The sequence below is a fragment of the Micrococcus sp. HOU01 genome, from assembly GCF_035609305.1.
Lineage (GTDB): Bacteria > Actinomycetota > Actinomycetes > Actinomycetales > Micrococcaceae > Micrococcus > Micrococcus luteus.
This window is the reverse complement of sequence record NZ_CP141211.1, coordinates 790,341-844,908: the sequence shown is the minus strand read 5'-3', so window position 1 is coordinate 844,908 and position 54,568 is coordinate 790,341. Positions and strand designations below refer to the sequence as shown.

Sequence of the window (54,568 nt, the reverse complement as noted above, 5' to 3'; positions counted from 1 at the left end):
CGTCCACGGTGACCTCACCGCCCTCGGGGAAGTGCGCGGAGAGCTTGTCCAGGTTCACGACCTGGTACTCCGTGCGGAACGGGTTCTTGAAGCCGCGGAGCTTCGGCAGACGCATCTGCAGGGGCAGCTGGCCGCCCTCGAAGCCCGCACGGACCTGGTAACGGGCCTTGGTGCCCTTGGTGCCGCGACCGGCGGTCTTGCCCTTCGACGCCTCACCGCGACCCACACGGGTCTTGGCGGTCTTGGCACCGGGGGCCGGACGCAGGTCGTGGACCTTGATGGCGTCGTTGTCAGCCATTGTTGACCTCCTCCACGGACACCAGGTGCGGCACGGTGTTGACCATGCCGACCGTCACCGCGTCGGCCTTGCGGGTGACCTGGTGGCCGATCCGCTTCAGGCCCAGCGAGCGCAGGGTGTCCCGATGGTTCTGCTTGGAGCCCGTGACGCCGCGGGTCTGGGTGATGACCAGGGTGGCGTCCGAGGGCTGGATGTTCTTGCGGGTGGGCTCAAACACGGCTCACGCACCTGCCTTCGCGCTCTTCTGGGCGCGATCGTTCTCCATGGTGCGCAGCATCGCATGGGGGGCGATCTCGTCCAGGGCCTTGCCGCGGCGGGCGGCGACGGCCTGGGGCTCTTCCAGCTTCTTGAGGGCGTCCACGGTGCCGCGCACGATGTTGATCGCGTTCACGGAGCCCATGGACTTGGACAGCACGTCGTGGATGCCGGCGCACTCGAGCACGGCGCGCACCGGACCGCCGGCGATCACGCCGGTACCCGGGGAGGCCGGGCGGAGCAGCACGACGCCGGCGGCGTCTTCACCCTGCACCAGGTGCGGGATGGTGGAGCCGACGCGGGGGACGCGGAAGAAGGACTTCTTGGCCTCCTCCACGGCCTTCTGGATCGCGGCGGGGACCTCCTTCGCCTTGCCGTAGCCGACGCCGACGGTGCCGTCGCCGTCACCCACCACCACGAGGGCGGTGAAGGAGAAGCGGCGGCCGCCCTTGACGACCTTGGAGACGCGGTTGATGCCCACGACGCGCTCGAGGAACTGGTCCTTCTCGTCGTCCTGGGCGCCACGACGGTTGCGGTCGTCGCGACGGCCGCCACGACGATCGCCGTCACGGCCACCGCGGCCGCCGTCGCGACCGCCGCGGCCACCGGTGGCGCGCTCGGTGGTCTGGCTCGCCGAGCCCGACCCGGTCTCGGAGACGGTGGTCTCGGTGCTCTCGGTCACCTGAGTGTCCTTCTGGTTGATGTTCTCGGTCACAGCTGCAGCCCACCCTCTCGCGCACCGTCGGCCACGGCCGCGACGCGCCCGTGGTACTTGTTGCCGCCGCGGTCGAAGACCACGGCCTCGATGCCGGCCGCCTTGGCACGCTCGGCGACGAGCTCGCCCACGCGCTTGGCCTTGGCCGTCTTGTCGCCCTCGAGCGCACGCACGTCGGCCTCCATGGTGGAGGCGTACGCGAGCGTGCGGCTCTGCGTGTCGTCCACGACCTGCACGAACATGTGCCGTGCAGAGCGGTTGACGACGAGGCGGGGACGGACGGTGGTGCCGGAGATCCGCTTGCGCACCCGGAGGTGGCGGCGGGTGCGGGCGTTGAACTTGCCCTTGCCCTTCACCTTCAGAGTAGACATCACTTACCTGCCTTTCCGGCCTTGCGGCGGATCTGCTCGCCCGCGTAGCGCACGCCCTTGCCCTTGTACGGGTCGGGGCGGCGCAGCTTGCGGATGTTGGCGGCGGTCTCGCCGACCTGCTGCTTGTCGATACCGGCGACGGTGACCTTGTTGCCCTCCACCGTGAAGGTGATGCCCTGGGGCGCCTTCACCGGGACGGGGTGGGAGTAGCCCAGGGCGAACTCGAGGTCCTGGCCCTTGGCCTGCACGCGGTAGCCGGTGCCGACGACCTCGAGCTGCTTGGAGAAGCCGTTGGTCACGCCCTCGACCATGTTGCTGATCAGGGTGCGGGTCAGACCGTGCAGGGAGCGGGACTCACGCTCGTCGTCGGGGCGGGCCACGGTGACCTGCCCCTCCTCGAGGGTGGCCGTGATGGGCGTGGGCAGCGAGTGCTCGAGCTGGCCCTTGGGGCCCTTCACGGAGACGCGGTCGCCGTCGATGGTCACATCGACGCCGGCGGGGATGGTGATCGGGAGACGTCCGATTCGAGACATGTCAGTTCAGCCTTTCTTCCGTCTTGCCCGTCACCAGACGTAGGCGAGGACTTCTCCGCCCACGCCCTTCTTGGCGGCCTGCTGGTTCGTGAGGAGACCAGAGGAGGTGGACAGGATGGCGATGCCGAGGCCGCCCAGCACGTGGGGCAGGTTCGTGGACTTCGCGTACACGCGCAGGCCTGGCTTGGAGATGCGGCGCAGGCCGGCGATCGCACGCTCACGCTGCGGGCCGAACTTCAGGTCGATGGTCAGCTTCTTGCCGACCTCGGCCTCCTCCTCGCGCCAGTCCTGGATGTAGCCCTCGGCCTTGAGGATCTCGGCGACGCGAGTCTTCAGCTTCGAGGACGGCATGGACACGGTGTCGTGGTAGGCCGAGTTTGCGTTGCGCAGACGGGTCAGCATGTCTGCGACGGGATCGGTCATGGTCATGTGGGCTTCACGCCCTTTCTCGCCGTGGTTTCCGCCACCGGTTCACCGGTGGCGGACCTGTGGCGTGGAGGTCTTACTGGTCGGTCTTGAACGGGAAGCCCAGCGCCTTGAGCAGCGCGCGGCCCTCGTCGTCGTTCTTGGCGGTCGTCACCACGGTGATGTCCATGCCGCGCACGCGGTCGATCTTGTCCTGATCGATCTCGTGGAACACGGTCTGCTCGGACAGGCCGAAGGTGTAGTTGCCGTTGCCGTCGAACTGGCGGTCGGACAGGCCGCGGAAGTCACGGATGCGCGGCAGCGCGAGCGTGACCAGGCGGTCCAGGAACTCCCACATGCGGTCGCCACGGAGCGTGGCGTGCGTGCCGATGGGCATGCCCTCACGCAGCTTGAACTGCGCGATGGACTTGCGGGCCTTGGTGATCATCGGCTTCTGGCCGGTGATGGCGGTGAGGTCGGCGACCGCGCCGTCGATGATCTTGGAGTCCTTGGCGGCCTCGCCGACGCCCATGTTGACGACGACCTTCACGAGACCCGGCACCTGCATGACGTTCCCGTACTGGAACTGCTCCTGCAGGGCGCCGCGGATCTCGTCGCGGTACTTGGTCTTCAGACGCGGGGTGACCTTCTCGGTCTGCTGCACCTCGGTCATCACAGCTCCTTCCCCGAGGCCTTGGCGAAGCGGACCTTCACGGTCTTGCTCACGCCGTCCTTCTCGACGGTCTCGAAGCGGTAGCCCACACGGGTCGGCTTCTTGGTCTCCGGGTCCACCACGGCCACGTTCGAGATGTGGATCGGGGCCTCGACGACCTGCAGGCCGCCCTCGGTGGAACCGTTGTTGTCCTGGCCGGCGCGCAGGTGCTTGGTCACGCGGTTCACGCCCTCGACGAGCACGCGCTCATCCGCCGGGAACACGCGCAGGACCTTGCCCTGCTTGCCCTTGTCCTTGCCACTGATGACCTGGACGAGGTCGTCCTTCTTGATCTTGGCCATGAGGTCAGATCACCTCCGGGGCGAGCGACACGATCTTCATGAACTTCTTGTCACGCAGCTCGCGACCCACGGGGCCGAAGATGCGCGTGCCACGGGGCTCGCCGTCGGTCTTCAGGATGACCGCCGCGTTCTCGTCGAACTTGATGTACGAGCCGTCGGGACGGCGGGACTGCTTGCGGGTGCGGACCACCACGGCCTTGACGACGTCGCCCTTCTTGACGTTGCCGCCGGGGATGGCGTCCTTCACGGTGGCGACGATGGTGTCGCCGATGCCTGCGTAGCGGCGTCCGGAACCGCCGAGAACACGGATGGTCAGGATTTCCTTCGCACCGGTGTTGTCGGCGACCTTGAGCCGCGACTCCTGCTGGATCACTTGTCTCTCCTAGCGTCGCGCCGGTTCTCCCCCACGATGGGCGAGCCTTGCGGAACGGTTGAACGGGCATCCCGGGACGCTTACCCCTCCCCCGAGGCGGGCCGCCCGCCGTCGTCCCCCGGCGACGCGTGTTCAGACAGCGTCGGGGAGGTCGAGAGCGGAGGGGCGCGCAGGGCAGGGCCGAGGCGGATCCGGGATCGGCGTGCGCGGCCCTCGGCACGCAGGATGGATGGTCCTGCCAACGAGAGGGCGCACGAATATCAGAGTCTAACGCACAAGGCCGCCCCGTGCCAGTGCACGGGGCGGCCCTCTGCGTCGCCGGCCCTCAGGGGGCCGGGTCGATCACTTGGCGCGCTCGACGATCTCCACCAGACGCCACCGCTTGGAGGCGGACAGCGGGCGGGTCTCGGCGAGGCGGACGCGGTCGCCCACGCCGGCGGTGTTGTCCTCGTCGTGCGCCTTCACGCGCTTCGAGGTCTTCAGCACCTTGCCGTAGAGCGAGTGCTTCTTGCGGTCCTCGACCTCGACGACGATGGTCTTGTCCATCTTGTCGGAGACGACGATGCCACGGAGGGCCTTGCGGTAGCCGCGCTCCTCGGAGACGGCCGGGGTCTGCTCGGTCACTTGGCAGCCTCCTCGTTCTTCTCGGCCTGCGCCTCGGCGGCGACATCGCCGCGGATGCCCAGCTCGCGCTCGCGCAGGATCGTGTAGATGCGCGCGATGTCACGCTTGACGGCCTTCAGCCGGCTGGCGTTGTCCAGCTGACCGGTGGCGGCCTGGAAGCGCAGGTTGAACAGCTCCTCCTTGGAGGACTTCAGGGCCTCCAGCAGGCGGGCGTTGTCCATCCCGTCCAGGGACTCGACGTTCAGATCCTTGGTGCCGATCGCCATGGGATCACTCACCACCCTCTCGACGGATGATACGGGCCTTCAGCGGCAGCTTGTGGATGGCCAGGCGGAGCGCCTCGCGGGCGACGTCCTCCGTGACACCCGACAGCTCGAAGAGCACGCGTCCGGGCTTGACGTTGGCGACCCACCACTCCGGCGAGCCCTTGCCGGAGCCCATGCGGGTCTCGGCGGGCTTCTTGGTGAGCGGGCGGTCCGGGTAGATGTTGATCCAGACCTTGCCGCCACGCTTGATGTAGCGGGTCATGGCGATACGGGCGGCCTCGATCTGACGGTTGGTCACATAGGCCGGCGTGAGCGCCTGGATGCCCCACTCGCCGAACGTCACGGTGGTGCCGCCCTTGGCGGCGCCGGAACGCTTGGGGTGGTGCTGCTTGCGGTGCTTGACGCGACGGGGGATCAGCATCAGGCATTGCCTCCTTCAGCGGGAGCGGCGGCCGGGGTCTCGGCGCCAGCGCCGGCGTTCTCCTGGCGGGGAGCACGCTCGGCGCGATCGTTGCGACGACGACGCTCGCCGCCGCCACGGCGCTCGCCGCCACGGCCACGGCCGGAGGGCTGCGCGGCCTCCTTGGCCGCGAGCTCCTTGGCGGTCAGGTCGCCCTTGTAGATCCAGACCTTCACGCCGATGCGGCCGAAGGTGGTCTTGGCCTCGAACTTGCCGAAGTCGATGTTCGCGCGGAGGGTGTGCAGCGGCACGCGACCCTCACGGTAGAACTCCGAGCGGCTCATCTCGGCGCCGCCGAGGCGGCCGGAGCACTGGATGCGGATGCCCTGCGCGCCGGCGCGCATGGCGGACTGGATCGCCTTCTTCATCGCGCGGCGGAACGCCACGCGGGAGGCGAGCTGCTCGGCCACACCCTGCGCCACCAGCTGGGCATCGGTCTCGGGGTTCTTGACCTCGAGGATGTTCAGCTGGATCTGCTTGCCGGTGAGCTTCTCGAGCTCACCGCGGATGCGGTCGGCCTCGGCGCCGCGGCGGCCGATCACGATGCCCGGACGCGCGGTGTGGATGTCCACGCGCACGCGGTCACGGGTGCGCTCGATCTCCACCTTGGAGATGCCGGCGCGCTCCATGCCGGTGGTCATCAGCTCGCGGATCTTGACGTCCTCCTTGAGGAAGTCAGCGTAGCGCTGGCCCTCCTTGTGGGAGTCCGCGAACCAGTGCGAGACGTGGTCGGTCGTGATGCCGAGGCGGAACCCGTTGGGGTTGATCTTCTGGCCCATTGTCAGTTCCCACCCTTCTCGTCCTTGGACGCGACGACCACGGTCACGTGGCTCGTGCGCTTGTTGATGCGGTACGCGCGGCCCTGAGCACGGGGCTGGAACCGCTTCATGGTCGGGCCCTCGTCCACGAAGGCCTCGGTGATGTAGAGGGCGTCCTCGTCGAAGGCCTGGCCCTCGCGGTCCGCCTTGACGCGGGCGTTCGCCACCGCGGAGGCCACCAGCTTGTACACCGGCTCCGAAGCGCCCTGCTGGGCGAACTTCAGGATGGCCAGTGCTTCGGTGGCCTGCTTGCCACGGACCAGGTCGACGACGCGCCGGGCCTTCATCGGCGTCACGCGCAGGTGGCGCGCAATTGCCTTGGCTTCCATTGCTTCTCTCTTTCGATTCTCGAGAAGGTCAAGCGTGCTGTGCCCTCAGGCTCAGCGGCGCTTGCCCTTCTTGTCGTCCTTCACGTGGCCGCGGTAGGTCCGGGTCGGGGCGAACTCGCCCAGCTTGTGACCCACCATGGACTCGGTGACGAACACCGGGACGTGCTTGCGTCCGTCGTGGACCGCGATGGTGTGACCCAGCATGTCCGGGATGATCATCGACCGGCGGGACCAGGTCTTGATGACGTTCTTGCTGCCCTTCTCGTTCTCGGCCAGAACCTTCAGGTAGAGGTGCTGATCGACGAAGGGGCCCTTCTTCAGGCTGCGAGGCATGTCTTCCCTGCTCCCTTATCGCTTGTTCTTGCCGGTACGACGGCGACGCACGATGAGCTTGTCGCTTTCCTTGTTCGGACGACGCGTGCGGCCCTCGGGCTTGCCGTTCCGGTTGACGGGGTGACGACCGCCGGAGGTCTTGCCCTCGCCACCGCCGTGCGGGTGGTCGACCGGGTTCATGACGACGCCGCGGACGGTCGGGCGGACGCCCTTCCAGCGCATGCGGCCGGCCTTGCCCCAGTTGATGTTCGACTGCTCGGCGTTGCCGACCTCGCCGATCGTGGCGCGGCAGCGCACGTCGACGTTGCGGATCTCGCCGGAGGGCAGGCGCAGCTGGGCGTACTTGCCCTCGCGGGCGACCAGCTGCACGGACGCGCCGGCGGAGCGGGCCATCTTGGCGCCGCCGCCGGGGCGCAGCTCCACCGCGTGGATGGTGGTGCCCACGGGGATGTTGCGCATCGGCAGGTTGTTGCCGGGCTTGATGTCGGCATTCGGGCCGGCCTTGATCACGTCGCCCTGCTTCAGCTTGGCCGGGGCCAGGATGTAGCGCTTCGCGCCGTCCGCGTAGTGCAGCAGCGCGATGCGGGCGGTGCGGTTCGGGTCGTACTCGATGTGCGCGACGGTGGCGGGCACGCCGTCCTTGTCGTGGCGACGGAAGTCGACCAGGCGGTACTGGCGCTTGTGGCCGCCGCCCTTGTGACGGGTGGTGATGCGACCGGTGTTGTTGCGGCCGCCGGTCTTGTGCAGCGGACGGAGAAGGGACTTCTCCGGCGTGGACCGGGTGATCTCTGCGAAGTCGGCCACGGACGAGCCACGCAGGCCCGGGGTGGTCGGCTTGTACTTACGGATAGCCATGTGTCAGTTCCTCGATTAAGTGGTCTCCGCACGCCGATCAGGCGAGCGGACCTCCGAAGATGTCGATGGTCCCGTCCTTGAGCGTGACGATGGCACGCTTGGTGGACTTGCGCTGGCCCCACCCGAAGCGGGTGCGACGGCGCTTGCCGGAACGGTTCAGGGTGTTGACCGAGGCCACGTCGACGTTGAAGATGCGCTCCACCGCCTGCTTGATCTCGGACTTGTTGGAGCGCGGGTCGACCAGGAAGGTGTACTTGCCCTCGTCGATCAGACCGTAGCTCTTCTCCGACACGACGGGAGCGATGATCACGTCGCGGGGATCCTTGTTGATGGAGCCGCTCACTGGGCATCCTCCTTCTTGGCGCCGGAAGCCTGGGCCACGTACGCCTCGTAGGCCGCCTGGGTGAACACGACGTCGTCGGAGACGAGCACGTCGTAGGTGTTCAGCTGGTCGGCGTACAGGGTGTGGACCGCGGGCAGGTTGCGGGCGGACAGGGCGGCGACGTCGTCGGCCCGGTCGATCACCAGCAGCACGTTCTTGCGGCCGGTGTTCAGGGACGCGAGGCCCGCCTTGGCGGCCTTGGTGGACGGGGTGGTCCCGGACACGAGGGCCTCGATGACGTGGACGCGGCCGTTGCGGGCGCGGTCCGACAGGGCACCGCGCAGGGCGGCGGCCTTCATCTTCTTGGGGGTGCGCTGCGAGTAGTCACGCGGGGTCGGGCCGTGGACGACGCCACCACCGGTCATGTGCGGGGCGCGGATGGAGCCCTGACGTGCGCGGCCGGTGCCCTTCTGCTTGAACGGCTTGCGACCGGCACCGGACACCTCGCCGCGGCGCTTCGTCTTGTGCGTGCCCTGACGGGCGGCGGCGAGCTGGGCGACGACGACCTGGTGCATGAGCGGCACGTTGGACTGCACGTCGAAGAGCTCGGCGGGCAGATCGACCTGGACGGTCTTCACGGAGTTCTCAGCCATGGTCTCAGGCTCCCTTCACGGCGCTGCGGACGAGCACGACCTGGCCCTTGGAGCCGGGCACCGCGCCCTTGATCAGCAGGAGGTTGTTCTCCACGTCGATGCCGTGGAGGGTCAGGTTCATGGTGGTCTGGCGCACGGCGCCCATGCGACCGGGCATGCGCTGGCCCTTGAACACGCGGCCGGGGGTGGACGCGCCGCCCACGGAGCCGGGCTTGCGGTGGTTCTTGTGCTGGCCGTGCGAGGCGCCCACACCGGCGAAGCCGTGGCGCTTCATGGCGCCGGCGAAGCCCTTGCCCTTGGTGGTGCCCACGACGTCGACCTTCTGGCCGGCCTCGAAGACCTCCACGGTCACGTCCTGGCCGAGCGAGTACTCGGCGGCGTCGGCGGTGCGCAGCTCGACGAGGTGGCGACGCGGGGTCACGCCGGCCTTCTCGAAGTGACCGGCCAGGGGCTTGGTCACGCGGCGGGGATCGATCTGGCCGTAGGCGATCTGCACGGCGGTGTAGCCGTCGGTCTCCTCGGAGCGCAGTTGGGTGACGACGTTCGGGTCTGCCTTGACCACGGTCACGGGGATGAGCTTGTTGTCCTCATCCCAGACCTGGGTCATGCCGAGCTTCGTGCCCAGCAGGCCCTTGATGTTCTGGGTGTTGGTCATAGTCTCTCAGCACCTCCCTCTCAGAGCTTGATCTCGATGTTGACGTCCGCGGGCAGGTCCAGTCGCATGAGCGAGTCGACGGCCTTCGGGGTCGGGTCGATGATGTCGATGAGCCGCTTGTGGGTGCGCATCTCGAAATGCTCGCGGCTGTCCTTGTACTTGTGGGGAGAACGGATAACGCAGTACACGTTCTTCTCCGTCGGCAGCGGCACGGGGCCCACCACCGTCGCGCCTGCGCGCGTGACCGTGTCAACGATCTTGCGGGCCGAGACGTCGATGACCTCGTGGTCGTACGACTTCAGCCGGATGCGGATCTTCTGTCCCGCCATGGCGTCACGCCTCTCTCGTCGGGTGTGCTGTTCCTGTCCCTGTGCGGCGGATCGGGTCCGCCTTCTTGTCCTCCACCCGCGCGGGGCGAATCCGGTCGGACCGGGTTCCTCGCCGCCGCCGGACTCCGGTCCACGCGGTCGGGCGTGTCGCATTCCTGGGAGGGCACACGCCTGCGGTGGGTCGGAGTGGTGACGTCACATCTGGGCCGAGCTGCCGCCGCGAGACACACGACGACAGCGCAATGGCGCTTGAGCAACCGAATCAGTATAGACAGAACCGGGCCCGGTCCGCCAATCGGCGGGCCGGGCCCGGCGGCCCCCGGGGCTCAGCGGCCCCACTGGGTGGGCGGGCCGGCGTTGAGCAGCAGGGTGAAGACGACGGCGACCACGGCGACCGCCAGGAGCGCGCTGACCACCGGATGGCGCAGCACCACGACGAGGAGTTGTTCGAGGGGCCGCCGCTCCCCCGGCGCACGGTCCACGACCTGCCACCGCGACGCCGGCTCGCCGCGCCGCCGCTGGACCCGCTCGAACGGGACCGTCATGAACGGGACGATCGTCGAACCGAGGCCGAGGAGTCCGCGGGCCACGGGCCACCGCCCGTCGATCCACACGGCGACCGTCACCACGAGATAGCAGAGGAACACGAAGCCGTGGACGCCGCCGGCGATCGGCACCACCCGCTCCGTGACTCCGCCGTACTTGAGGCCCATGGCGATCAGCAGACCGGCCCAGGTGAACATCTCGGCCATCGCCGTGACGGCGAACAGGCGGCGCGGGCCGGGCAGGCTCATCGCTCCAGCTCCCCGCCGCGGTTCGCGCGCCGGATGCGCCGGGCACGGTCGATCTCGGGACGGAAGGTCCGCAGCGCCCAGCGCACGGCCACGACGACCACGGCGAGCACCACGATGAGGATGAGCAGTTCAGGCATGCTCCCCAGCCTAGCGGCCGCGGCCGCGCCGTCGTCGGACACGGCGACGCCCCCGCCTCCGGGAGACCCGGAGACGGGGGCGTCGCGCGTCGGCGGCTCAACGGAGCCACGAGACGGGATGCGTCAGATCACTTGGTGATCTTGGTGACGCGGCCGGAGCCCACGGTGCGGCCACCCTCGCGGATGGCGAAGCCGAGGCCCTCCTCCATGGCGATCGGCTGGATGAGCTCGACCGACATCTCGGTGGTGTCGCCGGGCATGACCATCTCGGTGCCCTCGGGCAGCGTGATGACGCCGGTGACGTCGGTGGTGCGGAAGTAGAACTGCGGGCGGTAGTTCGAGTAGAACGGGTTGTGACGGCCACCCTCGTCCTTGGACAGGATGTAGACGTTCGCCTCGAAGTTGGTGTGCGGGGTGATGGAGCCCGGCTCCACCACGACCTGGCCGCGCTCGACGTCGTCGCGCTTCAGGCCGCGCAGCAGCAGACCGCAGTTCTCGCCGGCCCAGGCCTCGTCGAGCTGCTTGTGGAACATCTCGATGCCGGTGACGGTGGTCTTCTGCACGTCGCGGATGCCCACGATCTCGACCTCGGAGTTGATGGCGAGGGTGCCGCGCTCGGCGCGACCGGTCACCACGGTGCCACGGCCGGTGATGGTGAAGACGTCCTCGATCGGCATCAGGAACGGCTTGTCCTTGTCGCGCACCGGGTCCGGGATGTACTCGTCCACGGCATCCATGAGGTCCTCGACGGACTTGACCCACTGAGGGTCGCCCTCGAGGGCCTTCAGACCGGAGGTGCGGATGACCGGGGCCTCGTCGCCGTCGAACTCCTGGGAGGACAGCAGCTCGCGGACCTCCATCTCGACGAGCTCGAGGAGCTCCTCGTCCTCGACCATGTCCGACTTGTTCAGGGCCACGAGCAGGGCCTGGCACGCCGACCTGGCGGGCCAGGAGCACGTGCTCACGGGTCTGGGCCATCGGGCCGTCGGTGGCGGCGACCACGAGGATCGCGCCGTCCATCTGAGCGGCGCCGGTGATCATGTTCTTGATGTAGTCGGCGTGGCCGGGGGCGTCCACGTGGGCGTAGTGACGCTTCTCGGTCTGGTACTCCACGTGGGAGATGTTGATGGTGATGCCGCGCTGACGCTCCTCGGGGGCGGAGTCGATCGTCGCGAAGTCACGGGCCTCGTTCAGGTCCGGGTACTTGTCGTACAGGACCTTCGAGATGGCGGCGGTCAGCGTGGTCTTGCCGTGGTCAACGTGGCCGATGGTGCCGATGTTGACGTGCGGCTTCGTCCGCTCGAACTTTGCCTTTGCCACTAGTTCCTCCTAAGAACTGGTTCATCGTCAAGAAGACTGCTCAGCCGCCTGCGACGTGCTGACAACTTGACTGAGTCTACTCGGATGGTGCGGGGTTGGGGAAATCCCGGCCTCACGAGGGCCAGTCCGGTTCCAGGCCGTCGGGACCGCCGGAAGCGGACCGGACCTGACCCGTCCTGATCGCGGACCGCCGCGCCGGGGAGGGCGGTCCGGTCGCCCCGGGCCGGCCGCGGCTGCGGCGGCCGACCCGGGGCAGGTTGTTCAGAGCAGGTGACCTGCGGTCACTCGCCCTGGGACTTCTGGATGATCTCGTCCGCCACGGCCTTGGGGACCTCGGCGTAGGAGTGGAAGGTCATCGAGTACACCGCGCGGCCCTGCGTCTTGGAGCGCAGGTCGCCGATGTAGCCGAACATCTCCGACAGCGGCACGAGGGCGTTGACCACCTTCACACCGGTGGCGTCCTCCATGGACTGGATCTGGCCACGGCGGGAGTTCAGGTCGCCGATGACGTCGCCCATGAACTCCTCGGGGGTGCGGACCTCCACGGCCATCAGCGGCTCGAGGATGATCGGGTTGGCCTTGCGGACACCCTCCTTGAAGGCCTGGGATCCGGCGATCTTGAACGCCATCTCCGAGGAGTCGACGTCGTGGTACGCGCCGTCGAGCAGGGTGGCCTTCACGCCGACCATCGGGTAGCCGGCCAGCACGCCGAACTGCATGGCGTCCTGGATGCCCGCGTCCACCGAGGGGATGTACTCGCGGGGCACGCGACCGCCGGTGACGGCGTTCTCGAACTCGTAGACCTCGCCCTCGGCGGTGTCCAGGGGCTCGAAGGACAGCTGCACCTTGGCGAACTGGCCGGAGCCGCCGGTCTGCTTCTTGTGCGTGTAGTCGACCTTGTCGACCTTGCGCTTGATGGTCTCGCGGTACGCGACCTGGGGCTTGCCCACGTTGGCCTCGACCTTGAACTCGCGCTTCATGCGGTCCACGAACACGTCCAGGTGGAGCTCGCCCATGCCGCCGATCTCGGTCTGGCCGGTCTCCTCGTTGAGGTTCACGCGGAACGTGGGGTCCTCGGCGACGAGCTTCTGGATGGCGGTGGAGAGCTTCTCCTGGTCACCCTTGGTCTTCGGCTCGATGGCCACGGAGATCACGGGCTCCGGGAAGGTCATCGACTCGAGGATGATCGGGTTCGCGGGATCGCACAGGGTGTCGCCCGTGGTGGTGTCCTTGAGACCGATCACGGCGTAGATGTGGCCGGCGACCACCTCGTCCACCGGGTTCTCCTTGTTGGCGTGCATCTGGAACAGCTTGCCGATGCGCTCCTTCTTGCCCTTGGTGGCGTTGAGGATCTGCGCACCGGACTCCAGACGGCCGGAGTACACGCGGATGAAGGTCAGCGTGCCGAAGAAGGGGTGCGTGGCGATCTTGAAGGCGAGCGCCGAGAACGGGGCCTCCTTCGACGCCTCGCGCTCCAGCACCTCCTCCTCGTCGTTCACGGCGTGGCCCTTGACGGAGCCGGCGTCCAGCGGGTTCGGCAGGTAGGCGACCACGGCGTCCAGCATCGGCTGCACGCCACGGTTCTTGAACGCGGAGCCGCAGAACACCGGGTAGGCCTCGGCGTTCACGGTCAGCTGGCGCACGCCGGCCTGGATCTCCTCGACGGTGAGCTCCTCGCCCTCGAGGTACTTCTCCATGAGCTCCTCGGAGGTCTCGGCGACGGCCTCGACGAGCTCGTTGCGGTACTCCTCGGCCTTCTCCTGGAGCTCGGCGGGGATCTCGCGGGTCTCGTAGGAGGCGCCCATGGTGACGTCGCCCTTGGCGTCGCCCGGCCACACGAAGGCCTTCATGGAGAGCAGGTCGACGACGCCCACGAAGTCGTTCTCGGCGCCGATCGGCAGCTGCATCACGAGCGGACGCGCGCCGAGGCGCTTCACGATCGTGTCGACGGTGAAGTAGAAGTCCGCGCCCAGCTTGTCCATCTTGTTGACGAAGCAGATGCGCGGGACGTTGTACTTGTCCGCCTGGCGCCACACGGTCTCCGACTGGGGCTCCACGCCCTCCTTGCCGTCGAACACGGCGACGGCGCCGTCGAGCACGCGCAGCGAGCGCTCCACCTCGACCGTGAAGTCCACGTGGCCGGGGGTGTCGATGATGTTGATCTGGTGGTCGTTCCAGAAGCAGGTCACCGCGGCGGAGGTGATGGTGATGCCGCGCTCCTTCTCCTGCTCCATCCAGTCCGTCGTCGCGCCGCCGTCGTGGGTCTCGCCCAGCTTGTGGTTGACACCCGTGTAGAACAGGATGCGCTCGGTGGTGGTGGTCTTGCCGGCATCGATGTGGGCCATGATGCCGATGTTGCGGACCTTGTGCAGGTCGGTCAGCACGTCCTGTGCCACGGTGTCTCCCTTGGTCGGGTGGAATGGGGGGGCTCGTGAGGTGGATGCGGTGGGTGGCCCGTCCGAGAGGACGCACCTGCGGCCCGAGGCGCGGATCGCGCGCCCCGGGCCACACGGATCACCAGCGGTAGTGGGCGAAGGCCTTGTTGGCCTCGGCCATCTTGTGGGTGTCCTCGCGACGCTTCACGGCGCCGCCCAGGCCGTTCGAGGCGTCCAGGATCTCGTTCATCAGACGCTCGGTCATGGTCTTCTCACGGCGGGCCTTGGAGAAGCCGACCAGCCAGCGCAGGGCCAGGGCCGTGGAGCGGCCCGGCTTGACCTCGACGGGCACCTGGTAGGTGGCGCCGCCGACGCGGCGGGAGCGCACCTCGAGGGCCGGCTTGATGTTGTCCATGGCCTTCTTGAGGGTGGCCACGGGATCGGCGCCGTTCTTGGCACGGGCGCCCTCGAGCGCGCCGTACACGATGCGCTCGGCGGTGGACTTCTTGCCGTCGACGAGCACCTTGTTGATCAGCTGCGTGACCAGCGGGGAGCCGTAGACGGGATCGACGACGAGGGGGCGCTTCGGCGCAGGACCCTTACGAGGCATTACTTCTTCTCCTTCTTGGCGCCGTAGCGGGAGCGGGCCTGGCCGCGGTTCTTCACGCCCTGGGTGTCGAGGGCGCCGCGCACGATCTTGTAGCGCACGCCGGGCAGGTCCTTCACACGACCGCCGCGGACGAGCACGATCGAGTGCTCCTGCAGGTTGTGGCCCTCGCCGGGGATGTAGGCGGTGACCTCGATGCCGCCGTTCAGGCGCACACGGGCGACCTTGCGCAGCGCCGAGTTCGGCTTCTTGGGCGTGGTGGTGTACACACGGGTGCACACGCCACGACGCATGGGGTTCCCCTGCAGGGCAGGGGCCTTCGTATTGACGACCTTGGGTGAGCGGCCCTTGCGGACCAGCTGCTGAATCGTAGGCACTCTTCAGCCTTCCTGTGTTTCGGTGATCGCTGACGTGATCGACCGGCGCCCGGGGCGCCGGCTGCTCGTTCCTCTGCTCTGCCTCTCCCTGTGGGGGCTCGCAACGAGCAGACGTCCGCAGGCGTGCAAAAGTGTGGCATCTGCCGCGCAATGACCCCGCGACCCGGACAGCGTCCAATTTGCCACACGAAAAACAATCCTTGACAGCATAGCACGCCCCGGCGCCGTCGACGAGCCGGCCCCGCACGCCAAGGGGCCCGCCGCTCCCCCGCGTGAGCGGCGGAACGGCGGGCCCCCTGGGGGACGGGGATCAGGCGCGGAAGTCGCCCCCGCGGTCGTAGTTGTCCAACGAGACGGCGTGGAAGTCGTTCTCGCCGAGCGACTGGTCCAGGCCCGGGTAGTCGAAGTCCGCGAAGCCGGCCGGCGAGGCGAACAGGTTGGCCTTCGCCTCCTCCGTCGGCTCCACGACGGTCTTCGTGTAGCGGTCCAGGCCCGTGCCGGCCGGGATCAGCTTGCCGATGATCACGTTCTCCTTCAGGCCCAGCAGCGGGTCGGACTTGCCCTCCATGGCCGCCTGCGTCAGGACGCGGGTCGTCTCCTGGAAGGACGCGGCCGACAGCCACGAGTCCGTGGCCAGCGAGGCCTTCGTGATGCCCATCAGCTCGTCGCGGCCGGAGGCCGGCTGGCGGCCCTCAGCGACGGCGGCACGGTTGGCGGCCACGAAGCGCGCCCGGTCCGTGAGCTCGCCCGGCAGCAGGTCGGTGTCACCGGACTCGATGACGGTGATGCGACGCAGCATCTGCCGGACGATGACCTCCACGTGCTTGTCGTGGATGCCCACGCCCTGGGACTGGTACACGTTCTGCACCTCGTCCACGAGGAACCGCTGCGCGGCCCGCGGGCCGAGCACGCGCAGAACCTGCTTCGGGTCCACGGCGCCGGCCACGAGCTGCGTGCCCACCGGCACGTGCTCGCCGTCGGCCACGAGGATGCGCGCACGGCGCAGCACCGGGTAGGCGATCTCCTCGGAGCCGTCGTCCGGCGTGAGCAGCAGGCGCACGGACGTCTCGGTGTCCTCGATGGTCACGCGGCCGGCGACCTCGGAGATCGGGGCCACGCCCTTCGGGGTGCGGGCCTCGAAGAGCTCCTGGATGCGGGGCAGACCCTGCGTGATGTCGTCGGCCGAGGCCACACCGCCGGTGTGGAACGTGCGCATGGTGAGCTGGGTGCCCGGCTCACCGATCGACTGGGCCGCGATGATGCCGACGGCCTCGCCGATGTCCACCAGCTGGCCGGTGGCCATGGAGCGGCCGTAGCACTTCGCGCAGGTGCCCACGGCGGACTCGCAGGTCAGGACCGAGCGGACCTTGATCTCCGTGACGCCGGCGGCCACCAGCTCGCCGATCAGCACGTCGCCCACGTCCGCACCGGCCGAGGCCAGCACCGTGCCGTCCTCGCCCGTGACGTCCTGGGCCAGCGTGCGGGCGAAGGCCGAGTTCTCGACCTGCTCGTGGGCCACCAGCTCGCCGTCGGCGTTCGGGGCGGCGATCGTGACGGACAGGCCGCGCTCGGTGCCGCAGTCGTCCTCGCGGACGATGACGTCCTGGGACACATCGACGAGACGACGGGTCAGGTAGCCCGAGTTCGCGGTCTTCAGCGCGGTGTCCGCGAGGCCCTTGCGGGCGCCGTGGGTGGCGGAGAAGTACTCGAGCACGGACAGGCCCTCGCGGTACGAGGACTTGATCGGACGCGGGATGATCTCACCCTTCGGGTTGGCCACGAGGCCGCGGATGCCCGCGATCTGGCGCACCTGGAGCCAGTTGCCTCGCGCACCGGAGGACACCATGCGGTTGATGGTGTTGAGCTCCGGCAGGCCGTCCTTCATGGCCGCGGCGACCTCGTCGGTGGCCTTGTTCCAGATGTCGATCAGCTCGGAGCGACGCTCGTCGTCCGCGATCAGGCCCTTGTCGTACTGCTGCTGCACGCGCTGGGCCTGCTCCTCGTAGCCCTCCATGATGGCGGCCTTGTCGAAGTCGGAGGTGATGTCCGAGATCGCCACGGTCACACCCGACCAGGTGCCCCAGTGGAAGCCGGCGTCCTTGAGGTTGTCCAGCGTCTGCGCGGTGACGACCATCGGGTAGCGCTCGGCCAGGTTGTTGACCAGCTGGCCGAGGGTGCCCTTGGTCGCCTGCTTGTCCAGCCACGGGTAGTCGTCCGGCAGCAGCTCGTTGAACAGCACCTTGCCCAGGGTGGTCTCGATGAGGGCGATCTCGCCCTCGGACCAGCCCTCGGGGGCCGGCACGGCCGCCGACGGCACGAAGCCCTCGACACCGATCCGTGCGGGCGCGTTCAGGTGCAGGTCGCCGCCGTCGAACGCCATGATGGCCTCGCCGACGGTCGCGTACAGGTTGCCCGCGCCGACCTCGTCCGGACGCACCGTGGTGAGGTGGTTCAGGCCGATGATCATGTCCTGGGCCGGCACGGCGACCGCGCGGCCGTCCGAGGGCTTCAGGATGTTGTGGCTCGAGAGCATGAGCAGGCGCGCCTCGGCCTGGGCCTCCGGCGACAGGGGCAGGTGGACCGCCATCTGGTCGCCGTCGAAGTCCGCGTTGAACGCGGAGCAGACCAGCGGGTGCAGCTGCAGGGCCTTGCCCTCCACGAGCTGCGGCTCGAAGGCCTGGATGCCCAGACGGTGCAGGGTGGGGGCGCGGTTCAGCAGGACCGGGTGCTCGGTGATGACCTCCTCGAGCACGTCCCAGACCTGCGGACGGAAGCGCTCCACCATGCGCTTGGCGGACTTGATGTTCTGCGCGTGGTTCAGGTCCACGAGACGCTTCATCACGAACGGCTTGAACAGCTCCAGCGCCATCTGCTTCGGCAGGCCGCACTGGTGCAGCTTGAGCTGGGGACCCACCACGATGACCGAGCGGCCCGAGTAGTCCACGCGCTTGCCGAGCAGGTTCTGACGGAACCGGCCCTGCTTGCCCTTGAGCATGTCGGAGAGCGACTTGAGCGGGCGGTTGCCCGGGCCGGTCACCGGCCGGCCGCGGCGGCCGTTGTCGAACAGCGAGTCCACGGCCTCCTGCAGCATGCGCTTCTCGTTGTTGACGATGATCTCGGGCGCGCCGAGGTCGAGCAGCCGCTTCAGGCGGTTGTTACGGTTGATCACGCGACGGTACAGGTCGTTGAGGTCGGAGGTCGCGAAGCGGCCGCCGTCCAGCTGCACCATCGGACGCAGCTCCGGCGGGATCACCGGGACGGCGTCCAGGACCATGCCCTCGGGCGAGTTGTCCGTGGTCAGGAACGCGTTGACGACCTTCAGGCGCTTCAGGGCGCGGGTCTTGCGCTGGCCCTTGCCCGTCTTGATGGTCTCACGCAGCATCTCGGACTCGGCCTCGAGGTCGAAGGTCTGCAGGCGACGCTGGATCGCCTCCGCGCCCATCGAGCCCTCGAAGTACTGGCCGTACTTGTCCCGCATGGCGCGGTACAGACCCTCGTCGCCCTCGAGGTCGGCGACCTTGAGGTTCTTGAAGCGGTCCCAGACCTGCTCCTTGCGGTCCAGCTCCGCGTCCGCGCGCTTGCGGATCTGCGCCATGGTCTTGTCCGCGGCGTCGCGGGCCTTCTTCTTCTCGGCGGCCTTGGCGCCCTCGGACTCCAGCTTGGCCAGGTCCTTCTCGAGGTCGGCGGCCACCGCGGCGATGTCGGAGTCACGCTGGTCGGCCAGGACACGGGTCTCCTGGTCGTACTCGGCCTGGAGGTTGGCCAGGTCGCGGTGCCGGGCCTCCTCGTCCACCGAGGTGATCATGTACGCCGCGAAGTAGATGACCTTCTCGAGGTCCTTCGGCGCCAGGTCCAGCAGGTAGCCCAGGCGCGAGGGCACGCCCTTGAAGTACCAGATGTGGGTGACCGGCGCAGCCAGCTCGATGTGGCCCATGCGGTCGCGGCGCACCTTCGAGCGGGTCACCTCGACGCCGCAGCGCTCGCAGATGATGCCCTTGAAGCGCACGCGCTTGTACTTGCCGCACGCGCACTCCCAGTCACGGGTGGGGCCGAAGATCTTCTCGCAGAAGAGTCCGTCCTTCTCCGGCTTCAGGGTGCGGTAGTTGATGGTCTCCGGCTTCTTGACCTCGCCGTAGGACCAGCGGCGGATGTCCTCCGCCGTGGCCAGGCCGATGCGCATCAGGCCGAAAGAGTTGTCAGTGGACATGCTGTTCACGCTCATGCTCCGGTGAACTCCCTTGGTTCAGTGGTTCTCAGGTGACGTCTTGTGGATGCGGGATCGGGCCCGGCTCAGACTTCCTCCACCGAGCTCGGCTCGGCGTGGGAGAGGTCGATGCCCAGCTCCTCGGCGGCGCGGTAGACCTCGTCCTCCGCGTCGCGCATCTCGATGGCCTGGCCGTCGGCGGAGAGGACCTCCACGTTCAGGCAGAGGGACTGCATCTCCTTGATGAGCACCTTGAAGGACTCGGGAACACCCGGCTCCGGGATGTTCTCGCCCTTGACGATGGCCTCGTAGACCTTCACGCGGCCGTGGATGTCGTCGGACTTGATGGTCAGCAGCTCCTGGAGGGTGAACGCCGCGCCGTACGCCTCGAGCGCCCACACCTCCATCTCGCCGAAGCGCTGGCCGCCGAACTGGGCCTTACCGCCCAGCGGCTGCTGCGTGATCATCGAGTACGGGCCCGTGGAACGGGCGTGGATCTTGTCGTCCACCAGGTGGTGCAGCTTGAGCATGTACATGTAGCCCACGGACACCGGGTCCGGGAACGGCTCGCCGGTGCGGCCGTCGAACAGCTGCGCCTTGCCGCTGTCGCTCATGAGACGGTCGCCGTCGCGGGTCACGTTCACGTGGCCGAGCAGGCCCGTGATCTCGTACGCCTCGGCGCCGTCGAACACCGGGGTGGCCACGTTGACCGGACCGGACTGCCGCGGGAAGTTCGGCAGGTCCTTGATCCACTCCGGCTCGCCCTGGATGTCCCAGCCACGCGAGGCGGCCCAGCCCAGGTGCAGCTCCATGACCTGGCCGAGGTTCATGCGGCCGGGGACGCCGAGCGGGTTCAGCACGATGTCCACCGGGGTGCCGTCCGCCAGGAACGGCATGTCCTCGAGCGGCAGGATCTTCGAGATGACGCCCTTGTTGCCGTGGCGGCCGGCCATCTTGTCGCCGTCGGTGATCTTGCGCTTCTGCGCCACGTAGACGCGCACCAGCTGGTTCACGCCCGGGGGCAGGTCGTCGTCCTCGTCGCGGTCGAAGATGCGCACGCCGATGACGGTGCCGGACTCGCCGTGCGGCACCTTCAGGGAGGTGTCGCGGACCTCGCGGGACTTCTCGCCGAAGATCGCGCGCAGCAGGCGCTCCTCCGGGGTCAGCTCGGTCTCGCCCTTCGGGGTCACGCGGCCGACCAGGATGTCGCCGGCCTCCACCTCCGCGCCGATGTGGATGATGCCGCGCTCGTCGAGCTGCGACAGCACCTCCTCGGACACGTTGGGGATGTCGCGGGTGATCTCCTCGGCGCCCAGCTTGGTGTCGCGGGCGTCGACCTCGTGCTCCTCGATGTGGATCGAGGTGAGGACGTCCTCCGAGACCATGCGCTGGGACAGGATGATCGCGTCCTCGTAGTTCAGGCCCTCCCAGGGCATGAACGCGACGAGGAGGTTCTTGCCGAGCGCGAGCTCGCCGTTGTCCGTGGCGGGACCGTCGGCGATGATGCTCAGCGGCTCCACCCGCTCGCCCTCGGACACGCGCACGCGCTGGTTGTAGGCGTTGCCCTGGTTCGAGCGGGCGAACTTCATGATCGGGTAGTGCGTGGTGGTGCCGTCGTCGTTCATGACGGTCACCAGGTCCGCGGCCACCTCGGTCACGACGCCGCCCTGGGTGGCCGTCACGGAGTCGCCCGCGTCCACGGCCACGTACTTCTCCATGCCGGTGCCCACGTAGGGGGCCTCGGAGCGGAGCAGCGGCACGGCCTGACGCTGCATGTTCGCGCCCATGAGCGCGCGGTTGGCGTCGTCATGCTCGAGGAACGGGATCAGGGCGGTGGCCGCCGACACCATCTGGCGCGGGGACACGTCCATGTAGTCGATCTCGTCCACGGTCGAGAGCACGGGCTCGCCGTCGCCGCCGCGCTGGCGGCAGAGCACGAGCTCCTCCTCGAACCGGCCGTCCTCATCCACCGGGGCGTTCGCCTGGGCGATCTGGAAGGCCAGCTCGTCGTCGGCGGTCAGGTAGTCCACGGTGTCCGTGACCCGGCCGTCGACCACGCGGCGGTACGGGGTCTCGATGAAGCCGAAGGAGTTGATCCGGCCGAAGGTCGCCAGCGAGCCGATGAGGCCGATGTTCGGGCCTTCCGGGGTCTCGATGGGGCACATGCGGCCGTAGTGCGACGGGTGGACGTCACGGACCTCCATGCCGGCACGGTCGCGGGACAGGCCGCCCGGGCCGAGCGCGGACAGGCGGCGCTTGTGCGTCAGGCCGGCCAGCGGGTTGTTCTGGTCCATGAACTGGGACAGCTGCGAGGTGCCGAAGAACTCCTTGATCGCCGCCACCACGGGGCGGATGTTGATCAGGGTCTGCGGGGTGATCGCCTCGACGTCCTGGGTGGTCATGCGCTCGCGCACGACGCGCTCCATGCGGGACAGGCCCGTGCGGATCTGGTTCTCGATCAGCTCGCCCACCGCACGGATGCGACGGTTGCCGAAGTGGTCGATGTCGTCGATCTCCACGCGCACATCCACCGGCTCGCCGTCGCGCGTGCCCTTGATGACGGTCTCGCCGGCGTGCAGCGCGGCGATGAAGTGCACCATCTGGACGATGTCGTCCTCGGTGAGCACAGACGCGTTGGGGTCGCCGAGGTGCACGTCCACGCCGAGCTTGCGGTTGAGCTTGTAGCGGCCCACCTTGGCGAGGTCGTAGCGCTTCGGGGTGAAGTACAGGTTGTTCAGCAGCGTCTGCGCGGCGTCGACGGCGGCCGGCTCGCCCGGGCGCAGCTTGCGGTAGATGTCGAGCAGGGCCTCGTCCTGGTCCGCGGTGCCGTCCTTCTCGAGGGTGGCGCGGATGGAGTCGTAGTGGCCGAACTCCTCCAGGATGCGGGACTCGGTCCAGCCCATGGCCTTGAGCAGCACCGTCACGGGCTGCTTGCGCTTGCGGTCGAGGCGGACGCCGACCTGGTCGCGCTTGTCCACCTCGAGCTCGAACCAGGCGCCGCGCGAGGGGATGATCTTCGCGGAGAAGATCTCCTTGTCCGAGGTCTTGTCCGGGGTGCGCTCGAAGTAGGCGCCCGGGGAGCGGACCAGCTGGGAGACGACGACGCGCTCGGTGCCGTTGATGATGAACGTGCCGTTGCGGGTCATCAGCGGGAAGTCGCCCATGAAGACGGTCTGCTGCTTGATCTCGCCGGTCGTGTTGTTCATGAACTCGGCCTTGACGTACAGCGGGGCGGAGAAGGTCGCGTCGCGATCCTTGCACTCCTCCTCCGTCATCTTCGCGTCGGCGAACTCCGGCTCGGCGAAGGACAGGGACATGGTGCCCTGGAAGTCCTCGATCGGGGAGATCTCCTCGAAGATGTCCGTCAGTCCCGAGGTGACGGGCACGGAGTGGTCGTCGGCGGCCAGGGCGGCGTCCACGCGCGCGGCCCACCGCTCATTGCCGATCAGGCGGTCGAACAACTCGGTCTGCAGCGCCAGCAGGTCCGGCACGTCCAGCGGCTCGGAGATCTTGGCGAAGGAGACGCGTCCGGCGGAGGCGCCGGATCGCGGGGAGACGGTAGCGGTTTCGTTGGAGGTGCTCGAGGCGACCACGTAGGATCCTTCCACAGGCCTTCTGGGTTCCGTTCGCTCCCCTGCCGCGAGACGGCGGCGCCGGCCCACCGCTATATGAAGGCCGTGCGGAACCGTGCGGGCCACGGCGGGACGCGAGGTCCTGCGGGCGGCACGGAACAGGGGAGATGCAAAGATCCATCCTATCCGCGCCCGTCGCCCCTGTCCAGCCGCGGGTGCGTGACCCGGGACGCCACGAGGCCCCCGGTCCGCAGTGCGGGTCCGGGGGCCTCGTGAGGAAGCGTGATGCGGCTCAGGCCGCGATCATCACTTGAGGGTGACGGTGGCGCCGGCGCCCTCGAGCTGCTCCTTGGCCTTCTCGGCGGTCTCCTTGTTGACGCCCTCGAGGATGGGCTTGGGAGCGCCGTCCACCAGGTCCTTGGCCTCCTTCAGGCCGAGGGAGGTGAGGGCGCGCACCTCCTTGATGACGCCGATCTTCTTGTCGCCGGCGGCCTCGAGGATGACGTCGAACTCGTCCTTCTCCTCGGCGGCGGCGGCCTCGGCACCACCGGCGGCACCGCCGGCGGCGGCCACGGCCACGGGGGCGGCGGCGGTGACGTCGAACTTCTCCTCGAACGCCTTGATGAACTCGGACAGCTCGATGAGGGTCAGCTCCTCGAACGCGGCGAGCAGCTCTTCGGTGGTCAGCTTGGCCATGATGGCTCCTTTACGGGTACGTCTTGACTACGTGTGAAGTGGTGGGCCGTGCAGCCCGGGGCGGACTGCTCAGGCAGCCTCGCCCTGCGCGGCGCGCAGCGCCTCGACCGTGCGGACGGTCTTGGACAGCGGCGCCTGGAACAGGGCGGCAGCCTTGGACATGCTGCCCTTCATCGCGCCGGCGAACTTGGCCAGCAGCACCTCGCGGGACTCGAGGTCCGCGAGCTTCTTGATGCCGGCCTCGTCCAGGGGCTGGCCATCCATGTAGCCGCCCTTGAGCACGAGCTTCTCGTGATCCTTGGCAAAGTCACGCAGGGCCTTGGCGACGTTGACCGGGTCCCCGGTCACGAACGCGATCGCGGTGGGACCGGACAGGTGAGCCTCGAGGCCCTCCAGACCGGCGTCCTTGGCCGCGATCTCGGCCAGCGTGTTCTTCGCCACGGCGTAGGTCGCGTCCTGACGGATGGAGTCACGCAGCTGCTTGAGCTCCGTCACCGTCAGGCCACGGTATTCCGTCAGAACAGCGGCGCTGGACTCACGGAACAGGTCCGTGAGCTCAGCCACCGCCGACTCCTTCGCGGACGTCGCCATGGCACTCCTCTCGATGATGCGTGGGAACCGCCACCCCGAGACGAGAAAACGCCCCGTGCAGATGCACGGGGCGCAGCAGGAGCATCGACGCGGCCGGACCCGGAGGGTCGACGTGCGGATGCGAGCGTGGCTCACGTTCACCTGCGCGGGCCGTCTCCGTCAGGGAGATCCTTCGGTGGGCTCTGCCCGGAGGCAGGGCACCACAACCGGCGGTCTTCGGTAGGCACCAGCGTACACGTCCGGGACGGGTCCGCAAAATCGACCCGCGACGGCGACGGCCGGTCGCCCCGCTGCGGGGACGACCGGCCGGCGTCGTGGGCCCCGATCACCGGGGCCGCGTGGCTCAGAGCTCCGAGGAGTCCACCGAGGTCACGTTCGGGTCCATGGGCACGCCCGGGCCGAAGGTGGTGGCCACGGTGGCCTTGGAGATGTAGCGGCCCTTGGAGGAGGACGGCTTCAGACGCAGGACCTCCTCGAGGGCTGCGGCGTAGTTCTCCACCAGGGCCTTGGCCTCGAAGGAGGTCTTGCCGATGATGAAGTGCAGGTTGGAGTGCTTGTCGACGCGGAAGTCGATCTTGCCGCCCTTGATGTCGGCCACGGCCTTGGCCACGTCCGGGGTCACGGTGCCGGTCTTGGGGTTCGGCATCAGGTTGCGGGGGCCGAGCACCTTGCCCAGGCGGCCGACCTTGCCCATGAGCTCCGGGGAGGCCACGGCGGCGTCGAAGTCCACCCAGCCCTCGGAGATCCGGGCGATCAGGTCGTCGTCGCCCACGACGTCCGCGCCGGCGGCGCGGGCGGCCTCGGCGCGGTCACCGGTGGCGAACACGACGACGCGGGCGGTCTTGCCGGTGCCGTGGGGCAGGCTCACGGAGCCGCGGACCATCTGGTCGGCCTTGCGGGGGTCGACCGAGAGGCGGAGGGCCACCTCCACGGTGGCGTCGGTCTTGGAGGGGTTGGTCTCCTTGGCGAGGCGGATCGCCTCCACCGGCGAGTACAGGTCCTCGCCGATCGCGGCCTTGGCCGCCTTGTATGCCTTGCTGCGCTGTGCCATCTGCGTTCTTCTCCTTGTGCAGTCGTGGTCTGCGGGCCGCGCTCGGCCCTGCCACTGGAAGGGGGTGGGGGTGGGCGTCAGCCCTCGACGGTGATGCCCATCGAGCGGGCGGTGCCCGCGATGATCTTGGCGGCGGCCTGGACGTCGTTGGCGTTCAGGTCCTCCATCTTGGTCTGGGCGATCTCCTCGCACTGGGCCTGGGTCAGCGTGCCGACCTTGGCCGTGTGCGGGGTGGCGGAGCCCTTGGCGACGCCGGCGGCCTTCTTGATGAGCTCGGCGGCCGGCGGGGTCTTGGTCACGAAGGTGAACGAGCGGTCCTCGTACACGGTGATCTCGACCGGGACCACGTTGCCGCGCTGCGACTCGGTGGCGGCGTTGTACGCCTTGCAGAACTCCATGATGTTCACGCCGTGCTGGCCCAGGGCGGGGCCGATGGGCGGGGCCGGGTTGGCGGCGCCGGCCTGGATCTGAAGCTTGATCAGACCGGTGACCTTCTTCTTGGGAGCCATGAGTGGATCCTTCTCTCACTGGGGGACCCTCGGCGCAGGAGCGCACCGGGGGCGGTGGCCGCCGTGGCGCGGCGGCCGGTGCCGCGTCCGGGCCGGCAGGCGGCCTGCCCGGTGCGGAAGCGTCGGGTGTCCTCAGATGGCCTTGGTCACCTGGTTGAAGGACAGCGTCACGGGGGTCTCGCGCTCGAAGATCGAGACGAGCACCACGAGCTGCTGGGCCTCCGGCTTGATCTCGGAGATCGTGGCCGGGAGGGTCTCGAACGGGCCGTCGTTGACGGTGACCGACTCGCCGACCTCGAAGTCCACGTGGATCGCGGGGGCGGCGGGCGCGCCGGACTCGGCCGCGGCGGGGACGGCCAGGCCGGCCTTTTCGGCGGCGCGGGCGGCCTCCTGGATCACGGACGGGGCGAGCATGTCGTACACCTCGTCCAGGCTGAGCGGCTGCGGGTGGTGGGCGTCGTTGCCCACGAAGCCCGTGACGCCCGGGGTGTGCCGCACGACGCCCCACGAGGCGTCGTCGAGGTCCATGCGGACGAGCACGTAGCCCGGGATGCGCACGCGCGAGACGATCTTGCGCGTGGTGTTCTTGATCTCCACGACCTCCTCCATGGGGACCTCGATCTCGTAGATCGAGTCCTCCATGTCCTGGGTCAGGATGCGGGCCTCGAGGTTGGTCTTCACGCGCTTCTCGTAGCCGGCGTAGGTGTGGACGACGTACCAGTCGCCGGGCTGGCGGCGCAGGCGGGTGCGCAGCTCCTCGGCGGGGTCCACGGCGGGCTCGTCGTCGGCCTGCTCCTCGACGGGGGTCGGCGCGTCCTCGCCCTCGGCGACGGCCAGGTCTGCCTCCTGCACGGTGGCCTCGGCGGTCTCGTCACCGCTGCCGACGGGCTCGTCCAGGGCGGCCTCGACGGGCGTCCCGGCGTCCTGCGCGGTCTCGGCGGCCACAGCGTCCTCCGACATCGGGACGGACTCCTCGGCGGGCTGACGATCCAGTTCCTGCTCGGACACGGTTCCTGCTTTCTGCTGACGGACGGCGGGCCCTGCCGTCGGGGAGGGCCCTCACGGGCGTGCGGGGGACGCGTCCTGCGACGTCGGGACCGTCCGCGCCGGGCTCAGAGGCCGCCGGCGCCGAACAGGAGACCCGCCACGGTGCCGAACACCCAGTCCAGCCCCATGACCAGCAGGATCATGAACGCCACGAAGGCGAGCACCACTCCGGTCGTGCGCAGCAGCTCCTCGCTCGTGGGGGTGACGACCTTGCGGAGCTCGTCCACCACCTGGCGCAGGAACAGCGCGATCCGCGCGAACAGCCCGCGACGCTGCCTGCTCGGCGTGGGGGTGGGCCCCCCGCCGTTCGCCGCCATCTCAGTCACGTGGCCTCACTCGTCGGATCGCCGAATCGCTTTCTACACGTCCGATGCCGAGCACGAGGCCCGGCATCGAGCAGGGCAGACAGGACTCGAACCTGCAACCTGCGGTTTTGGAGACCGCTGCGCTACCAATTGCGCCACTACCCTTCGGACCGACGAAGCCGGCCGAACCCTCGCGGGATCGACCGTGAACGCGGTACCGGAGATCCAGGATACGCCATCGGGCGGCGGGAGTCGAACGGGCCCCGGGCAGTCAGTACCCTGGCAGGACGGAGCCCCGCTCCGCCCCGCCCTCCCCGTCGAGCTCGAAGAAGGTCCCCATGGCCGCGCCCGCCCGCCGCGTCTCCGCCCGTCTGTCCGCCATCGCGCCCTCCGCCACCCTCGCCGTCGACGCCCGCGCCAAGGAGCTCAAGGCCGCCGGGCGCCCGGTGATCGGCTTCGGCGCCGGCGAGCCCGACTTCCCCACCCCGGACTACATCGTGGAGGCCGCCGTCGCCGCGGCCCGGGACCCGAAGAACCACCGCTACTCCCCCGCCGCCGGCCTGCCCGAGCTGCGCGAGGCGATCGCGGCCAAGACGCTGCGCGACTCCGGCGTGTCCCTCGAGGCCGCCCAGGTGCTCGTGACCAACGGCGGGAAGCAGGCCGTGTACAACGCCTTCGCCGCCCTGCTGGACCCGCAGGACGAGGTGCTCGTCCCCGCCCCCTACTGGACCACCTACCCGGAGGCGATCCGCCTGGCCGGCGGCGTGCCGGTGGAGGTGTTCGCCGGCCCCGAGCAGGGCTACAAGGTCACCGTGGACCAGCTCGACGAGGCCGTCACGGACCGCACCAAGGTGCTCCTGTTCGTCTCCCCCTCCAACCCCACCGGCGCCGTGTACTCCCCCGAGGAGACGGCGGCGATCGGCCGGTGGGCACGGGAGCGGGGGCTGTGGGTGGTCACCGACGAGATCTACGAGCACCTGACCTACGACGGCATGCCGTTCACCTCGATCGTCCGCGCCGTGCCCGAGCTGGCGGAGCAGTCCGTGATCCTCAACGGCGTCGCCAAGACCTACGCCATGACGGGCTGGCGCGTCGGCTGGATGGCCGGTCCGCTGGACGTGGTCAAGGCCGCCACGAACCTGCAGTCCCACGCCACCTCGAACGTGGCCAACGTGTCGCAGCGGGCCGCGCTGGCCGCCGTCGCCGGCCCGTTGGACGCCGTGGCGGAGATGAAGACGGCGTTCGACCGCCGGCGCCGGGCCATGGTCGAGGCCATGGACGCCGTGCCGGGCTTCCACTGCCCCACCCCGCAGGGCGCGTTCTACGCGTACGTGGACGTGCGGGAGGCGCTCGGGAAGACCTACCGCGGGGGCGTCACCCCCACGACGTCGGCCGAGCTGGCCGCCTTCATCCTCGACGAGGCGGAGGTCGCCGTGGTCCCGGGCGAGGCGTTCGGCCCGTCCGGCTACCTGCGACTGTCCTACGCGTTGGGCGATGCGGACCTCGCGGAGGGCGTCGAGCGCATCCGTGCCCTGCTCAGCGCCTGAGCCGCCCACCCCGTCCCTGAGCCCCGCGACGCCGCGCGCCACGGGGCTCAGGCGTATCCGCGGCGCGCGGCCCAGCGGGTCAGCTCGTGGCGGTTGGAGAGCTGGAGCTTGCGCAGCACGGAGGACACGTGGGTCTCGACCGTGCGGTCCGAGATGAACAGCTCCGCCCCGGCCTCGCGGTAGGTGTATCCGCGGGCGATCAGCCGCATGACCTCCCGCTCCCGTGCCGAGAGCCGGTCGAGATCCTCGTCGGGGGCCGCAGCACCGCTCGTCGCCGCGGCTGGGACGGGCGGGGACGCGGGCGCCGTGCCGCGGAAGGCGTCGAGGACGAACCCGGCCAGCCGGGGCGAGAACACCGCGTCGCCGTCGGCCACGCGGACCGCCGCGTCCGCCACCTCGGCGCCGGAGGCCGTCTTGGTGATGTAGCCGCAGGCCCCCGCACGGATCACGGCGACGACGTCCTCGGCCGCGTCCGAGACGGACAGGGCCAGGAACCGCTGCGCGGGTCGGCGCGCGAGGACACGCTCGGCCACCTCCGCTCCCCCGCCGCCGGCCCCGCCGGGCAGGTGCACGTCCAGCAGCACCACATCCGGCGCCAGGTCCAGCACGGTGCGGACGGCCTCGTCCACGTCCCCAGCCTCGCCGACGATGGCCAGTCGGTCCGGGTCCAGGTCGGCGCGCAGGCCGGAGCGGAAGATCGCGTGGTTGTCCACGATGACGGCCGTGCGCAGGGCGGGGTCGGTCATGGATGCTCCTGTCCGGTGCGCGCTCGCGCACCCTCGGGCTCGGTCAGGGTCAGGTGGACCTCGGTGCCGCCCGGGCCGGACCGGATGCGGGCGGTCCCGCCGGCACGCTTCATGCGGCCGAGGATCGACTCCCGCACGCCGAGCCGGTCGGCCGGGACCGTGTGCAGGTCGAAGCCGGGGCCACGGTCCCGGACGAACACCTCCGCGACGGTGCGGCCATGGTCGTCCTCACCGGCCTCCGCGAAGACCTGCGCGTCGCCGGCGTGCCGGGCCGCGTTCTGCATGGCCTCGCGTGCCGCGGCCGCGAGCGGCTCGAGCCACGCCCCGGCGGCCCGGCCCACGGCCACGACCTCCACCCGGGACCCGTGTGCGTCCTCGACGGCGGCGGCGTGCTCTTCGAGCGCCTCCGCCAGGGAGCGCGGGCCGCCACGGGAGTCCAGGGCGAGGAACTGACGCAGCTCACGCTCCTGGGCGCGGGCCACCCGGGCCACCGCGTCTGCGTCCTGGGCGCGCCGCTGGATGAGGGCGAGGGACTGCAGCACCGAGTCGTGCAGGTGCGCCGCGATCTCGGCGCGCTGGACCTGCACCGCGAACGCGGTCCGCTCCGCGTCGCGTCGGCGCAGCCAGGCCAGGACGTAGGGCATGGCCACCAGCGCCGCGCCGGCGAGCATCGCGACGGCGGCCAGCAGGGCCCGCCACAGCTCGCCCGAGCTCACGGCGCCCAGGACGATGGCCAGCACCGCCAGCAGCACGAGGGCCGTGCCGAGCACGAGGCGGACCAGTCGTCCGCTCCGCCCGGCCCGGGGCCCGCCCGCCAGGTCGAGCTGCATCCAGGCCAGGCCGAGGCCGATCACGAGGACGGCCACCGGGCCCACGAGCGCCCAGTCGACGGCGAGGCCGAGGCCGTCCGCGACGGTCAGCACGCCCACGCCGAGCACCACGGCGGCCAGCAGGACCGGCCAGCCGCCCTCGCGCACCCGCTCGAGCACCTCGGGGGCGCGACCACGCAGGGTGGGGGCGTCGGCGGCGGGAGCGCCGTCCGGGCCCTCCTCCGGCATGAGCAGCCAGAGCCACACGTACAGGGCCAGGCCCGCGCCGCCCATCAGGCTCAGCAGCGCCAGGGCCGCGCGGACACGGCCGACGGGCACCCCGAGATGCCGGGCGAGCCCCGCGGCGACGCCGGACACCGGACGGTCGGCCCCGTGCCGCATCAACGGCGGACGTGGGGCCTGCGCGGGCGCGGACGGGGTGGGCATGCCCCCATCCTGCCGCGTCGGACGGGGTGACACATCCGGGGAGGATTCCGGGAGTTCCCGGATGGGCGGGGGCCGCGGGCGGACGAGGATGGAGACATGACGAGCACACACGACCCGTTCACCGGCCCCGGCCCCCACGTCGCCCCCGACGGAGCCACTGCGGGCGAGACCGGCCCCGACGGACTGGACGCCCTGCCGGGCTGGTTGCGCCGCGCCGTCCTGGGCTGGGGCGTGCGCCGCTCGCCGGCCTCGTGGGTCGGCGGGGTGCTCGGCGGCGTGGCCGAGCGCTACCGCATCGACCCGCTGCTCGCCCGCGGCGTGTTCGTCGCCGTGTGCATGGTCTCCGCGGGCCTGGGCCTGCTGGCCTACGCGGCCGCCTGGGCCGTCCTCCCCGACGCCGACGGACGCGTGCAGTTCGGCCGCCTGCGCCGCGGGGAGTGGCAGGACGCCACCGTGGCCATCGGCGTGATCGGGGCGATCGGCGCCCTCAACCTGCTGCTCGGCGCCGGGTTCACCCTCATCGCCCCAGCCGTGGGCGGCCCCGGCTCCCTCGTGGGCCTGGGCGCGCTGGCCGTGCTCGTCTGGTGGCTCGTGACCCGCTGGGACGGCCGGGCGCAGGCCCGCGTGGCCCCGGGCCGGGCCCCCGACGCCGACCAGCCCGCCCACGCCGTGCCGCGCCCGGCCTGGTACGTCGGCGGAGGTCCGCGCGAGCGGGCGGCCGAGGTCACCGACCCGCACGGCTTCCGCCCCGAATGGATCGACCCCGCGACCGGCACCTGGCGCGACCACGTCCACTCCCGCGAGCGGCGAGCCGCGGCGCGCCTGGCCGAGGAGGCCCCCCGGGCGGCCACCGCCCCGGCCGGCTCGGGGTCCGCAGCCACGGCCGCGAAGCCGCGCCTCGGGCCGATCGCGCAGGCCGCCACCTACGCCGGGGCCGTCCTCGCCGCGCTCGCCGCCCTCGGGATCAGCCTGCTGCTCGGTGTCGGTCCGACCCCCACGCTGCTGGCGGTGCCGATGCTCGTGGCCGCGCTCGCGGTGATCGCCCCCGTCATGCTGGGCGCTCTGCTCAGCGGCCGTCGTCCCGGCACCCTCGGCCCGGCGAGCGGCATCCTCGTGGGTGCGACGGCCCTCCAGGTCGCCGTCCTCGTGGCCCTCGGCTGACCCGCCGCCCGTCGCCCGTCCCCTGACGCGACGGGGCGGGCGCGCCTAGGGTGGTGCCGACCCCCCGCACGAGAACGCCCGAGAGGATCCCATGCGCGTCGGAATGCTCACCTCCGGAGGCGACTGCCCCGGCCTCAACGCCGTCATCCGCTCCGCCGTCCTGCACGGCATCAAGTCGTACGACATGGAGATGGTGGGCATCCGCAACGGGTGGTCCGGCCTGATCGAGAAGGACGTCGAGGACCTGCCCCGCTCCCGCGTGCGCGGCCTGGCCCGCACCGGCGGCACCATCCTCGGCACCTCCCGCACGCACCCCTACAACGCGGAGGGCGGCGGCCCGGAGAACATGCTCCGCAACCTGCGCGAGCTGGACATCGACGCCGTCATCGCCATCGGCGGCGAGGGCACCCTGGCCGGCGCGAACCGCCTGGCCGCGGACGGGCTGCCGATCGTGGGCGTGCCCAAGACGATCGACAACAACCTGCAGGGCACCGACTACACGTTCGGCTTCGACACGGCCGTGCAGATCGCCACGGACGCCATGGACCGGCTGCGCACCACGGGCGAGTCCCACCACCGCTGCATGGTCGCCGAGGTCATGGGCCGCCACGTCGGCTGGATCGCCCTGCACTCGGGCATGGCCGCCGGCGCCCACGCGATCCTCATCCCCGAGGTCCGCACCCCGATGTCCCAGGTCGCCGAGTGGGTGCAGCAGGTCCACGACCGCGGTCGCTCCCCGCTGGTCGTGGTGGCGGAGGGCTTCGTCCCCGAGGGCCACGACGACCCGCTGGCCGAGGCCGGCGTCGAGGCGTCCGGCCGGCCGCGTCTGGGCGGCATCGGCGAGTGGGTGACCCGCGAGATCGAGGAGATGACGGGCATCGAGACGCGCAGCACCATCCTGGGCCACATCCAGCGCGGCGGCGCCCCCACCGCCACGGACCGCGTGCTCTCCACGCGCTTCGGCATGGGCGCCGTCGACCTCGTCGCCCAGCGCCGCTGGGGACAGATGGTGGCGGCCAACGGCACGGAGATCATCTCCATCCCCATGAGCGCCGCCCTCAAGGGCCTCAAGAAGGTGCCGGTCTCCCGCTACGACGAGGCGAAGATCCTGTTCGGCCGGTGAGACCCGACCACCCCGCCGTCGGCGTGCTGGCCCTCGGGCTGGCGCGTCGGCTCGGCCTGCCCGACACCGCGCTCCTGCCCGGCGACGCCCCGGCGGCGGGTGCCGAGCCGCGCCGCATCGAGGTGGCCCGGCAGGGCGTCGCCGCGGCGGAGGTGCTGGCCCTGCCCTGGGCCACCGTCGTGGCGGGGCCGGCGTGGTTCACGCGTGCCTGCCGCGGCGTGCCCGCCGAGGCGCTGGGCGTGGAGTCGGCCCTGCTGCGGACGGCGGTGCGCGCCGCCGCCGGGGAGGCCGTGCGCTCGCGCGGCGAGTTCACGCTCTACGCCGCCGAGGAACCGCCGCCGGTCGACCCCTCGCGCACCGTCGCCGTGTCCGACGACCCCGCCCACGTCCACGCCGCGGTCGCGCAGGCCCCCGCAGACGACGTGGCCGAGGCGGGTGTCCCCTCCTGGGAGTCCTCGGTCGCGCTCGTTCCCGACGACGGCGCGGGACGGGCGATCGAAGCCGCGGTGGCGGCGGCGGGGCATCGCGTGACGGGCGGCGTGCTGGCCTCGCTGGGCACCCTCACCCCACCGCGGCTGCGCGGTTGTGGGCTCGGCCGCTACGCGGTGGCCGTGGCGATGGACCGGGCGGCGCTGGAGGGGCTGCTGCCGTTCGCCGAGGTGCCGGCGGGCCACACGGCCGCGCACCACGTGGCGATCGCCGTCGGGCTGGAGGCGGCGGGCACGCGGACCGTCCTCGCGCTGGACTGAGCCGGCGAGTCGGTCAGCGCAGGCGGCCCACGCCGCGCGGTCGGCCGACGACCTGCCCGGCGTCCGGGGACACGAGCGGCTCCTGGCTCGCGGCGATCCAGCCGCCCTCGGCGACACCGTCCTCGGCGACACCGTCCTCGCGGACCAGCAGCTCGGCGTCCACGGGCACCGTGCGCTTGAGCAGCGCCAGGGCGACGGCGCCCGCCTCATGGTGCTGGGCCGCGGCGGTGACCGTCCCCACCGGACGGGCGGCGGCGCGGGCCTCGGGCGTGTCCTCGGCCGGCCGGAGGATCACGGGGGCACCGTGCTCGGGGAGCGCGTGGACGGAGCCGTCCAGGAGCAGGCGGGTGAGGCGGCGGGGCGGGCGGCCCAGGTTGTGCACGCGCGCCACGGTCTCCTGACCGCGGTAGCAGCCCTTCTCGAGGTGCACGGCGGTGCGCAGCAGGTCCAGCTCGTGCGGGATCGCGCGGTCGTCCACGTCGAGGGCCCGGCGGGGGCGGCCGGCCTCGATGCGCAGCGCCTCGGCCGCCGTCGTGCCCGCCAGGGACCAGCCCGCGAGCACGCCCGTGCCGAGCGCGCGGACGGTGGCCTCGAGGTCGGCCCGGGTGACGAGGTACTCGCGCCAGGACCAGTCCGCACCCGGGTGGGTCGCCGGATCCGGATCGGCCGTGTAGGCCCAGCCGCCCGCGCCGACGCGCGGCCACGGGTCCAGCCACACGGTGCGGTCCTCCCAGCCGGGCACGGGCGCGGTGGCGCCCACGACGGCGACCGCCCCGGTGTGGTCCCGCAGCGTGACGTCGTGGGAGAAGCGCATCGAGGTGAGCCACGCGGCCAGGCCCGGGCCGTCCTCGCGGTCCGTGACGAGCCAGGCCGCGGTACCGTCCTCGAGCAGGTGGGCGGCGTGCTCGATCCGCCCCTGCACGTCGAGGAAGAGGATCTCGGTGCTCGTGCCGGGGGGCAGCGTCTCGACGTGCTGCGTGCCGAGCGTGTGCAGCCAGCTCAGCCGGTCCGGGCCGGACACGGAGAGCACGGCCCGGTGGGAGAGGTCGACCAGGGCGCGGCCCCGGGCGAGGGCGCGCTGCTCGGGCAGGGGGCGACCGTAGTGCGCGGCGACGCCGGCGTCCGGGCCGCGGCCCTCGACGGCGCCGCCGGCCGGCCCCTGCGGCTCGGCCACGGCCAGGTCCAGCAGCGGGCTGCGGGAGGTTGTCACGACTGCTCCCCGCGAGCCCCGCGAGGACGCTCGGCCCCCGGAGCGAGCCGACCCTCGGCCGCGCTCGGCATGCGGTCCAGGATGGCGGAGGCGTGCGCCTCGAGCTCGGCGCCCGCGGCGTCCGCGACGTCCCAGCGCCAGAACAGCTGCCCGTTCACGAGACCGGCCATGCGGGTGGCCCGGTGGTACGGGCCGGCGGCGGAGCCACGCAGGACCGCGTCCGTGGCCAGCTGCAGCTGCGGGCCCTTGATGCGGCCGTAGTACAGCTCGGACAGCGAGCCCGGATGCGTGATGGTGGCGGTCAGGCCGAAGCCCTCGTCGCCGGCGCGCAGCCGCTCGACGTCCTCGGCGGAGCGGAACGCGGGGACGATGTCCGCCGGGCGCATGCCGGGGCCGACGTCGCCGTCGCGCCGCGCCCGGTCCACCTGCCAGAAGCCGGACTCCACGGTCAGCGGACGCAGCAGCGTGCCGTCCGCCTCGCACAGCCACGACTCCGCGCGGTACTCGACGAACGGCAGACCGTGCTCGGTGAAGTCCACCCGCTGGTAGAAGATCTCGGTGCCGGCGGAGCCGTCGCCGAGGCGGCCCTGGCCCTCCCAGCTGCCGATGAGCCAGGACAGGGGCGCGAGCTCGGGGGTGAGGTCGTACGGGAGTTCAGTCGCCATGGCAGATCACGGCGCGGCCCGACAGCGGGCCGCGCGTCCTCAGCGCTGGCCCTTGAAGAGGCCGCTGATGACGACCGCGGCGACGGCGGCCATGCCCAGGCCGGCCAGGACCACGAGGGCCAGGAAGAAGATCTCGAGCGCAAGAAGGGTATCCATGCGGGACATCCTACCGAGCGGGCCCGACCTGTCAGGCCAGGAAGCCCACCATGACGTGCGCCACGACGCCGGCCGCGCCCACGGGCGCCAACGCGAGGGCGTAGCCCGCCCGGCGCGGGCGCAGGGTGGTGCCCACCGGCCGGTCCTCGGGTCGCGGCCGCGACGACGGCGCCGTGGTGGCGGTCAGGGACACCAGCACGGCCACCGCGAGCGCCGCGGCCGTGACGGCCGGCCGGTCCCGGGCGTCCACGCCGGCCAGCGCCGAGACGGGCCACGCGAGCACCGTGCCGAGGGGGATGACGACGAGCGCCAGGACTCCCGGCCGGCCCTGCATCCACGGGGTGAGGCCGACGAGGGAGACCGCGGCCACCGTGACTGCCAGCGTGATGACCAGCCCGGCGACCGCAGGGGTGTCGGTCCAGCGTGAGACGGCCACCCAGCACGCCGTCACGACGGCCATGAACGCCCCGCCCATCGTGGCGACGGTGGACTCGAGGCGCAGCGGCCGGCCGGTCCCGCGCACCAGCTGGACGACGAACGAGGCCATGGTGCTCCAGGCGACGACGACGGCGAGCGGCTCGAAGAGCGTCCAGGCCCCGCTGTGGCCGTCCTCGAGCGGCGGCCACAGCAGCATGAGCAGCACCGCGGCGCCCCCGGCGACGGCCAGGGTGACGCTGAGCGAGAGGCGCGCGGGCGCCCCCATCTGCCGCGGCCAGCCCCAGGCGATGACCAGGATCACGACGGCGGCGGCGAGGGCGGCGGGGACCGGGCCGAGCAACGCGGCACCGCCCAGGACAAGGGCGGCGACGGCCGCACTCAGGGCCATGGACAAGCGCATCACCTGCCCCATCCTGCCAGGTGCGCACTGGCTCGGCCCTGGGCGGGCGACGGCGGGGAGCACCTCGCGGGCCACCGTCCTCCTTCCGTAGGGTGGCCGGCATGGCCGAACACCCCACCCCCACGACCTCCGACGCCGACGGCATGCCGCGCGTCGTCACCCCGCGCCCGGAGGAGGCGAGCGCCGTCCTGGACCTGGCCGACCGTGCCGGGGCGGCGGACGGTCATCCCCCGCTCTCGGACCAGACGCGCGTGCTGCTCGCCCGCGGCGGGCAGCTCTGGTGGGGGGCCACCCGGGGCCCGGACGGGGCGATCGACGGGGCGGCCGTGCTCGTGCCCGAGGGCGCGGCGGCCGTGCTCGAGCTCGTCGTCGATCCGACCGCACGCCGCACCGGCCGGGGGACGGTCCTGGCCGACGCCGCGGCCGCCGCGGTCCGGGACCTGGCGCGGGAGGAGACCACGAGCGTCTGGGCCCACGGCATGCTCCCGGGGGCGGTCCGGCTCGCCCGGCGGCACGGCCTCGAGCCCGTCCGCGAGCTGCGCCGGATGCGCCTGTCGCACGCGGCGCTCGCGGCCCTGCCGGAGGTGCGGCTCGCCGACGGGGTGGCCCTGCGCGGCTTCGTCCCCGGCCAGGACGAGCAGGCCTGGCTGGACGTGAACGCCGCCGCCTTCGCGGACCACCCCGAACAGGGCAGCCTGACCCGCGCCGACCTCGAGGACCGCATGGCGGAGGACTGGTTCGACGCCGACGGCCTCCTGCTCGCCGCCCGCGAGGCGGACAGGCGGCTGCTCGGCTTCCACTGGACGAAGGTGGAGCCGGATGCCGGAGCCGACGGCCCGCGCGTCGGAGAGGTGTACGCCGTGGGCGTCTCCCCCGACGCCCAGGGCCTCGGCCTCGGTCGGGCCCTGACGCTGGCGGGGCTGCACCGGATGGCGGGACAGGGAGTCGACGTCGTGGACCTGTACGTGGACGCGGACAACACGGCCGCCGTCGCGCTCTACGCGTCCCTCGGCTTCGAGCTGTTCGCCGCCGACGCCCAGTACCGCCGCCCCTGAGACCCTCGGGCGGGGACCGGCCGGGCACATCCCGGCGGCCTCGTATCCTGGTGGGGCCGGCCCCCGCGGGGTCGGCCACGCCCCGTGCCCTGCCCCAGCAGTTGTCGCGGCCGCCGCACCCCGAGAGGAACCCGCCCCATGCCCTCGTCCCACGCCGACCGCGTCGCCCGCTGGTCCACGGAGGACCGCGCCTCGGAAGGCCCCCGCGCCGAGGTGCTGGCCGCCGGCATGCTGCCGTGGCGCCGCGTGCCCGGCGGCCTCGAGGTGATGGTGATCCACCGGCCCCGCTACGACGACTGGTCGTGGCCCAAGGGCAAGCTCGATCCGGGTGAGACGCTGCCGGAGTGCGCGGTCCGCGAGCTGCGCGAGGAGGTCGGCCTCGAGCTGCGGCCGGGCATCCCGCTGTGCGTGACCGCGTACGAGGTGCCCGGCAAGCGGGGCGTACGTCAGAGCAAGGAGGTCTGGTACTGGGCCGCCGAGGTCGACGGCCAGCGCGCCCTCCCCGACGGCGACGAGGTGGACGAGGTCCGCTGGGTCGGGCCGGACGAGGCCCGGCGGCTGCTGACGAACGACTCGGATCACGAACCGCTCGACCTGCTGCTGCGTGCCGCCTCCCGGGGGCGCCTGCGGACTGTGCCGTTGCTGGTGCTGCGCCACGCCAAGGCCAAGCCCCGCTCCTCGTGGTCCCGCGCCGAGCAGGAGCGTCCGCTGGCGGCGACGGGCCGGCGGCAGGCGCTCGCCGTCGAGGGCCTCGTGGCGGCCTGGCGGCCGGAGCGGCTGGTCTCCTCCCCGTGGCGCCGCTGCGTGGAGACGCTGGCCCCGCTCGTGAAGTCCAGCCGGCTGGCGCTGAAGACCAAGGGCGCGTTCACGGAGACCACGGCCCGGGAGAAGCCCAAGAAGACCCGCAAGGTGATGGCCGAGCTCATGGGCCGCTCCCGGCCCCTGGTCGTGTGCACACACCGGCCGGTGCTGCCGACGCTGTTCGAGGTGGTCGAGGACGCGGCCGCCGGCCAGGCGGACCGCGTGCTGCGGGCCTTGCCGACCGAGGACCCGTGGCTGCGGCCCGGCGCTGTGCTGGTGGCGCACCGCGCGCTCGACCTCGACGGCGACGTGGTGGCCGTCGAGGTCTACGACCCCTGGGACGACTGAGCCGCCCGCACCGGCCTCGGCCCGCACGACCGGGCCACCGTTGAGCGGGCCCGCCCCCGGCCCTAGGCTCGGGTCATGGAGAACACCGCCGCCCAGAGCCAGCCCGAGAAGATCGTCCACGAGCGCCTCACGGTGACCCGGGACCCGGACCGTCAGCGCTTCGAGCTGCGCCAGGACGGGACCTTCATCGGGTTCCTCGGCTACGACCAGGAGACCGTGCGCGGCGCGGACGGCGAGGACACCGTGGTCCTGCGCCTGCAGCACACCATCGTCGACGAGCAGTTCGGCCGCCGCGGTTATGCCCGCGCCCTCGTGACCATGGTCCTGGACCGGCTGCGCGCGGAGGGTGACCGCATCGTGCCCGAGTGCTCCTACGTGGAGGACTACCTGCGCCGCTACCCCGAGTACCAGGACATGGTGTTGCACGGCTGACCGGGGGCGGGGGCCTGTCCCGCCGGCACCCGCCTCCCCTCCGTCCGGGCCCTCGCAGGCGACCTCGGCATCGCCCCCAACACCGTGGTGCGCGCCTACCGCGAGCTCGAGGCGGCCGGCGTCGTGCGCACGGCGCGCGGCAAGGGCACCGTGGTGGCCGACGCCCCACCCGCCCCGGACGACGCCGCGGTGGGCGCCGCCATCGAGCGTGCCGTGGCCCTGGCCCGGGCCGCGGGCTGGGATGCGGCCCGCCTGCGCCGGGCCGTCGACGACGCTCAGCGCTTCCGCTCGGATCGCTAGAGTGGGCCGGGTGAGCATCCCCACCCCCTACGAGGACCTCCTCGCCGACGTGATGGCCCACGGGGCCGTCAAGACGGACCGGACCGGCACGGGCACGCGCAGCGTGTTCGGCCGCCAGCTGCGCTTCGACCTGGCCGAGTCCTTCCCGCTGATCACGACCAAGCGCGTGCACTTCAAGTCGGTCGCGCTCGAGCTGCTGTGGTTCCTGCGCGGGGACTCGAACGTGCGGTGGCTCCAGGAGCGCGGCGTGCGGATCTGGAACGAGTGGGCGGACGAGGACGGCGAGCTCGGCCCCGTCTACGGCGTGCAGTGGCGCTCGTGGCCCACCCCGGACGGGGGCCACATCGACCAGATCGCGAAGGTCGTGGAGCAGATCCGGACGAACCCCGACTCGCGCCGGCACATCGTCACCGCGTGGAACCCCGCCGAGGTGGACGAGATGGCGCTGCCGCCGTGCCACGCGCTGTTCCAGTTCTACGTCTCCCCCGGTCAGGACGGCGCCCCCGGGCGGCTCTCGTGCCAGCTCTACCAGCGCTCGGCGGACCTGTTCCTCGGCGTGCCGTTCAACATCGCCTCGTACGCGCTGCTCACGGTGATGGTCGCACAGCAGACCGGGTTGACGCCCGGCGAGTTCGTGTGGACCGGCGGGGACGTGCACATCTACGCGAACCACGAGGAGCAGGTGCGCGAGCAGCTCTCCCGCGAGCCGTACCCGTACCCGCGGCTGCGGCTGCGGCGCACCCCCGCGTCGATCTTCGACTACGACTACGACGACTTCGAGGTCCTCGACTACCGTCACCACCCCACCATCACGGCGCCGATCGCCGTCTGAGCCGAGGATGCGCAGCGACCCCATGAGCCGGGCCACCCGTCCCACCGAGCCCGTGATCGCCATGATCTGGGCCCAGACCCCCGAGCGCGTCATCGGCCGCGACGGCACCATGCCGTGGCACGTCCCCGAGGACCTCGCCCACTTCCGGGCCCACACGCACGGCCACCCCGTGATCATGGGCAGGCGCACGTGGGAGTCGTTCCCGGCGCGGTTCCGCCCGCTGCCCGGGCGCACGAACATCGTGGTCTCCCGCACCCTGACGGCCACCGAGGAGGCCGGCGCGGAGCTGCGGGCCGCGGGTGCCGTCGTCGTGCCGGACTTCGGGGCGGCCCTGTCCGCCGCGGCCGAGGCCGACGGCTGTGACACCGTGTGGGTGATCGGCGGGGCGACGCTCTACGAGCAGGCCCTCGACGTGGCCTCGCGCGCCGAGGTGACCGTGATCGACGCGGACGTCGACGGCGACACGCACGCCCCGCTGCTCGACGCCCGCTGGCGGCGCACCGCCGTCGAGCCCGCCCCCGACGCGTGGCTGGACTCCGCCTCCGGCCCGCGCCACCGCTTCGAACGATGGGAACGCGACTGACATGGCCCCGACCGACTACGACCAGCGTCTGCTCTCCCCGCAGGCGGTCTCGTTCCTCGCGCTCGTCGCCCTGCCCGTGCTGGCGTTCGTGTGCGCCGTGTTCGGGCTGATCCTCGTGCTGCAGGGCAAGACCATCGCGGGGCTGGTGTTCCTGCTCGTGCTGACCCAGGTGTTCGCCGTGGGCGGTCTCATCGCGTGGAACAGGCGGAAGCGTGCGCAGCAGGGCCGCTAGCCTGGAGGGCATGACTTCCGCTGCCCCCGCATCTGTGAACGCCCCCGACGCGGCCGCCGTGCCCACCGTGGGACTGGTCGGCTGGCGCGGCATGGTGGGGTCCGTCCTCCTGCAGCGCATGGCCGAGGAGGGCGACTTCGCCCGCGTCCACCCCGTCTTCTTCTCCACGTCCAACGCCGGCGGTCCCGCGCCCGTGCTCGAGGGCATGGCCGGCGACCCGGGCGTGCTCCAGGACGCGTACGACGTGGACGCGCTCAAGGCCCTGCCCGTGATCCTCACCGCGCAGGGCGGGGACTACACGCAGGCCGTGTACCCGAAGCTGCGCGCCGCCGGCTGGGACGGCATCTGGATCGACGCCGCCTCCACCCTGCGCATGGCGGACACCTCCGTGATCGCGCTGGACCCCGTGAACCGCGGCGTGATCGACGCCGCCCTGGCGAACGGGACGAAGGACTTCATCGGCGGCAACTGCACCGTGTCCTGCATGCTCATGGGCCTGGGTGGCCTGTTCAAGGCGGGCCTGGTCGAGTGGGGCACCGCCATGACCTACCAGGCCGCCTCCGGCGGCGGCGCCCGGCACATGCGCGAGCTGCTCACCCAGTACGCCGAGCTGGGCGGCGCGGTGCGGGCCGAGCTGGCCGATCCGGCGTCGGCGATCCTCGAGATCGACCGCAAGGTGATCGAGCTGCAGCGCGGCGGCCTGGACTCGACGCAGTTCGGCGTGCCGCTGGGTGGCTCGCTGATCCCCTGGATCGACTCCGACCTGGGCGACGGCGTCTCCCGCGAGGAGCGCAAGGCCTACGACGAGACCAACAAGGTGCTCGGACTGACCGGGGCGGACCGGATCCCGTTCGACTCGCTGTGCGTGCGGATCGGCGCCATGCGCTCCCACTCGCAGGCCCTCACCCTCAAGCTCACCCGGGACGTGCCGCTGGACGAGGTCGAGCAGATCATCGCCGCGGACAACGAGTGGGTGCAGGTGGTGCCGAACACCAAGGAGGCCACGGTCACCGACCTGACCCCGATCGCCGCGACCGGCACCCTGCAGATCCCCGTCGGTCGGCTGCGCAAGCTCAACATGGGTCCCGAGTACCTCTCGGCGTTCACCGTCGGCGACCAGCTGCTGTGGGGTGCGGCCGAGCCCGTGCGCCGCATGCTGATGATCGCCACCGGCAACCTCTGAGCCGCGACGCCGGCGCGGCGGCGCGCACCCGGCTCCCGTTTTCGTTCGGGAAACGGCGGGTGTTCGGGCGTTGTCGTTCGGGAAACGGCGCCCGCGCCGCCAAGGCGCGCCGTTTCCCGAACGAAAGCACTCCTGGGGGCGCCGTTTCCCGAACGAAAGTGAGGGGTCAGAGGCTGGTGCCGATGATCATCGGCTCGGGGTGCAGCTCGACGCCGAAGCGTTCGCGCACGCCGTCGCGCACGGTGCGCGCGATCGTCAGGACGTCCTCGGTGGTCGCGTCGCCGCGGTTGGTCATGGCGAGGGTGTGCTTCGTGGACACCGACGCGCGGCCCCCGGCCAGGCCGGTGCCGTCGGCTCCGCGGCCGTCCGGCCCGCCCTCGCGGGGGGCGACCTCGGGCAGCCCGAAGCCCTTCGCGAAGCCCGCGCGATCGATCAGCCAGGCCGCCGAGAGCTTCACGAGCGGCGTCCCGTCCTCGGCCTGGCCGGCGGCGAACGCCGGCGCGCCCTCGGGCAGGGAGGCCCGCACGGACGCGGGCACGATCGGGTTTGTGAAGTAGCTGCCCGTGGACCACGTGTCCGGGTCCGCCGGATCGGACACCATCCCCTTGGCGGCGCGCAGGGCCAGCACCTCGCGGCGGACCACCGCGAGCGGGGCATGGGCGCCCTCCTCGACGTCGAGCGCGGCCGCCAGCTGCCCGTAGCGGACCGGCGCCGTCGGCTCGGCGTCGGAGGAGGCGCGACGCAGCCGCAGGTCGATCGAGAGCACGATCCACCGGGGACTCGGCGCGCCGGTCTCCAGCATGGAGCGCTTGATCACGGAGTCGCGGTAGCCGAAGCGCAGGTCCGCGGGCGTCAGCTCGACGACGTCGCCCGCCTCCCGGTCCCACGCGCGCAGGGCGACGAGCACCTGCGAGACGTCCGCGCCGTACGCGCCGACGTTCTGCACGGGCGTCGCGCCGGCCGAGCCCGGGATGCCCGAGAGCGCCTCGATCCCGCCGAGCCCGTGCGCCACGGTCCATGCGACGGCGTCGTCCCACGGGTGGCCCGCCGCGACGCGCACGACGACGGCCTCCCCCTCGTGGTCCGCGGACCGGGCCCCGTCGCCGGCGGGCGGCGCCTCACCCTCGCCGGGCGCCGGCCCGTCCAGCACGTGGATGCCCTCGAAGGCCAGCCGCACGACGGTGCCGGGGAAGCCGGCGTCCGCCATGAGGGTGTTGGAACCGCCGCCGAGGACGAACAGGGGCTCGCCTGCCGCGTCGGCGGCGCGCACGGCCTCGATCGCCTCGGCCTCGGTGCGCGCGGTGACCCACGCGCGCGCGGGCCCGCCGACGCGGGTGGTGGTGTGGTCCGCCAGCCGCTCGCTCACGCGCTCTCCCCCGTGGGGTCGGCCAGGCGGACCACGGCCTGCGCCTTGGTCAGCACGCGCGGCTTCGCCGCGTCCGGGTTGGTGACGTTCAGGTCGATTCGCACGGTCCCGGCGGCCTCGTCCACGGCGCCGACCGTGCCGACGACCTCGAGCGTGGCGCCGGGGACGGGCGCGCCGTCGTCGTCCGTGCGCCCCGTGGTGTCCGCGACGGGCACCATGCCGGTGAAGCGGGTCTGGTAGTCGACGACGGCGCCCGGGTCGCCCGCCCAGTCCGAGACGAGCTGCACGGCCGCGCCCATGGTGAGCATCCCGTGGGCGATGACGCCGGGCAGGCCGACGTGCTCGGCGAACGACGGGGACCAGTGGATCGGGTTGCGGTCGCCGGAGGCACCCGCGTAGGCGACGAGGTCGGCGCGGGTGAACGTGACGGTGCGCGTGCCGACCACCTCGCCCCGGGCGAGGTCGGACAGGCGGGGGGCGGTGCTCATCAGGACTCCTCTCCCCGGACCAGCAGGGTGGACGTGACGGTGGAGACGGCCGCGCCGTCCAGATCTGCGATCTCGGTGACGGTGGTGACCATGCGGTTGCCGCCGAGGGACTTCACGGCCTCGACCCGCACGGTCGCCACGACCTCGTCCCCGGCCACCAGCGGGCGGTGGTGGACGAAGCGCTCGTCCGCGTGGACCACACGCGAGAAGTCGATCCCCAGCTCAGGATCGGCGACGACGGCGGCCTCGGCGCGCTGCGCGATGACGACGGCGAAGGTCGGCGGGGCGACCAGGTCGGCGTACCCCAGGGCCCGGGCGGCCGCGACGTCGTGGTGCGCGGGATGCTGGGCCTGCACGGCCTCGGCGAAGGCGCGGACCGTCTCCCGGCCGACCTGGAAGGGGGGCGCGGGCGGATAGCTCCGCCCGGCGACGTCGGGGTTCACGCTCAACTCGGGCCTCCTGCGGGACGGTTCTCGACTGCCGTCCAGCCTAACGGCCGGGGCGCCGCTCCCCCTGCCGGCGGGCGGCCTGGCGGAAGCGCACGAGCTGGGCGGACAGGTGAACGGCGACGCCCGCGCCGAGCACGCCCAGGGCGGTCTCGGAGACGGCGAGGCGTCCGGTGGTGCCGCCGACGACCGCCAGCACGATGCCCACGAGGAACAGCGCGGAGCCGGTCAGCACGAGGGTCCGGTACAGCCGGGAGCCGTGCTCCCACGGGGAGACGAAGCCGCGGGGCGCGGCGGTGCCGCGGGTGGGCTGGTGGGCGGGGCGACGCGTGGACATGCCCGCCAGGCTACCGGGGCGACGGACGGGCCCCGGAACGCGAAAGGACCCGGCCCCTCCGAGGAGGTGACCGGGTCCGTCCGATTCCGTAGCGGCGGGGGGACTCGATCCCCCGACCTCACGATTATGAGTCGTGCGCTCTAACCAGCTGAGCTACGCCGCCACGACACGAGAACGCCCGCACTCACGGTTTTCACGCCGCGAGGGCGGGCTCTCATGTCAGAGCCCCGACCGGGAATCGATCCCGGGACCTCCATCTTACCAAGATGGCGCTCTACCACTGAGCTATCGGGGCAACGAGGTGAGACTCTACCAGGGCCCCGGGGCCGATGCAAAATCGGCCCCGGTCACGGCCTCCGGCGGGGTCGGCACCCCGGCGGAATCAGCGGCGGGCGCCCCGATCCGAGCGCTCCTGGGCGCCCCAGCGGGGCTTGCGGCCGCCGGGGCGTCCCCTGCGGTCGCCACGGAAGCTGCGGTTGTCCCGGTCCTTGCGGAAGCCGCCACGATCCTCGCGGGAGCCGCGGTTGTCCCGGTCCTTGCGGTACCCGCCGCGCTGGCCGCCGTCGCGGTCCCCGCGGAAGCCGCCGCGCTCGCCGCGCTCGCCGCGGTCCTTGCGGAAGCCGCCGCGGCGCTCACCGCGGTCCTCGCCGTCGCGCTCGGCGCGGGTCGGGCGGCCGGTGTCCTTGCGCAGGTCGAGGCGACGGCCGTTGATCTCGGCGTTGGCCGCGGCCTCGAGCTGGGCCGAGGTCAGGTCTGCCGGCAGCTCGACGAGCGAGTGGTTGCCACGCAGGTCGATCGCGCCGATGGCCGAGGCGGGCAGGCCCACCTCGTTCGCCAGCGCGCCCACGATGTTGCCCGGCCGCACACGGTCCTGGTGGCCGACGGCGATCCAGTACGTCGCGTTGCCGGCCGCGGGCTCCCGGGCCGGGCCACGCGAGCCGCGGCCGTCGCTCGCGCCGCGCTCACGGCCGCCGTCGCGCCCACCCTCGCGACCGCCGTCGCGGTCCTTGCGGCCCCGGCCGCCGCCGGACGGGATCTCCTGTTCGCGGGCCAGCAGCGGGCGGCCGCCCTGGGCCATCATGCCCAGCGCGGCGGCCACACGCGCCGGCTCGACCTCGTGCTCGTCGACGTACGCGGCGACGATCTCACCGAACACCGCCAGCTCCTCCTCCGAGGCGCGCTCGAGGGTGCGGGTGATGCCGTCGGCGAAGCGGCGCTTGCGGGCCGCGTTGACGTCGGCGACGGAGGGCACGGCCATCTCCTCGACCTGCTGGCGGGTGGTCCGCTCGATCTGCTTGAGCAGGAAGCGCTCGCGCGGGGTCATGAAGAGCACGGCGTCGCCCTGCCGGCCGGCGCGGCCGGTGCGGCCGATGCGGTGCACGTAGGACTCCGCGTCCTGCGGAATGTCGTAGTTGACCACGAGCGAGATGCGCTCGACGTCGAGGCCGCGGGCGGCGACGTCGGTGGCCACGAGGATGTCCACGCGGCCGGCCTTCAGGTCCTCCACGGTCTTCTCGCGCTGCTTCTGGGCGACGTCGCCGGAGATGGCCACGGCCTTGAACCCGGCGCGCGTGAGCTTCTGGGCGAGCTCCTCGGTACCGGCACGGGTGCGCACGAAGGCGATGACGCCGTCGTGCTCCTCGGTCTCGAGGATCCGGCTCAGGGCCTCGAACTTCCACTGGTGACCCACCTGCAGGTAGCGCTGGCGGATCGTGGCGGACGTCGTCGACTGACGGGCGACGGCCACCTCCTCCGGGGCGTTCAGGTACTGGGCGGAGATGCGGCGGATGGTCGGGGGCATGGTGGCGGAGAACAGCGCGGTCTGCTTCGTGTCCGGGGTGGAGGCGAGGATGCGGTCCACCTCCTCCGCGAAGCCCATGCGCAGCATCTCGTCCGCCTCGTCCAGCACGAGGGTCTGCAGGTCGGAGAGGTCCAGCGAGCCGCGCTCGAGGTGGTCGATCACGCGGCCCGGCGTGCCGACGACGACCTGCGCGCCCCGCCGCAGTCCGGCCAGCTGCGGGCCGTACGGGGAGCCGCCGTAGACCGCGAGCACGGAGACGTCGTCGAGATGCTTGGCGTAGCTGTCGAAGGCGTCGGCCACCTGGAGGGCGAGCTCGCGGGTCGGGGCGAGCGCGAGCACCTGCGGGGTGTCCGCGCGCCCGGTCACGTCCGTGGTCTCGGCGAGGCGGGACAGGGCCGGCAGCGCGAACGCGCCGGTCTTGCCGGTGCCGGTCTGGGCCAGGCCCACGACGTCGCGGCCGTCCAGCAGCAGCGGGATGGTCGCCTCCTGGATCGGCGAGGGGCGGGTGTAGCCCAGGTCCTCGACGGCGGCCAGCACGCGGGCGTCCAGGCCGAGGTCCAGGAAGGTGGGGCCGGCCGGTTCGGCGGGAGCCTCGGGGGCGTCGGGCTCGGCCGGGGCCTCGGGGGCGGCGGGCTCGGCGGCGTCGACCTGCGGGACGGTCCCGGTGGCCTCCTGCTCCGCCTCGGCGAGCTCGGGGGCGGCCTCGGCGGTGGTCTGGGGATCGAGGATGTCGGACATGGGTCCTCCTGTGGGGATGCGCGGGCGCACGCCGGAGGACGTCGGTCGCGGGTCGACGTCGTGGGGCGCAGGGGCCAGCTGGGTCAGATGATTCCGTCCACCCGGCAGCCCCCGAGGGCCACGACGTTCGTGGCCCGCACACACATCTGCACAGACATCTGCAGTCCGGCGTGGCACACGCGTCCACGCTCACTCATCACAGGGGAAAGACCGGATCCGGTCTGATCAGTCTACGCCACCGGGCTGCGGGGTGGGCTGTGCCCTCGGACACCCCGGCCGCGCACCGGCCGGGGAGATAGGCTCGGCACGTGCCCCAGAACAGCGAAGACCGCCCCCTCGCCCGCGGGCTCGGCCGGGCCGCCGGCCGCGCCGCCCAGTCCTTCCGGGAGAGTCAGCGGGCCGACGACGCACGGCTGCGCGCCGAGCGCGCCCGCCTCACCGCCGAGGACGAGGAGCGCCTGGAACGGCGCCGCGCGGACCGCGAGCGCGACCTGGCCGCGCGGGACGCGGCCGAGTCCGACGCCGGCCTCGTCCACCCGCTCCTGAAGGTCGCGCGCCTCTACTGGCTCGCGGTCACCGTGGTGCTGGTCGGCATCGCGGGCGCGTTCATCTGGAACGGGGCCCGCGCACAGGACAGCGGCGAGCCCGTCATCGATCCGCTCACCGGCATGGAGTCGGTGGGCGTGCTGGGCGGCGCGACGGGGCAGTTCACGATGGGCACCGCCGTCGCCCTCCTGGCCGCGGCGTCCCTGTGGGGCTGGATCGGTCTGCTGCGCCGCCGTCGTTCGGCGATCGGGACCCTGACGTTCATCGCCGTCCTGCTGGCCGCCCCCGCGTTCCTGCGGGCCAACGGCCTGCTGATCATCCTCGCCGGCGTGATGCTCCTGGGCGCCGCGCTCGTCTGGCTGCCGCCCGTGCACTCGCGCCTGCGGCGCTGAGCCCGCGCGTCCGGCCCCCGTCGCCGGGCGGCGGCGCCGCTCAGTCCTCTACGGGACGGGCGGAGGCGACGACGGGCCGGGCCGTGGCGACGTCGTACTCCATGACCTGACGGCCGCCGATCCACACGCGCAGGGCCCGCTGCATGACATCGAGTGGATCGCCGGACCAGAGCACCAGGTCGGCGTCCTTGCCCACCTCGAGGGAGCCGATGCGGTCGTCCAGCCCGAGCACGCGCGCGGGATGCAGGGTGATGGCGCGCAGGGCGGTCTCCCGGTCCAGGCCCTCCTTCACCGACAGCGCGGCCTGGTAGACGAGGAAGTCGATGGGCACCACCGGGTGGTCGGTGATGATGCTGATCTCGACGCCGGCCCGCGCCAGACGCCCCGGATTGCGCATCGAGCGGCCCCGCAGCTCCGGCTTGGACTTGGTGGTGAACAGCGGGCCGATCAGCACCGGCACGCCGCGGGCCGCGAGCTGGTCGGCCAGCGGGTGCGCCTCGGTGCCGTGGTCCAGGACGAGGTCGTAGCCGAACTCGTCGGCCAGGCGCAGGGCGGTGGCGACGTCGTCGGTGCGGTGGCAGTGCTGGCGCCAGGGGATCGTGCGCTCCAGGACGAGGGCGAGGGCGTCGAGGTGGGGGTCGCGGGTGAAGGGCTTGTCCTCGCGTTCGGCCTCCGCACGGCGGGCCATGTAGCCCTGCGCCCGCAGGAACGCCTCGCGGATCACGAGGGCGGTGCCCAGCCGCGTGGACGGCGTGCGGCCCTTCTCCTTGTAGACGTTCTTGGGGTTCTCGCCGAGGGCGGACTTCACGCCCGAGGGGCTGCGCAGCACCATCTCGTCCACGGTGCGTCCGTGGGTGTGCAGCGCCACCGCCTGGCCGCCGATCGGGTTGCCCGAGCCGGGGTTGACGTTCACGGTGGTCACCCCGCCGGCCAGGGCGTCCTTCCAGCCCGGCTCGTTCGGGTCGACGGCGTCGATCGCCCGCACCCCGGCCATCACTGGGTCCGTCATCTCGTTGACGTCCGCGGTCGCCCCGACCTCGCCCTCGGCGTGCATGCCGAGGTGGACGTGGGCGTCCACGAAGCCGGGCAGCAGCTAGCGGCCCTCGCAGTCCACGACGTCGGCGCCGTCGGGTGCCTGGACGTCGGGGCCGAGCGCGGTGATCCGGCCGTCCTCGACGAGCAGGGCGCCGTCGAACGGCTCGGCGGCGACGGGGACGACATGGGCGTTGACGAAGGCGGTGAGGGTCATGCCCGTCACACTACGCCGCCCCGTGCTCCCCACCCGTGCGCTTTGGGGGCGGTTTCGGGCGGTATCCGCGTCGGATACCACCCGAAACCGCCCCCAAACCTCTGACACGGACGTCGGCGGGTCAGAGGCTGCCCAGAGCCCGCTCCAGGTCCGCCACGAGGTCCTCGGCGTCCTCGATGCCCACCGACAGGCGCAGCAGGTTGTCCGGCACGGCCAGCTCGGTGCCGGCCACGGAGGCGTGGGTCATCTCCGCCGGGTAGTTCATCAGCGACTCGATGCCGCCCAGGGACTCGGCGAGCTGGAACAGGCGGGTCGACTCGGCCACGCGGCGGGCCGCCGCGGCGCCGCCGGACAGGCGCAGCGAGACCATGCCGCCGAAACCGCGCATCTGCCGCTGCGCGAGCTCGTGGCCGGGGTGGTCCGGCAGCCCCGGGTACAGCACCTGGGAGACCTCGGCGCGGCCGGTGAGCCACTCGGCGACGGCCTGGGCGTTGGCCTGGTGGCGGTCCATGCGCACGCCGAGCGTCTTGAGGCCGCGCGTGGTCAGGTACGCGTCCAGGGGCCCGTTCACGGCGCCCGCCGCGAACTGCTGGAACTTCACCTGCTCGGCGAGTGCGGCGTCCGGGATCACGAGCGCCCCGCCGATCACGTCCGAGTGGCCGCCGATGTACTTCGTGGTGGAGTGCACCACCACGTCCGCGCCCAGGGCGATCGGGGACTGCAGGTACGGCGTCGCGAAGGTGTTGTCCACCACGAGCAGGGCGCCGTGCGCGTGGGCCGCCTCGGCGACCGCGGCGACGTCGGAGATCTTCATCATCGGGTTCGACGGGGTCTCCAGCCACACCATGACCGGCCCCGCGGCGGCGGCGCGCTCGACGGCGGCGGCGACCTGCTCGGCGTCCCCCATGTCCACGACGACGTGCTCCACGCCCCACGGGGCGAGCACGCGGGAGATGAGGCGGTAGGAGCCGCCGTACACGTCGTTGCCGAGCACGATCGTCATGCCCGGCCGGCCCGCGCCCATGATCAGCGCGGTCTCCGCGGCCAGGCCGGAGGCGAACGTGAGGCCGGTGGCCCGGGGGGCGCCGGACTCGTCGACGCCGGCCTCGAGCGCGGCCAGCTGCTCCTGCAGCGCGTCCCGGGTGGGGTTGGTGCCGCGGCCGTAGTCGTAGCCGCGCCGCAGCTCGCCGACGGCCGTGGGCGCGTAGGTGCTCGAGAGGTGGATCGGCGGGACGACGGCGCCGAACACCTCGTCCAGGTGCTGGCCCGCGTGCACGGCGCGCGTGCCGAAGCCTCCCCCCTGGGGGTGGGCGGCGGCGTCTTCGGCGCCGGTGTCGGGGGTGGTGGCGTGCGGGTCCTCGTGGACGTTCTGCTCGGTCATCTCGGGAGCCTCCTCGGAGAGATCGGGTCGGGTGGGGCGGGCGCGGCCGGTGCGGCAGGCCTCAGGCGGTGACGTGGGCGAGGACGTCGTGCAGGGTGACGACGCCCTGGACGCGGCCGGCCTTGAGCACCAGCAGCACGGGGTCCTGGGCGAGGCGCCGGGCCACGGCGCGCAGCGGGGTGCGCGCCCCCAGGCAGGGCAGCACGGGGCCCATGACGTCGGCCACGGGGGTCTGCGCGGTGGCCCGCCCCTCAGCGAGGGCGTCCGCGAGCGCGGCGGAGGAGACGGTGCCGCGGACCTCGCCGATCCGCAGGTTGTGCCGGGGCTCGAGGATCACGGGCAGGGCGTCGACGCCGTACCGGTTCATGGTCGCCACGGCGTCCGCCACCGAGGTGGTCGGGGCCGCGGTGACGAGGGTGGGCACGGAGCCCGGGAACAGGTCGGCCTTCTCGGTCAGCAGCTCCCCCGCCGTCGCGGACCAGCGGTCGGCCTCGGCGGGGGCGCCCGCGCGGGTCGCCGGCTCGGCGTCGGCGTGCTCGAGCACCTCGACGGGCGTGCCTGCCCCGCCGGCGGCCCCCGTGGCGCCGTCGTCGTCCATCTGCGGGACCGCCGAGCGGGTGCGCCCGCGCGCCCACGCCGGCAGCACGGTCTCGCGGACGTCGTAGTCGAAGCCGCGCTCGTCCATCCACGGGTCGTTGAAGATCTTGGCGAGGTAGCCGCGGCCCGAGTCGGGCAGCACGATCACCATGACGTCCTCCGGGCCGAGCTCGCGGGCGGCGCGCAGGCCGGCGACGACGGCCAGACCGGAGGAGCCGCCCACGAGCAGGCCCTCCTCGGCGGCGAGGCGGCGGGTCATGGCCAGGGCCTCGGCGTCCTCGACGGCGATGACCTCGTCCGGGACCGCGGGGTCGTAGTTGTCCACCCACATGTCCTCGCCGACACCCTCGACGAAGTAGGGCCGGCCGGCGCCGCCGGAGTACACCGAGCCGCTGGGGTCCGCGCCGATCACGCGGACCGGACCGGACGGGCGGTCCGCCGAGACCTCCTTGAGGTAGCGGCCGGTGCCCGTGATGGTGCCGCCCGTGCCGGCGCCCATCACGACGTGGGTGACGCGGCCGGCCGTGTCCTCCCAGATCTCGGGGCCGGTGGTCTCGTAGTGGGAGGCCGGGGCGGCGGGGTTGAAGAACTGGTTGGGCTGATAGGCCCCGGGGATCTCCCGCACGAGGCGGTCGGCGACCCCGTAGTAGGACTCCTCGGACGTCGGGTCCACGGCGGTGGGCGTGACGACGAGCTCGGCGCCGTACGCGCTGAGCACGTCCCGCTTCTCCTGACCCACCTTGTCCGGGGTGACGAACACGGTGCGGTAGCCCTTGAGCTGCGAGACCAGGGCCAGCCCCACGCCCGTGTTGCCCGAGGTGGGCTCCACGACGGTGCCGCCCGGGCCGAGCAGGCCCTCGCGCTCGGCCTCCTCGATCATCTTCAGCGCGATGCGGTCCTTCACGGAGCCGCCGGGGTTCAGGTACTCGACCTTCACCAGGACGGTGGCCTCGATGCCCTCCGTCACGGAGTGCAGCTTCACGAGCGGGGTGTGCCCGATCAGCTCGAGGACGTTCTCGGCGTACTGCATGGGCTGCGCAGGGGTGGGCGCGGGGGTCTTTTCACTCACGCACCCCACGCTACGCCAGGGGCCGGACGCCGAAGGAGGGCTCCGGACACGCGGGGCAACGCCCGGCGTGCGCGCCGTCACGGCCGACGTCGTCCTGTCCGGGCCCGGGTGTACGGTGCGGGCATGACCGCCCCGGACGCCGAGCGCCGCGTGCGCGTGCCCGTCCCCGTGGACGTCGCGCTCACCCTGCGCCCCCTGCAGCGCGGTGCGGCCGACCCCACGGTCCGCGCCACACCGCAGGGCGTCTGGCTCACTCTGCGCTCCCCCGCCCCGGACGTGGCGTCGGGCGGCCCGGGCCGGCCGACGTCGTTGCTGGTCTCCGGCGTCCGGGAGGCCGCAGGGGGCGGCACCGCGGTGACGGCCCGCGCGTGGGGCGCGGGCGCGAGCGCCGCCGTCGCCGGCGTGGAACGCCTGCTCGGCCTGCACGACGACGGCTGGGACGCCTTCGACGCCCTGCTGCGGCCGGACTCCGGCGCGCCCGCGCTGCCGCCGCACGTGCGCGAGGCGCGGCGGATGCGGGCCGGGCTGCGGCTGCCAGCGGCGGGCGCGCTGTCCCGGCAGCTGCTCACCGCCGTGCTCGAGCAGAAGGTCACCCACGACCAGGCGCGGCACGGCTGGCGCACCCTCGTGCGGCTGGCCGCCCGGATCGACGACGACGGGCCCGCCCCCGGCCCGGTGCCGCCGGGGATGCTGCCGCCGCCGACCCCGGCCGCCGTCCTGCGGATCCCCTCGTGGGACTGGCATGCGCGGGCCCGGGTGCAGCCCTCCCAGTCGCGGACCATGCTGGAGGTCGCCCGGCGGGCCGCGAGCATCGACCGGCTCGGCGACGCGGTCGCCCCCGGGGACACGGCCGGGGTGGCCGCGCTGGCCCGGCGCCTGGAGTCGGTGCCCGGGATCGGGCCGTGGACCACGGCCGAGGCGCTGCAGCGCAGCCACGGGGCGGCGGACCTCGTCTCCGTGGGCGACTACCACCTGGCGCAGTACGTGGGGCAGGTCCTCACGGGACGCCGGACCGACGACGCCGGGATGCTCCGCCTGCTCGCGCCATGGGCCGGGCACCGGCAGCGGGTGGTGCGGATGATCGGGCTCTCCGGAGAGCGCAAGCAGGCGTTCGGGCCCAAGCTCGCCCCGGCCGACCACCGCGCCCACTGACGCGACGCCGGGCCGGCCGAGGCCGTGCCGGCGCGTCCGCGCGACCCCTCCGCTCCTGCACAGGCCGCTGCTCCCGGCGTGTCCTCCCCAGCCCCGGCCGGGTCCGGCCGGCCGCCCGCCCCGGGTTCCTAGCGTGGGCGATGCCGCTCCGACCGGTGCGGCGCCGCCGGGACCCTGATGAGTCCCCACCCGGGAGGAGACCGCCATGACCACCGCCTTCGAGCCCCGCCCGCACACCGCCGCCGCCCCGCGCGAACCCGACCCGCACGGCCCCGGCACGCCCGGCTCCCTGCGTCCGGGCGAGCGCGGCTCCGTGCTCATCGTGACCCGCCACCCCGACCCGGACGAGGCCATGCGGCACGCGATGGCCTGGATCACCGCCTTCGAGGAGGACTGCGGCCTCGTGCTGGACACGGACGAGACCGCGCTCTACGCCGTCGGCCGAGCGGGCGACCTGGGTGAAGCCCTGCGTCGCGGCCCCCTGGTCCACGAGGACGGCAGCCCCGCCGACACCTCCGCGTTCGTGGACGCGGTGCTCGCGGACGGCACGTGGCGCCTGCGCGACGCCGACCCGCGGGCGTGGTCGACCACGTACC

Annotated in this window: 60 protein-coding genes, 3 tRNA genes and 2 pseudogenes (2 of these 65 only partly in view); 15 read left to right on the top strand and 50 right to left on the bottom strand. The window is 72.0% G+C overall.

The features are described 5' to 3' along the window. The 35 genes and pseudogenes from rplO to SOY78_RS03810 all read right to left on the bottom strand — a co-directional run. A protein-coding gene (gene rplO / locus SOY78_RS03980) for a 50S ribosomal protein L15 (RefSeq protein WP_036317776.1) crosses the window boundary here: on the bottom strand, window positions 1-298 show its 5' portion. Its footprint begins 155 nt before the window's first position; 298 of the gene's 453 nt are visible here — the first part of the coding sequence; it begins with the start codon at window positions 296-298; its stop codon lies off the left edge, out of view. Continuing rightward, window positions 291-515 (bottom strand): 50S ribosomal protein L30, encoded by a 225-nt coding sequence (rpmD, locus tag SOY78_RS03975; protein ID WP_002857502.1) that lies wholly within the window; start codon window positions 513-515, stop codon window positions 291-293. Before rpmD ends, rplO begins: the two co-directional genes overlap by 8 nt. 3 nt (window positions 516-518) lie before the next feature. Beyond that, on the bottom strand, window positions 519-1,268 hold the full coding sequence (gene rpsE / locus SOY78_RS03970; protein WP_002857500.1) for a 30S ribosomal protein S5: 750 nt from the start codon (window positions 1,266-1,268) through the stop codon (window positions 519-521). Further along, window positions 1,265-1,639 (bottom strand): 50S ribosomal protein L18, encoded by a 375-nt coding sequence (gene rplR / locus SOY78_RS03965; protein WP_002857498.1) that lies wholly within the window; start codon window positions 1,637-1,639, stop codon window positions 1,265-1,267. The genes rpsE and rplR overlap by 4 nt, the downstream gene beginning before the upstream one ends. Next, the gene (gene rplF, locus SOY78_RS03960) at window positions 1,639-2,172 is read right to left on the bottom strand and encodes a 50S ribosomal protein L6 (protein ID WP_036381545.1); all 534 of its coding nucleotides are present in this window, start codon (window positions 2,170-2,172) and stop codon (window positions 1,639-1,641) included. Before rplF ends, rplR begins: the two co-directional genes overlap by 1 nt. Before the next feature lie 30 nt (window positions 2,173-2,202). Continuing rightward, a complete protein-coding gene (gene rpsH / locus SOY78_RS03955; protein WP_002857494.1) occupies window positions 2,203-2,601 on the bottom strand; it encodes a 30S ribosomal protein S8 in 399 nt (132 codons plus the stop codon). A 73-nt stretch (window positions 2,602-2,674) separates the two neighbouring features. After that, window positions 2,675-3,250, bottom strand: a complete 576-nt coding sequence (gene rplE / locus SOY78_RS03950; protein ID WP_036317773.1) for a 50S ribosomal protein L5 — start codon at window positions 3,248-3,250, stop codon at window positions 2,675-2,677. Beyond that, window positions 3,250-3,591, bottom strand: coding sequence for a 50S ribosomal protein L24 (rplX, locus tag SOY78_RS03945; protein ID WP_036317770.1), 342 nt, complete (start codon window positions 3,589-3,591; stop codon window positions 3,250-3,252). The genes rplE and rplX overlap by 1 nt, the downstream gene beginning before the upstream one ends. A 4-nt stretch (window positions 3,592-3,595) precedes the next feature. Then, window positions 3,596-3,964, bottom strand: coding sequence for a 50S ribosomal protein L14 (gene rplN, locus SOY78_RS03940; RefSeq protein ID WP_002857487.1), 369 nt, complete (start codon window positions 3,962-3,964; stop codon window positions 3,596-3,598). Between the two features lie 342 nt (window positions 3,965-4,306). Beyond that, window positions 4,307-4,588 carry a 30S ribosomal protein S17 gene (gene rpsQ, locus SOY78_RS03935; RefSeq protein WP_036317768.1) on the bottom strand — a complete coding sequence of 94 codons (282 nt, stop codon included), beginning with the start codon at window positions 4,586-4,588 and terminating at the stop codon, window positions 4,307-4,309. Next, entirely contained in the window at window positions 4,585-4,854 is a 270-nt protein-coding gene (gene rpmC, locus SOY78_RS03930) for a 50S ribosomal protein L29 (RefSeq protein ID WP_036317766.1), read from the bottom strand. The genes rpsQ and rpmC overlap by 4 nt, the downstream gene beginning before the upstream one ends. A 4-nt stretch (window positions 4,855-4,858) precedes the next feature. Then, window positions 4,859-5,275, bottom strand: coding sequence for a 50S ribosomal protein L16 (gene rplP / locus SOY78_RS03925; protein ID WP_036317764.1), 417 nt, complete (start codon window positions 5,273-5,275; stop codon window positions 4,859-4,861). Further along, window positions 5,275-6,093 carry a 30S ribosomal protein S3 gene (rpsC, locus tag SOY78_RS03920; RefSeq protein WP_002857479.1) on the bottom strand — a complete coding sequence of 273 codons (819 nt, stop codon included), beginning with the start codon at window positions 6,091-6,093 and terminating at the stop codon, window positions 5,275-5,277. The genes rplP and rpsC overlap by 1 nt, the downstream gene beginning before the upstream one ends. A gap of 2 nt (window positions 6,094-6,095) precedes the next feature. Beyond that, window positions 6,096-6,461, bottom strand: a complete 366-nt coding sequence (rplV, locus tag SOY78_RS03915) for a 50S ribosomal protein L22 (RefSeq protein ID WP_017487837.1) — start codon at window positions 6,459-6,461, stop codon at window positions 6,096-6,098. 51 nt (window positions 6,462-6,512) lie between these two features. Further along, window positions 6,513-6,794, bottom strand: a complete 282-nt coding sequence (gene rpsS / locus SOY78_RS03910) for a 30S ribosomal protein S19 (RefSeq protein WP_002857475.1) — start codon at window positions 6,792-6,794, stop codon at window positions 6,513-6,515. A gap of 15 nt (window positions 6,795-6,809) precedes the next feature. Then, window positions 6,810-7,649 carry a 50S ribosomal protein L2 gene (gene rplB / locus SOY78_RS03905; RefSeq protein ID WP_324701826.1) on the bottom strand — a complete coding sequence of 280 codons (840 nt, stop codon included), beginning with the start codon at window positions 7,647-7,649 and terminating at the stop codon, window positions 6,810-6,812. Window positions 7,650-7,686: 37 nt separating this feature from the next. Continuing rightward, a complete protein-coding gene (rplW, locus tag SOY78_RS03900; RefSeq protein ID WP_002857471.1) occupies window positions 7,687-7,992 on the bottom strand; it encodes a 50S ribosomal protein L23 in 306 nt (101 codons plus the stop codon). Next, window positions 7,989-8,624, bottom strand: a complete 636-nt coding sequence (gene rplD, locus SOY78_RS03895; RefSeq protein WP_041103272.1) for a 50S ribosomal protein L4 — start codon at window positions 8,622-8,624, stop codon at window positions 7,989-7,991. The genes rplW and rplD overlap by 4 nt, the downstream gene beginning before the upstream one ends. Window positions 8,625-8,628: 4 nt before the next feature. Next, complete coding sequence (rplC, locus tag SOY78_RS03890; protein ID WP_036317759.1) at window positions 8,629-9,279, bottom strand: 50S ribosomal protein L3; 651 nt, start codon at window positions 9,277-9,279, stop codon at window positions 8,629-8,631. A 20-nt stretch (window positions 9,280-9,299) separates the two neighbouring features. Continuing rightward, on the bottom strand, window positions 9,300-9,608 hold the full coding sequence (gene rpsJ / locus SOY78_RS03885) for a 30S ribosomal protein S10 (protein ID WP_002857463.1): 309 nt from the start codon (window positions 9,606-9,608) through the stop codon (window positions 9,300-9,302). A gap of 326 nt (window positions 9,609-9,934) precedes the next feature. Further along, the gene (locus SOY78_RS03880; protein WP_324701825.1) at window positions 9,935-10,402 is read right to left on the bottom strand and encodes a DUF3817 domain-containing protein; all 468 of its coding nucleotides are present in this window, start codon (window positions 10,400-10,402) and stop codon (window positions 9,935-9,937) included. Beyond that, a complete protein-coding gene (locus tag SOY78_RS03875; RefSeq protein WP_181743465.1) occupies window positions 10,399-10,539 on the bottom strand; it encodes a hypothetical protein in 141 nt (46 codons plus the stop codon). Before SOY78_RS03875 ends, SOY78_RS03880 begins: the two co-directional genes overlap by 4 nt. Before the next feature lie 128 nt (window positions 10,540-10,667). Further along, a pseudogene (gene tuf, locus SOY78_RS03870) lies at window positions 10,668-11,859 on the bottom strand (elongation factor Tu). A 281-nt stretch (window positions 11,860-12,140) separates the two neighbouring features. After that, a complete protein-coding gene (gene fusA, locus SOY78_RS03865) occupies window positions 12,141-14,255 on the bottom strand; it encodes an elongation factor G (protein ID WP_036381535.1) in 2,115 nt (704 codons plus the stop codon). A 118-nt stretch (window positions 14,256-14,373) separates the two neighbouring features. After that, the gene (gene rpsG / locus SOY78_RS03860; protein ID WP_010080379.1) at window positions 14,374-14,844 is read right to left on the bottom strand and encodes a 30S ribosomal protein S7; all 471 of its coding nucleotides are present in this window, start codon (window positions 14,842-14,844) and stop codon (window positions 14,374-14,376) included. After that, the gene (gene rpsL, locus SOY78_RS03855) at window positions 14,844-15,218 is read right to left on the bottom strand and encodes a 30S ribosomal protein S12 (protein WP_002854787.1); all 375 of its coding nucleotides are present in this window, start codon (window positions 15,216-15,218) and stop codon (window positions 14,844-14,846) included. The genes rpsG and rpsL overlap by 1 nt, the downstream gene beginning before the upstream one ends. A 310-nt stretch (window positions 15,219-15,528) precedes the next feature. Further along, window positions 15,529-19,425: a DNA-directed RNA polymerase subunit beta' gene (locus SOY78_RS03850; protein ID WP_324701824.1), complete on the bottom strand. Its 3,897-nt coding sequence runs from the start codon at window positions 19,423-19,425 to the stop codon at window positions 15,529-15,531. Between the two features lie 83 nt (window positions 19,426-19,508). Beyond that, complete coding sequence (gene rpoB / locus SOY78_RS03845) at window positions 19,509-23,015, bottom strand: DNA-directed RNA polymerase subunit beta (RefSeq protein ID WP_324701823.1); 3,507 nt, start codon at window positions 23,013-23,015, stop codon at window positions 19,509-19,511. 285 nt (window positions 23,016-23,300) lie between these two features. After that, a complete protein-coding gene (gene rplL / locus SOY78_RS03840) occupies window positions 23,301-23,690 on the bottom strand; it encodes a 50S ribosomal protein L7/L12 (protein ID WP_010080376.1) in 390 nt (129 codons plus the stop codon). 69 nt (window positions 23,691-23,759) lie between these two features. After that, on the bottom strand, window positions 23,760-24,281 hold the full coding sequence (gene rplJ / locus SOY78_RS03835) for a 50S ribosomal protein L10 (RefSeq protein ID WP_002854782.1): 522 nt from the start codon (window positions 24,279-24,281) through the stop codon (window positions 23,760-23,762). A 343-nt stretch (window positions 24,282-24,624) separates the two neighbouring features. Further along, window positions 24,625-25,332, bottom strand: coding sequence for a 50S ribosomal protein L1 (rplA, locus tag SOY78_RS03830; RefSeq protein ID WP_036317746.1), 708 nt, complete (start codon window positions 25,330-25,332; stop codon window positions 24,625-24,627). 77 nt (window positions 25,333-25,409) lie between these two features. Continuing rightward, complete coding sequence (rplK, locus tag SOY78_RS03825) at window positions 25,410-25,841, bottom strand: 50S ribosomal protein L11 (protein ID WP_010080374.1); 432 nt, start codon at window positions 25,839-25,841, stop codon at window positions 25,410-25,412. A 132-nt stretch (window positions 25,842-25,973) separates the two neighbouring features. Next, window positions 25,974-26,849, bottom strand: a complete 876-nt coding sequence (gene nusG / locus SOY78_RS03820; RefSeq protein ID WP_145951043.1) for a transcription termination/antitermination protein NusG — start codon at window positions 26,847-26,849, stop codon at window positions 25,974-25,976. A 104-nt stretch (window positions 26,850-26,953) separates the two neighbouring features. Beyond that, window positions 26,954-27,205, bottom strand: a complete 252-nt coding sequence (gene secE, locus SOY78_RS03815) for a preprotein translocase subunit SecE (RefSeq protein WP_002854774.1) — start codon at window positions 27,203-27,205, stop codon at window positions 26,954-26,956. An 80-nt stretch (window positions 27,206-27,285) separates the two neighbouring features. After that, window positions 27,286-27,358, bottom strand: a tRNA-Trp gene (locus tag SOY78_RS03810). Between the two features lie 173 nt (window positions 27,359-27,531). Here SOY78_RS03810 and SOY78_RS03805 point away from each other — a divergent pair. Then, window positions 27,532-28,740 carry a pyridoxal phosphate-dependent aminotransferase gene (locus SOY78_RS03805; protein ID WP_049146289.1) on the top strand — a complete coding sequence of 403 codons (1,209 nt, stop codon included), beginning with the start codon at window positions 27,532-27,534 and terminating at the stop codon, window positions 28,738-28,740. Window positions 28,741-28,787: 47 nt separating this feature from the next. Here SOY78_RS03805 and SOY78_RS03800 read toward each other — a convergent pair whose 3' ends face one another. Continuing rightward, window positions 28,788-29,486, bottom strand: a complete 699-nt coding sequence (locus SOY78_RS03800; protein WP_324701822.1) for a response regulator transcription factor — start codon at window positions 29,484-29,486, stop codon at window positions 28,788-28,790. Then, the gene (locus SOY78_RS03795) at window positions 29,483-30,742 is read right to left on the bottom strand and encodes an ATP-binding protein (RefSeq protein WP_216880187.1); all 1,260 of its coding nucleotides are present in this window, start codon (window positions 30,740-30,742) and stop codon (window positions 29,483-29,485) included. Before SOY78_RS03795 ends, SOY78_RS03800 begins: the two co-directional genes overlap by 4 nt. Before the next feature lie 96 nt (window positions 30,743-30,838). Here SOY78_RS03795 and SOY78_RS03790 point away from each other — a divergent pair, with 96 nt between their 5' ends. The 3 genes from SOY78_RS03790 to SOY78_RS03780 all read left to right on the top strand — a co-directional run bounded on the left by SOY78_RS03790 (window position 30,839) and on the right by SOY78_RS03780 (window position 33,775). Then, a complete protein-coding gene (locus SOY78_RS03790) occupies window positions 30,839-31,903 on the top strand; it encodes a PspC domain-containing protein (RefSeq protein ID WP_216880188.1) in 1,065 nt (354 codons plus the stop codon). A gap of 91 nt (window positions 31,904-31,994) precedes the next feature. Continuing rightward, window positions 31,995-33,026 (top strand): 6-phosphofructokinase, encoded by a 1,032-nt coding sequence (locus SOY78_RS03785; protein ID WP_324701821.1) that lies wholly within the window; start codon window positions 31,995-31,997, stop codon window positions 33,024-33,026. Beyond that, on the top strand, window positions 33,023-33,775 hold the full coding sequence (locus tag SOY78_RS03780) for a hypothetical protein (RefSeq protein ID WP_324701820.1): 753 nt from the start codon (window positions 33,023-33,025) through the stop codon (window positions 33,773-33,775). The genes SOY78_RS03785 and SOY78_RS03780 overlap by 4 nt, the downstream gene beginning before the upstream one ends. A gap of 13 nt (window positions 33,776-33,788) precedes the next feature. Here the strand turns inward: SOY78_RS03780 and SOY78_RS03775 are convergent, their stop codons facing one another. From SOY78_RS03775 to SOY78_RS03765, 3 genes are all read right to left on the bottom strand, one after another. Further along, on the bottom strand, window positions 33,789-34,985 hold the full coding sequence (locus SOY78_RS03775; protein WP_101967411.1) for a YgfZ/GcvT domain-containing protein: 1,197 nt from the start codon (window positions 34,983-34,985) through the stop codon (window positions 33,789-33,791). Beyond that, window positions 34,982-35,650 (bottom strand): FABP family protein, encoded by a 669-nt coding sequence (locus SOY78_RS03770; RefSeq protein WP_036337900.1) that lies wholly within the window; start codon window positions 35,648-35,650, stop codon window positions 34,982-34,984. Before SOY78_RS03770 ends, SOY78_RS03775 begins: the two co-directional genes overlap by 4 nt. 187 nt (window positions 35,651-35,837) lie before the next feature. After that, window positions 35,838-36,644 (bottom strand): hypothetical protein, encoded by an 807-nt coding sequence (locus SOY78_RS03765; RefSeq protein WP_236601287.1) that lies wholly within the window; start codon window positions 36,642-36,644, stop codon window positions 35,838-35,840. 101 nt (window positions 36,645-36,745) lie between these two features. Here SOY78_RS03765 and mshD point away from each other — a divergent pair, with 101 nt between their 5' ends. From mshD to asd, 8 genes are all read left to right on the top strand, one after another. Continuing rightward, window positions 36,746-37,699, top strand: a complete 954-nt coding sequence (mshD, locus tag SOY78_RS03760; protein ID WP_134416833.1) for a mycothiol synthase — start codon at window positions 36,746-36,748, stop codon at window positions 37,697-37,699. Between the two features lie 138 nt (window positions 37,700-37,837). Further along, a complete protein-coding gene (locus tag SOY78_RS03755) occupies window positions 37,838-38,848 on the top strand; it encodes an NUDIX hydrolase (protein ID WP_159228156.1) in 1,011 nt (336 codons plus the stop codon). A 75-nt stretch (window positions 38,849-38,923) separates the two neighbouring features. Next, window positions 38,924-39,280, top strand: coding sequence for a GNAT family N-acetyltransferase (locus SOY78_RS03750; RefSeq protein ID WP_182488352.1), 357 nt, complete (start codon window positions 38,924-38,926; stop codon window positions 39,278-39,280). 69 nt (window positions 39,281-39,349) lie between these two features. Next, window positions 39,350-39,580, top strand: coding sequence for a hypothetical protein (locus SOY78_RS03745; RefSeq protein WP_324701925.1), 231 nt, complete (start codon window positions 39,350-39,352; stop codon window positions 39,578-39,580). Between the two features lies 1 nt (window position 39,581). Next, window positions 39,582-40,412, top strand: a complete 831-nt coding sequence (locus tag SOY78_RS03740; RefSeq protein ID WP_041103570.1) for a thymidylate synthase — start codon at window positions 39,582-39,584, stop codon at window positions 40,410-40,412. Between the two features lie 22 nt (window positions 40,413-40,434). Continuing rightward, complete coding sequence (locus SOY78_RS03735; protein WP_061867131.1) at window positions 40,435-40,995, top strand: dihydrofolate reductase; 561 nt, start codon at window positions 40,435-40,437, stop codon at window positions 40,993-40,995. 1 nt (window position 40,996) lies between these two features. Continuing rightward, window positions 40,997-41,227: an NF038396 family protein gene (locus SOY78_RS03730; RefSeq protein ID WP_141842814.1), complete on the top strand. Its 231-nt coding sequence runs from the start codon at window positions 40,997-40,999 to the stop codon at window positions 41,225-41,227. Window positions 41,228-41,237: 10 nt separating this feature from the next. Beyond that, entirely contained in the window at window positions 41,238-42,410 is a 1,173-nt protein-coding gene (gene asd / locus SOY78_RS03725; protein ID WP_181743464.1) for an aspartate-semialdehyde dehydrogenase, read from the top strand. A gap of 166 nt (window positions 42,411-42,576) precedes the next feature. Here the strand turns inward: asd and SOY78_RS03720 are convergent, their stop codons facing one another. The 7 genes from SOY78_RS03720 to SOY78_RS03690 all read right to left on the bottom strand — a co-directional run bounded on the left by SOY78_RS03720 (window position 42,577) and on the right by SOY78_RS03690 (window position 47,586). Next, a complete protein-coding gene (locus SOY78_RS03720) occupies window positions 42,577-43,776 on the bottom strand; it encodes a UDP-N-acetylmuramate dehydrogenase (RefSeq protein WP_324701819.1) in 1,200 nt (399 codons plus the stop codon). Beyond that, entirely contained in the window at window positions 43,773-44,264 is a 492-nt protein-coding gene (locus tag SOY78_RS03715) for a MaoC/PaaZ C-terminal domain-containing protein (protein ID WP_324701818.1), read from the bottom strand. Before SOY78_RS03715 ends, SOY78_RS03720 begins: the two co-directional genes overlap by 4 nt. Next, window positions 44,264-44,713, bottom strand: coding sequence for an FAS1-like dehydratase domain-containing protein (locus SOY78_RS03710; protein ID WP_041103576.1), 450 nt, complete (start codon window positions 44,711-44,713; stop codon window positions 44,264-44,266). Before SOY78_RS03710 ends, SOY78_RS03715 begins: the two co-directional genes overlap by 1 nt. 40 nt (window positions 44,714-44,753) lie before the next feature. Then, on the bottom strand, window positions 44,754-45,047 hold the full coding sequence (locus SOY78_RS03705) for a hypothetical protein (protein ID WP_324701817.1): 294 nt from the start codon (window positions 45,045-45,047) through the stop codon (window positions 44,754-44,756). An 89-nt stretch (window positions 45,048-45,136) separates the two neighbouring features. Beyond that, a tRNA-Met gene (locus SOY78_RS03700) sits at window positions 45,137-45,210 on the bottom strand. Window positions 45,211-45,270: 60 nt separating this feature from the next. Beyond that, window positions 45,271-45,342: transfer RNA gene (locus SOY78_RS03695), tRNA-Thr, on the bottom strand. Between the two features lie 87 nt (window positions 45,343-45,429). Continuing rightward, complete coding sequence (locus tag SOY78_RS03690) at window positions 45,430-47,586, bottom strand: DEAD/DEAH box helicase (RefSeq protein WP_324701816.1); 2,157 nt, start codon at window positions 47,584-47,586, stop codon at window positions 45,430-45,432. Between the two features lie 308 nt (window positions 47,587-47,894). Between SOY78_RS03690 and SOY78_RS03685 the strand changes: the two genes are divergently transcribed. Continuing rightward, the gene (locus tag SOY78_RS03685; RefSeq protein ID WP_324701815.1) at window positions 47,895-48,524 is read left to right on the top strand and encodes a hypothetical protein; all 630 of its coding nucleotides are present in this window, start codon (window positions 47,895-47,897) and stop codon (window positions 48,522-48,524) included. 40 nt (window positions 48,525-48,564) lie between these two features. Here SOY78_RS03685 and SOY78_RS03680 read toward each other — a convergent pair. The 3 genes and pseudogenes from SOY78_RS03680 to SOY78_RS03670 all read right to left on the bottom strand — a co-directional run bounded on the left by SOY78_RS03680 (window position 48,565) and on the right by SOY78_RS03670 (window position 52,781). Further along, window positions 48,565-49,773 (bottom strand): annotated as a pseudogene (locus tag SOY78_RS03680) (amidohydrolase). A 121-nt stretch (window positions 49,774-49,894) separates the two neighbouring features. Further along, a complete protein-coding gene (locus tag SOY78_RS03675; protein ID WP_324701814.1) occupies window positions 49,895-51,154 on the bottom strand; it encodes a cystathionine gamma-synthase in 1,260 nt (419 codons plus the stop codon). Window positions 51,155-51,215: 61 nt separating this feature from the next. Further along, window positions 51,216-52,781, bottom strand: a complete 1,566-nt coding sequence (locus SOY78_RS03670) for a pyridoxal-phosphate dependent enzyme (RefSeq protein ID WP_324701924.1) — start codon at window positions 52,779-52,781, stop codon at window positions 51,216-51,218. Between the two features lie 162 nt (window positions 52,782-52,943). Between SOY78_RS03670 and SOY78_RS03665 the strand changes: the two genes are divergently transcribed. Together SOY78_RS03665 and SOY78_RS03660 are read left to right on the top strand one after the other, a co-directional pair. Next, entirely contained in the window at window positions 52,944-53,972 is a 1,029-nt protein-coding gene (locus SOY78_RS03665) for a DNA-3-methyladenine glycosylase family protein (protein WP_163721103.1), read from the top strand. A gap of 205 nt (window positions 53,973-54,177) precedes the next feature. Then, window positions 54,178-54,568: the 5' portion of a hypothetical protein gene (locus SOY78_RS03660; protein ID WP_041103583.1), read on the top strand. It continues 74 nt past the right edge of the window; 391 of the gene's 465 nt are visible here — the first part of the coding sequence; it begins with the start codon at window positions 54,178-54,180; its stop codon lies off the right edge, out of view.

Coding starts and splice junctions, on each gene's coding strand:
- rplR (WP_002857498.1), bottom strand. CDS start 1,639: ATGTCTACTCTGAAGGTGAAGGGCAAGGGCAAGTTCAACGCCCGCACC.
- rplF (WP_036381545.1), bottom strand. CDS start 2,172: ATGTCTCGAATCGGACGTCTCCCGATCACCATCCCCGCCGGCGTCGAT.
- rpsH (WP_002857494.1), bottom strand. CDS start 2,601: ATGACCATGACCGATCCCGTCGCAGACATGCTGACCCGTCTGCGCAAC.
- rplE (WP_036317773.1), bottom strand. CDS start 3,250: ATGACCGAGGTGCAGCAGACCGAGAAGGTCACCCCGCGTCTGAAGACC.
- rplX (WP_036317770.1), bottom strand. CDS start 3,591: ATGGCCAAGATCAAGAAGGACGACCTCGTCCAGGTCATCAGTGGCAAG.
- rpmC (WP_036317766.1), bottom strand. CDS start 4,854: ATGGCGATCGGCACCAAGGATCTGAACGTCGAGTCCCTGGACGGGATG.
- rplP (WP_036317764.1), bottom strand. CDS start 5,275: ATGCTGATCCCCCGTCGCGTCAAGCACCGCAAGCAGCACCACCCCAAG.
- rpsC (WP_002857479.1), bottom strand. CDS start 6,093: ATGGGCCAGAAGATCAACCCCAACGGGTTCCGCCTCGGCATCACGACC.
- rplV (WP_017487837.1), bottom strand. CDS start 6,461: ATGGAAGCCAAGGCAATTGCGCGCCACCTGCGCGTGACGCCGATGAAG.
- rpsS (WP_002857475.1), bottom strand. CDS start 6,794: ATGCCTCGCAGCCTGAAGAAGGGCCCCTTCGTCGATCAGCACCTCTAC.
- rplB (WP_324701826.1), bottom strand. CDS start 7,649: ATGGCTATCCGTAAGTACAAGCCGACCACCCCGGGCCTGCGTGGCTCG.
- rplD (WP_041103272.1), bottom strand. CDS start 8,624: ATGGCTGAGAACTCCGTGAAGACCGTCCAGGTCGATCTGCCCGCCGAG.
- rplC (WP_036317759.1), bottom strand. CDS start 9,279: ATGACCAACACCCAGAACATCAAGGGCCTGCTGGGCACGAAGCTCGGC.
- rpsJ (WP_002857463.1), bottom strand. CDS start 9,608: ATGGCGGGACAGAAGATCCGCATCCGGCTGAAGTCGTACGACCACGAG.
- SOY78_RS03880 (WP_324701825.1), bottom strand. CDS start 10,402: ATGAGCCTGCCCGGCCCGCGCCGCCTGTTCGCCGTCACGGCGATGGCC.
- SOY78_RS03875 (WP_181743465.1), bottom strand. CDS start 10,539: ATGCCTGAACTGCTCATCCTCATCGTGGTGCTCGCCGTGGTCGTCGTG.
- rpsG (WP_010080379.1), bottom strand. CDS start 14,844: ATGCCTCGTAAGGGTCCTGCGCCGAAGCGCCCCCTCGTCGTCGATCCC.
- SOY78_RS03850 (WP_324701824.1), bottom strand. CDS start 19,425: ATGTCCACTGACAACTCTTTCGGCCTGATGCGCATCGGCCTGGCCACG.
- rplL (WP_010080376.1), bottom strand. CDS start 23,690: ATGGCCAAGCTGACCACCGAAGAGCTGCTCGCCGCGTTCGAGGAGCTG.
- rplJ (WP_002854782.1), bottom strand. CDS start 24,281: ATGGCGACGTCCGCGAAGGAGTCGGCGGTGGCTGAGCTCACGGACCTG.
- rplA (WP_036317746.1), bottom strand. CDS start 25,332: ATGGCACAGCGCAGCAAGGCATACAAGGCGGCCAAGGCCGCGATCGGC.
- rplK (WP_010080374.1), bottom strand. CDS start 25,841: ATGGCTCCCAAGAAGAAGGTCACCGGTCTGATCAAGCTTCAGATCCAG.
- secE (WP_002854774.1), bottom strand. CDS start 27,205: ATGGCGGCGAACGGCGGGGGGCCCACCCCCACGCCGAGCAGGCAGCGT.
- SOY78_RS03805 (WP_049146289.1), top strand. CDS start 27,532: ATGGCCGCGCCCGCCCGCCGCGTCTCCGCCCGTCTGTCCGCCATCGCG.
- SOY78_RS03800 (WP_324701822.1), bottom strand. CDS start 29,486: ATGACCGACCCCGCCCTGCGCACGGCCGTCATCGTGGACAACCACGCG.
- SOY78_RS03795 (WP_216880187.1), bottom strand. CDS start 30,742: ATGCCCACCCCGTCCGCGCCCGCGCAGGCCCCACGTCCGCCGTTGATG.
- SOY78_RS03790 (WP_216880188.1), top strand. CDS start 30,839: ATGACGAGCACACACGACCCGTTCACCGGCCCCGGCCCCCACGTCGCC.
- SOY78_RS03785 (WP_324701821.1), top strand. CDS start 31,995: ATGCGCGTCGGAATGCTCACCTCCGGAGGCGACTGCCCCGGCCTCAAC.
- SOY78_RS03770 (WP_036337900.1), bottom strand. CDS start 35,650: ATGGCGACTGAACTCCCGTACGACCTCACCCCCGAGCTCGCGCCCCTG.
- SOY78_RS03765 (WP_236601287.1), bottom strand. CDS start 36,644: ATGCGCTTGTCCATGGCCCTGAGTGCGGCCGTCGCCGCCCTTGTCCTG.
- mshD (WP_134416833.1), top strand. CDS start 36,746: ATGGCCGAACACCCCACCCCCACGACCTCCGACGCCGACGGCATGCCG.
- SOY78_RS03755 (WP_159228156.1), top strand. CDS start 37,838: ATGCCCTCGTCCCACGCCGACCGCGTCGCCCGCTGGTCCACGGAGGAC.
- SOY78_RS03750 (WP_182488352.1), top strand. CDS start 38,924: ATGGAGAACACCGCCGCCCAGAGCCAGCCCGAGAAGATCGTCCACGAG.
- SOY78_RS03735 (WP_061867131.1), top strand. CDS start 40,435: ATGAGCCGGGCCACCCGTCCCACCGAGCCCGTGATCGCCATGATCTGG.
- SOY78_RS03730 (WP_141842814.1), top strand. CDS start 40,997: ATGGCCCCGACCGACTACGACCAGCGTCTGCTCTCCCCGCAGGCGGTC.
- asd (WP_181743464.1), top strand. CDS start 41,238: ATGACTTCCGCTGCCCCCGCATCTGTGAACGCCCCCGACGCGGCCGCC.
- SOY78_RS03715 (WP_324701818.1), bottom strand. CDS start 44,264: ATGAGCACCGCCCCCCGCCTGTCCGACCTCGCCCGGGGCGAGGTGGTC.
- SOY78_RS03705 (WP_324701817.1), bottom strand. CDS start 45,047: ATGTCCACGCGTCGCCCCGCCCACCAGCCCACCCGCGGCACCGCCGCG.
- SOY78_RS03690 (WP_324701816.1), bottom strand. CDS start 47,586: ATGTCCGACATCCTCGATCCCCAGACCACCGCCGAGGCCGCCCCCGAG.
- SOY78_RS03675 (WP_324701814.1), bottom strand. CDS start 51,154: ATGACCGAGCAGAACGTCCACGAGGACCCGCACGCCACCACCCCCGAC.
- SOY78_RS03670 (WP_324701924.1), bottom strand. CDS start 52,781: ATGCAGTACGCCGAGAACGTCCTCGAGCTGATCGGGCACACCCCGCTC.
- SOY78_RS03665 (WP_163721103.1), top strand. CDS start 52,944: ATGACCGCCCCGGACGCCGAGCGCCGCGTGCGCGTGCCCGTCCCCGTG.